The 54,633-nt window shown below is 62.9% G+C and carries 56 protein-coding genes, 1 pseudogene and 1 riboswitch (1 of these 58 only partly in view); of the genes and pseudogenes, 25 read left to right on the top strand and 32 right to left on the bottom strand.

The features are described 5' to 3' along the window. The 4 genes from AAFM31_RS09510 to AAFM31_RS09495 form a co-directional block, all read left to right on the top strand. On the top strand, nt 1-775 hold the 3' portion of the coding sequence (locus AAFM31_RS09510; protein ID WP_341707682.1) for a transporter substrate-binding domain-containing protein. Its footprint begins 314 nt before the window's first position; the window shows 775 of its 1,089 coding nt (coding positions 315-1,089); the start codon falls outside the window, past its left edge; the stop codon is at nt 773-775. A gap of 218 nt (nt 776-993) precedes the next feature. After that, complete coding sequence (locus AAFM31_RS09505; RefSeq protein WP_341707681.1) at nt 994-1,941, top strand: triacylglycerol lipase; 948 nt, start codon at nt 994-996, stop codon at nt 1,939-1,941. A 56-nt stretch (nt 1,942-1,997) separates the two neighbouring features. Then, entirely contained in the window at nt 1,998-3,005 is a 1,008-nt protein-coding gene (locus AAFM31_RS09500) for a lipase secretion chaperone (protein ID WP_341707680.1), read from the top strand. Between the two features lie 35 nt (nt 3,006-3,040). After that, nucleotides 3,041-3,685 carry a DUF3047 domain-containing protein gene (locus AAFM31_RS09495; protein WP_341707679.1) on the top strand — a complete coding sequence of 215 codons (645 nt, stop codon included), beginning with the start codon at nt 3,041-3,043 and terminating at the stop codon, nt 3,683-3,685. On the opposite strand, the gene AAFM31_RS09490 is transcribed toward AAFM31_RS09495, so the two are convergent. From AAFM31_RS09490 to AAFM31_RS09480, 3 genes are read right to left on the bottom strand one after another with little or no spacing between them, the layout of a single operon-like run. Beyond that, complete coding sequence (locus AAFM31_RS09490) at nt 3,660-4,007, bottom strand: DUF1318 domain-containing protein (RefSeq protein ID WP_341707678.1); 348 nt, start codon at nt 4,005-4,007, stop codon at nt 3,660-3,662. The two genes, AAFM31_RS09495 and AAFM31_RS09490, sit on opposite strands and share 26 nt — an antisense overlap. Before the next feature lie 21 nt (nt 4,008-4,028). Further along, nucleotides 4,029-4,202 (bottom strand): YnbE family lipoprotein, encoded by a 174-nt coding sequence (locus tag AAFM31_RS09485; RefSeq protein WP_341707776.1) that lies wholly within the window; start codon nt 4,200-4,202, stop codon nt 4,029-4,031. 30 nt (nt 4,203-4,232) lie between these two features. Continuing rightward, entirely contained in the window at nt 4,233-6,794 is a 2,562-nt protein-coding gene (locus AAFM31_RS09480; protein WP_341707677.1) for a YdbH domain-containing protein, read from the bottom strand. Between the two features lie 221 nt (nt 6,795-7,015). Between AAFM31_RS09480 and AAFM31_RS09475 the strand changes: the two genes are divergently transcribed. Then, nucleotides 7,016-7,372 (top strand): DUF805 domain-containing protein, encoded by a 357-nt coding sequence (locus tag AAFM31_RS09475; protein WP_341707676.1) that lies wholly within the window; start codon nt 7,016-7,018, stop codon nt 7,370-7,372. Nucleotides 7,373-7,469: 97 nt separating this feature from the next. Next, a complete protein-coding gene (locus tag AAFM31_RS09470; RefSeq protein ID WP_341707675.1) occupies nt 7,470-8,906 on the top strand; it encodes a phospholipase D-like domain-containing protein in 1,437 nt (478 codons plus the stop codon). A 19-nt stretch (nt 8,907-8,925) separates the two neighbouring features. On the opposite strand, the gene gabT is transcribed toward AAFM31_RS09470, so the two are convergent. From gabT to AAFM31_RS09455, 3 genes are all read right to left on the bottom strand, one after another. Further along, nucleotides 8,926-10,200, bottom strand: coding sequence for a 4-aminobutyrate--2-oxoglutarate transaminase (gabT, locus tag AAFM31_RS09465; RefSeq protein ID WP_341707674.1), 1,275 nt, complete (start codon nt 10,198-10,200; stop codon nt 8,926-8,928). Between the two features lie 63 nt (nt 10,201-10,263). Beyond that, on the bottom strand, nt 10,264-11,724 hold the full coding sequence (gene gabD / locus AAFM31_RS09460) for an NADP-dependent succinate-semialdehyde dehydrogenase (protein ID WP_341707673.1): 1,461 nt from the start codon (nt 11,722-11,724) through the stop codon (nt 10,264-10,266). A 161-nt stretch (nt 11,725-11,885) separates the two neighbouring features. After that, on the bottom strand, nt 11,886-12,353 hold the full coding sequence (locus AAFM31_RS09455) for a MarR family transcriptional regulator (RefSeq protein WP_341707672.1): 468 nt from the start codon (nt 12,351-12,353) through the stop codon (nt 11,886-11,888). Between the two features lie 255 nt (nt 12,354-12,608). Between AAFM31_RS09455 and AAFM31_RS09450 the strand changes: the two genes are divergently transcribed. Then, entirely contained in the window at nt 12,609-14,684 is a 2,076-nt protein-coding gene (locus AAFM31_RS09450; protein WP_341707671.1) for a TonB-dependent receptor, read from the top strand. 3 nt (nt 14,685-14,687) lie between these two features. Here the strand turns inward: AAFM31_RS09450 and AAFM31_RS09445 are convergent, their stop codons facing one another. Next, nucleotides 14,688-15,836 (bottom strand): MFS transporter, encoded by a 1,149-nt coding sequence (locus AAFM31_RS09445; RefSeq protein ID WP_341707670.1) that lies wholly within the window; start codon nt 15,834-15,836, stop codon nt 14,688-14,690. A gap of 68 nt (nt 15,837-15,904) precedes the next feature. Beyond that, nucleotides 15,905-17,404 (bottom strand): aldehyde dehydrogenase, encoded by a 1,500-nt coding sequence (locus AAFM31_RS09440; RefSeq protein ID WP_341707669.1) that lies wholly within the window; start codon nt 17,402-17,404, stop codon nt 15,905-15,907. Nucleotides 17,405-17,644: 240 nt separating this feature from the next. Here AAFM31_RS09440 and AAFM31_RS09435 point away from each other — a divergent pair, with 240 nt between their 5' ends. The 4 genes from AAFM31_RS09435 to AAFM31_RS09420 all read left to right on the top strand — a co-directional run bounded on the left by AAFM31_RS09435 (nt 17,645) and on the right by AAFM31_RS09420 (nt 22,337). After that, entirely contained in the window at nt 17,645-18,982 is a 1,338-nt protein-coding gene (locus AAFM31_RS09435; RefSeq protein WP_341707668.1) for an aspartate aminotransferase family protein, read from the top strand. Nucleotides 18,983-19,039: 57 nt separating this feature from the next. After that, nucleotides 19,040-19,402, top strand: coding sequence for a cupin domain-containing protein (locus tag AAFM31_RS09430; protein WP_341707667.1), 363 nt, complete (start codon nt 19,040-19,042; stop codon nt 19,400-19,402). Between the two features lie 77 nt (nt 19,403-19,479). Beyond that, complete coding sequence (locus tag AAFM31_RS09425; protein WP_341707666.1) at nt 19,480-20,238, top strand: transporter substrate-binding domain-containing protein; 759 nt, start codon at nt 19,480-19,482, stop codon at nt 20,236-20,238. A gap of 191 nt (nt 20,239-20,429) precedes the next feature. Beyond that, nucleotides 20,430-22,337, top strand: a complete 1,908-nt coding sequence (locus tag AAFM31_RS09420; protein ID WP_341707665.1) for a beta-ketoacyl synthase — start codon at nt 20,430-20,432, stop codon at nt 22,335-22,337. Nucleotides 22,338-22,379: 42 nt separating this feature from the next. Here AAFM31_RS09420 and AAFM31_RS09415 read toward each other — a convergent pair whose 3' ends face one another. Both AAFM31_RS09415 and AAFM31_RS09410 read right to left on the bottom strand, forming a co-directional pair. After that, the gene (locus AAFM31_RS09415) at nt 22,380-23,387 is read right to left on the bottom strand and encodes an adenosine deaminase (RefSeq protein ID WP_341707664.1); all 1,008 of its coding nucleotides are present in this window, start codon (nt 23,385-23,387) and stop codon (nt 22,380-22,382) included. 114 nt (nt 23,388-23,501) lie between these two features. Then, nucleotides 23,502-24,164, bottom strand: coding sequence for a glutathione S-transferase (locus AAFM31_RS09410; RefSeq protein WP_341707663.1), 663 nt, complete (start codon nt 24,162-24,164; stop codon nt 23,502-23,504). A 157-nt stretch (nt 24,165-24,321) separates the two neighbouring features. Here AAFM31_RS09410 and AAFM31_RS09405 point away from each other — a divergent pair, with 157 nt between their 5' ends. Both AAFM31_RS09405 and AAFM31_RS09400 read left to right on the top strand, forming a co-directional pair. Continuing rightward, complete coding sequence (locus AAFM31_RS09405) at nt 24,322-24,564, top strand: TIGR02647 family protein (protein WP_341707662.1); 243 nt, start codon at nt 24,322-24,324, stop codon at nt 24,562-24,564. Nucleotides 24,565-24,572: 8 nt separating this feature from the next. Continuing rightward, on the top strand, nt 24,573-27,413 hold the full coding sequence (locus AAFM31_RS09400; protein ID WP_341707661.1) for a class I adenylate cyclase: 2,841 nt from the start codon (nt 24,573-24,575) through the stop codon (nt 27,411-27,413). Nucleotides 27,414-27,418: 5 nt separating this feature from the next. Here the strand turns inward: AAFM31_RS09400 and AAFM31_RS09395 are convergent, their stop codons facing one another. After that, on the bottom strand, nt 27,419-27,613 hold the full coding sequence (locus AAFM31_RS09395; RefSeq protein ID WP_341707660.1) for a DUF1289 domain-containing protein: 195 nt from the start codon (nt 27,611-27,613) through the stop codon (nt 27,419-27,421). After that, complete coding sequence (cyaY, locus tag AAFM31_RS09390) at nt 27,610-27,945, bottom strand: iron donor protein CyaY (protein ID WP_341707659.1); 336 nt, start codon at nt 27,943-27,945, stop codon at nt 27,610-27,612. The genes AAFM31_RS09395 and cyaY overlap by 4 nt, the downstream gene beginning before the upstream one ends. 131 nt (nt 27,946-28,076) lie before the next feature. On the opposite strand from cyaY, the gene AAFM31_RS09385 reads away from it, so the two are divergent. The 6 genes from AAFM31_RS09385 to AAFM31_RS09360 are packed head-to-tail and all read left to right on the top strand — an operon-like array spanning nt 28,077 to nt 32,625. Next, nucleotides 28,077-28,217, top strand: coding sequence for a lipoprotein (locus AAFM31_RS09385; RefSeq protein ID WP_341707658.1), 141 nt, complete (start codon nt 28,077-28,079; stop codon nt 28,215-28,217). Nucleotides 28,218-28,224: 7 nt separating this feature from the next. Further along, on the top strand, nt 28,225-29,478 hold the full coding sequence (gene lysA / locus AAFM31_RS09380; protein WP_341707657.1) for a diaminopimelate decarboxylase: 1,254 nt from the start codon (nt 28,225-28,227) through the stop codon (nt 29,476-29,478). A 1-nt stretch (nt 29,479) separates the two neighbouring features. After that, entirely contained in the window at nt 29,480-30,310 is an 831-nt protein-coding gene (gene dapF, locus AAFM31_RS09375; RefSeq protein ID WP_341707656.1) for a diaminopimelate epimerase, read from the top strand. Next, complete coding sequence (locus AAFM31_RS09370; RefSeq protein WP_341707655.1) at nt 30,307-31,011, top strand: DUF484 family protein; 705 nt, start codon at nt 30,307-30,309, stop codon at nt 31,009-31,011. Before dapF ends, AAFM31_RS09370 begins: the two co-directional genes overlap by 4 nt. Further along, a complete protein-coding gene (gene xerC, locus AAFM31_RS09365; RefSeq protein ID WP_341707654.1) occupies nt 30,995-31,918 on the top strand; it encodes a tyrosine recombinase XerC in 924 nt (307 codons plus the stop codon). Before AAFM31_RS09370 ends, xerC begins: the two co-directional genes overlap by 17 nt. Further along, the gene (locus AAFM31_RS09360) at nt 31,915-32,625 is read left to right on the top strand and encodes an HAD family hydrolase (RefSeq protein WP_341707653.1); all 711 of its coding nucleotides are present in this window, start codon (nt 31,915-31,917) and stop codon (nt 32,623-32,625) included. The genes xerC and AAFM31_RS09360 overlap by 4 nt, the downstream gene beginning before the upstream one ends. Before the next feature lie 20 nt (nt 32,626-32,645). On the opposite strand, the gene AAFM31_RS09355 is transcribed toward AAFM31_RS09360, so the two are convergent. The 17 genes from AAFM31_RS09355 to AAFM31_RS09275 form a co-directional block, all read right to left on the bottom strand. Beyond that, nucleotides 32,646-32,963: a hypothetical protein gene (locus AAFM31_RS09355; RefSeq protein ID WP_341707652.1), complete on the bottom strand. Its 318-nt coding sequence runs from the start codon at nt 32,961-32,963 to the stop codon at nt 32,646-32,648. Nucleotides 32,964-33,156: 193 nt separating this feature from the next. Continuing rightward, nucleotides 33,157-33,999, bottom strand: coding sequence for an ABC transporter ATP-binding protein (locus AAFM31_RS09350; protein WP_341707651.1), 843 nt, complete (start codon nt 33,997-33,999; stop codon nt 33,157-33,159). A 4-nt stretch (nt 34,000-34,003) separates the two neighbouring features. Continuing rightward, complete coding sequence (locus AAFM31_RS09345; RefSeq protein WP_341707650.1) at nt 34,004-34,846, bottom strand: ABC transporter permease; 843 nt, start codon at nt 34,844-34,846, stop codon at nt 34,004-34,006. Next, a complete protein-coding gene (locus AAFM31_RS09340; RefSeq protein ID WP_341707649.1) occupies nt 34,843-35,601 on the bottom strand; it encodes a hypothetical protein in 759 nt (252 codons plus the stop codon). The genes AAFM31_RS09345 and AAFM31_RS09340 overlap by 4 nt, the downstream gene beginning before the upstream one ends. After that, nucleotides 35,598-36,380, bottom strand: coding sequence for an N-acyl homoserine lactonase family protein (locus AAFM31_RS09335; protein ID WP_341707648.1), 783 nt, complete (start codon nt 36,378-36,380; stop codon nt 35,598-35,600). The genes AAFM31_RS09340 and AAFM31_RS09335 overlap by 4 nt, the downstream gene beginning before the upstream one ends. Continuing rightward, on the bottom strand, nt 36,377-37,024 hold the full coding sequence (locus tag AAFM31_RS09330) for an isochorismatase family cysteine hydrolase (protein ID WP_341707647.1): 648 nt from the start codon (nt 37,022-37,024) through the stop codon (nt 36,377-36,379). The genes AAFM31_RS09335 and AAFM31_RS09330 overlap by 4 nt, the downstream gene beginning before the upstream one ends. A gap of 1 nt (nt 37,025) precedes the next feature. Then, nucleotides 37,026-37,796, bottom strand: a complete 771-nt coding sequence (locus AAFM31_RS09325) for a creatininase (protein ID WP_341707646.1) — start codon at nt 37,794-37,796, stop codon at nt 37,026-37,028. Next, entirely contained in the window at nt 37,796-38,677 is an 882-nt protein-coding gene (locus AAFM31_RS09320; RefSeq protein ID WP_341707645.1) for a DMT family transporter, read from the bottom strand. Before AAFM31_RS09320 ends, AAFM31_RS09325 begins: the two co-directional genes overlap by 1 nt. Beyond that, the gene (locus AAFM31_RS09315; RefSeq protein WP_341707644.1) at nt 38,677-39,432 is read right to left on the bottom strand and encodes a 3-oxoacyl-ACP reductase family protein; all 756 of its coding nucleotides are present in this window, start codon (nt 39,430-39,432) and stop codon (nt 38,677-38,679) included. The genes AAFM31_RS09320 and AAFM31_RS09315 overlap by 1 nt, the downstream gene beginning before the upstream one ends. Next, nucleotides 39,432-40,217 carry an SDR family oxidoreductase gene (locus AAFM31_RS09310; RefSeq protein WP_341707643.1) on the bottom strand — a complete coding sequence of 262 codons (786 nt, stop codon included), beginning with the start codon at nt 40,215-40,217 and terminating at the stop codon, nt 39,432-39,434. Before AAFM31_RS09310 ends, AAFM31_RS09315 begins: the two co-directional genes overlap by 1 nt. Nucleotides 40,218-40,219: 2 nt before the next feature. Further along, entirely contained in the window at nt 40,220-41,245 is a 1,026-nt protein-coding gene (locus AAFM31_RS09305; protein ID WP_341707642.1) for a fatty acid desaturase, read from the bottom strand. A 52-nt stretch (nt 41,246-41,297) separates the two neighbouring features. Further along, nucleotides 41,298-42,305 carry an ABC transporter substrate-binding protein gene (locus AAFM31_RS09300; protein ID WP_341707641.1) on the bottom strand — a complete coding sequence of 336 codons (1,008 nt, stop codon included), beginning with the start codon at nt 42,303-42,305 and terminating at the stop codon, nt 41,298-41,300. 55 nt (nt 42,306-42,360) lie between these two features. Further along, nucleotides 42,361-42,465, bottom strand: a riboswitch (guanidine-I (ykkC/yxkD leader). Nucleotides 42,466-42,671: 206 nt separating this feature from the next. Then, nucleotides 42,672-43,097: a secondary thiamine-phosphate synthase enzyme YjbQ gene (locus AAFM31_RS09295; RefSeq protein ID WP_341707640.1), complete on the bottom strand. Its 426-nt coding sequence runs from the start codon at nt 43,095-43,097 to the stop codon at nt 42,672-42,674. 87 nt (nt 43,098-43,184) lie between these two features. Beyond that, nucleotides 43,185-45,524 carry a heavy metal translocating P-type ATPase gene (locus AAFM31_RS09290; RefSeq protein ID WP_341707639.1) on the bottom strand — a complete coding sequence of 780 codons (2,340 nt, stop codon included), beginning with the start codon at nt 45,522-45,524 and terminating at the stop codon, nt 43,185-43,187. An 86-nt stretch (nt 45,525-45,610) separates the two neighbouring features. Further along, on the bottom strand, nt 45,611-46,330 hold the full coding sequence (locus AAFM31_RS09285) for a copper resistance protein B (RefSeq protein ID WP_341707638.1): 720 nt from the start codon (nt 46,328-46,330) through the stop codon (nt 45,611-45,613). Then, nucleotides 46,327-48,207, bottom strand: a complete 1,881-nt coding sequence (locus AAFM31_RS09280; RefSeq protein ID WP_341707637.1) for a copper resistance system multicopper oxidase — start codon at nt 48,205-48,207, stop codon at nt 46,327-46,329. The genes AAFM31_RS09285 and AAFM31_RS09280 overlap by 4 nt, the downstream gene beginning before the upstream one ends. Next, the gene (locus AAFM31_RS09275; protein ID WP_341707636.1) at nt 48,197-48,706 is read right to left on the bottom strand and encodes a cupredoxin domain-containing protein; all 510 of its coding nucleotides are present in this window, start codon (nt 48,704-48,706) and stop codon (nt 48,197-48,199) included. The genes AAFM31_RS09280 and AAFM31_RS09275 overlap by 11 nt, the downstream gene beginning before the upstream one ends. A 161-nt stretch (nt 48,707-48,867) precedes the next feature. Between AAFM31_RS09275 and AAFM31_RS09270 the strand changes: the two genes are divergently transcribed. The 3 genes from AAFM31_RS09270 to AAFM31_RS09260 are packed head-to-tail and all read left to right on the top strand — an operon-like array spanning nt 48,868 to nt 50,854. Then, a complete protein-coding gene (locus AAFM31_RS09270) occupies nt 48,868-49,407 on the top strand; it encodes a response regulator transcription factor (RefSeq protein WP_341707635.1) in 540 nt (179 codons plus the stop codon). A gap of 3 nt (nt 49,408-49,410) precedes the next feature. Further along, nucleotides 49,411-49,533, top strand: coding sequence for a winged helix-turn-helix domain-containing protein (locus AAFM31_RS09265; protein ID WP_341707775.1), 123 nt, complete (start codon nt 49,411-49,413; stop codon nt 49,531-49,533). Next, a complete protein-coding gene (locus AAFM31_RS09260) occupies nt 49,511-50,854 on the top strand; it encodes an ATP-binding protein (RefSeq protein ID WP_341707634.1) in 1,344 nt (447 codons plus the stop codon). Before AAFM31_RS09265 ends, AAFM31_RS09260 begins: the two co-directional genes overlap by 23 nt. 211 nt (nt 50,855-51,065) lie before the next feature. Here the strand turns inward: AAFM31_RS09260 and AAFM31_RS09255 are convergent, their stop codons facing one another. From AAFM31_RS09255 to AAFM31_RS09245, 3 genes are read right to left on the bottom strand one after another with little or no spacing between them, the layout of a single operon-like run. Beyond that, entirely contained in the window at nt 51,066-52,316 is a 1,251-nt protein-coding gene (locus AAFM31_RS09255) for an ammonium transporter (protein ID WP_341707633.1), read from the bottom strand. A gap of 51 nt (nt 52,317-52,367) precedes the next feature. Then, nucleotides 52,368-52,706 (bottom strand): P-II family nitrogen regulator, encoded by a 339-nt coding sequence (glnK, locus tag AAFM31_RS09250; RefSeq protein WP_088276303.1) that lies wholly within the window; start codon nt 52,704-52,706, stop codon nt 52,368-52,370. Between the two features lie 55 nt (nt 52,707-52,761). Next, a complete protein-coding gene (locus tag AAFM31_RS09245) occupies nt 52,762-52,959 on the bottom strand; it encodes a hypothetical protein (protein WP_341707632.1) in 198 nt (65 codons plus the stop codon). Between the two features lie 320 nt (nt 52,960-53,279). Here AAFM31_RS09245 and AAFM31_RS09240 point away from each other — a divergent pair, with 320 nt between their 5' ends. From AAFM31_RS09240 to AAFM31_RS09230, 3 genes and pseudogenes are all read left to right on the top strand, one after another. Then, complete coding sequence (locus tag AAFM31_RS09240; RefSeq protein WP_341707631.1) at nt 53,280-53,525, top strand: accessory factor UbiK family protein; 246 nt, start codon at nt 53,280-53,282, stop codon at nt 53,523-53,525. A gap of 86 nt (nt 53,526-53,611) precedes the next feature. Beyond that, nucleotides 53,612-54,259: pseudogene (locus AAFM31_RS09235) on the top strand (magnesium chelatase domain-containing protein); the annotation flags it as partial. 40 nt (nt 54,260-54,299) lie between these two features. After that, the gene (locus AAFM31_RS09230; RefSeq protein WP_341707630.1) at nt 54,300-54,581 is read left to right on the top strand and encodes a recombinase family protein; all 282 of its coding nucleotides are present in this window, start codon (nt 54,300-54,302) and stop codon (nt 54,579-54,581) included. Nucleotides 54,582-54,633: the final 52 nt, after the last annotated feature.

Here is a 54,633-nt window from a genome sequence, read left to right as displayed (position 1 = left end):
GCTCTTCGACTTCAGCCACCCGTTCTATCAAACCGGCCTATCCATCGGCGTCGCCCGGGCGCCCAAGACCGGACTGCTGCAGAGCCTCAAAGCGTTGTTCAGCTGGGGCTTTCTCAGCGTCATCGGCGGTCTGGCGCTGTTGCTGCTCGGCGTCGGCTTCGCGCTGTGGCTGGTTGAGCGCCGCCGCAACCCGGAGCAATTCGGCGGGACCGCAGCACAGGGCATCGGCGCCAGTTTCTGGTGGGCCGCCGTCACCATGACGACCGTCGGCTACGGCGACAAGGCGCCGGTGACCTTCGCTGGCCGATTGGTCGCCCTGATCTGGATGTTCGCCGGTTTGATCATGGTCGCCAGCTTCACCGCCGCAATCACCAGCGCCCTCACCGTCAGCAATCTGCAGTACCAGATCCGCGGCCCGCAGGACCTGCCGGGCAGCACAGTGGCCACCATCGACGGCACCGCCAGCGCCCGCTACCTCAGCGAGGAGCGGATTGTCGGACAAGGGTTTACCAACCTGACCGACGCCATGCGCTCGGTCACCGCCGGAGAGACCGATGCGGTGGTCTACGACCGGCCGTTGCTGCAGTACCGCAATCAGCAACTTGGCCGCGAGCGCCTGGATCTGCTGCCCGCAGTCTTCGATCAGCAGCTCTATGCCCTGGCCGTGCCGACCGGAAGTAGCCTGCGCGACGACCTGAACGAGGCGGTACTGCGAGTGACCGAATCGGCCGAATGGCGACTGATTCAACGTGCCTACCTCGGCGAACAGCAGTAGGCCTCTCAAGTTCTGAATTTCCGTTCATCGGATAACAGTTTTGAATGATCCCGCCGCAGAGCCTGTGACTAATCAGTCACAGGTGGCGCCCGCGGGCAGCAGCATCATTCTGTGCACCAGCCGCTACTTTTGCCCACATACGCTGACTATGCTCAGCGAGCCCGGACATCCAGTGATGTACGGCGACGACACATAAAAGAACAACAAGGAGTTTCGTCATGTCGCGCAAGACCCGCTTGAGTCTTGCCTGCGGACTGATTGCCGCCTTCGGCGTCAGCACCCAGGCCCACGCGTTCTGGTTCGGTTCATCCGGCTACACCAAAACCAAATACCCCATCGTTCTAACCCACGGCATGCTCGGCTTCGACAGCCTGCTCGGGGTCGACTACTGGTACGGCATCCCCAGTGCGCTGCGCAAGGATGGCGCCACGGTCTATGTCACTGAAGTCAGCCAGCTCGACACCTCAGAAGCCCGCGGCGAACAGTTGCTGGAACAGGTTGAGGAGATTGTCGCTATCAGTGGCAAGGGCCGGGTCAACCTGATCGGTCACAGCCATGGCGGCCCGACCGTGCGCTACGTCGCCGCCGTACGTCCGGATCTGGTCGCCTCGGTCACCAGCGTGGGCGCCCCGCACAAGGGCTCGGCAACCGCCGACTTCCTGCGTCAGGTACCGGAGGACTCTGCCGGTGAGGCGCTGCTGGCGGGCATCGTCAACGGTCTCGGCGCGTTGATCAACTTCCTCTCCGGCAGCAGCTCAGACAGCCCTCAGAACGCGCTTGGCTCACTCGAGTCGCTGAACAGCGAAGGGGCAGCGCGGTTTAACGCCAAGTTCCCGCAGGGCCTTCCAGCCACCGCCTGTGGTGAGGGTGACTACGTTGTGAACAACGTCCGCTACTACTCCTGGAGCGGTACCAGCCCACTGACCAACGCTCTGGATGTCTCCGATCTGTTGCTCGGTGCCTCTTCACTGACCTTCGGCGGCGAAGCCAACGACGGCCTGGTTGGCCGCTGCAGCTCGCACCTGGGTATGGTGATTCGGGATAACTACCGAATGAATCATCTGGACGAGGTTAACCAGACCCTGGGGCTGACCAGCCTGTTCGAGACGGACCCGGTCACGGTCTATCGCCAGCAGGCCAATCGCCTGAAGAACGCGGGCCTGTAAGCGCACGGGCCGCCGGCCTCGCGGCGGCCCTCTTCCCTGATCTGCCCGAGTACTGCATGAAAGCGCTGATCTATCTTCCGTTACTCGCCGCCGCGCTGCTGCTCGGCTGGCAGCTGCGACATGAACCGCAGCAACAGGCGTCTGGAACCGCCAACGCCAACACTGCCTCAGCCCCCATTCAGGCCGCGCCCGACGCATTTACCACTCTGCTGCGGACCGCACCTGAACCTGCGCCTGCACCGCAGGCCGCGTCACTGCGCGGGACCGAGGTCGACGGTCGGCTGCAGAGCAATGCCGACGGCAGCCTGCTGATCAGCGATCAGCTGCGCCATCTGTTCGATTACTACCTGAGCACCGCTGGCGAACAGTCGCATGCGCAGATCAATGCTCAAGTGCAGGCGCTTATCACTGCCAGCCTGCAGGAGCCAGCCCGCGGTCAGGCGCTCGATCTCTTCCAGCGCTACCTCGACTACCAGCAGCAACTGGTGCAGTTGGAGCAGGACTTCCCCGCGGCCGCCGATCTGGACGCCCTCTGGGCCCGTCAAGAGGCGGTACAACGCCTGCGCGCCGGACTGTTCAGCAGTGAAGAGCACCGGGCCTTCTTCGCTGGCGAAGAGCTGTACAACCGCTTCACCCTTGAGCGCCTGAGCATCCTGCGCAACCCGGACCTCAGCGACGCGGATAAGGCCTATGAGGTGGAAGCGCTGCGCGAACGTCTGCCCGAGGACATGCAGGCGCTGCTGGTACCGCAGATCCATCAGGATCTGCGCGAGCAGACCAATGCGCTTCGCGAACAAGGCGCTGACGCGGCGGAGGTACGCGCGCTGCGGCTGTCGCTGGTCGGCCCCGAAGCCACCGACCGGCTGGAGGCGCTGGATCAGCAGCGGGCGGCCTGGCAGCAACGGCTAAGTGCCTTCAATCGCGAGCGCGAAGCCATCCTCAACCAGCCCGGACTGGCCGACAGCGACCGCGCCAATGCGATACAAGCTCTGCTCGAGGAGCGCTTCGACCGCAGCGAGCAACTGCGAATCAGCGCACTTGAGGCTCGGCAACCCACCCGGTAACCCGCCATACTGAAAGCCCATTGCCGGAGATGCCGATGATCCGCCCAATAGTGCTACTGACCCTGCTGAGTAGCGCGGCCCATGCCGCGCCCAGCTACAGCCCTGCCGACATCAGCCAGTGGCCGGAGCGCAGCTTCACCGAACCGACCCGCTACCGGCTGGACAGCAAAGCCGATCAGCCGCTGCTGCGCGCCGATTGCAGCAACGGCCAAGCCAGCGCCCGCTACCTTGAGCAGTCGGTTGACCTGCAAAAGACGCCGATACTGCGCTGGTCCTGGACCATCAGCAAACCGTTCAGCCAACTCGACGAGACCAGCAAGCAGGGCGACGACTATCCGGTACGCCTGTACGTGGTCAAGGACGGCGGCCTGCTGCCTTGGCGCACGCTGGCGGTGAACTACATCTGGTCATCCAGCCAGCCGATAGGCAGCCAGTGGCCGAATGCCTATACCAGCAACGCGCAGATGCTGGCAGTCAGCAGCGGGGCACCCGGCGCCACCACGCTAGTGCAGCTGGAACGGAATGTGCGGGAGGATTTCCAGCGCCTGCACGGACAGACGCTGGATGAGATCGACGGGTTGGCGATCATGACCGACTGCGACAACAGCGGTCAGAGCGTTACCGGCTGGTACGGCAGCATCGAGTGGCTGCCGGCTACTTCTTCGTCCACTGACCGTTAACCTGGATGTACTGACCGCGCGGAGTGCGATCAATGGCCTTCTGACCGGCGATCAGCTCGACGTCACTCAGCGAGATGCCGTTATCACGGGCGACCTTCTGGTACTCGGCCTTGCGCGCCGCATTGATCTGCTGCGCGACCTCGGCAGCGTTGCCCGACGCCCGTACCACACCCAGATAACCATTGGACTGCTCGCCCAGCAGCCCTGCTTCCTTGGCCGTCGGCAGCGCCGACATCGCCTCGTTCAGGCTCAGCGCCCAGGCTGAACCGCTGCCCATCAGCAACGCCAGCAGGCAACAGGTCAGATATATCGTCTTACGCATGGTCTCGTTCCTTTTGCCGAGTCAAAACAGACCGCTGGATTCGTCAAAGACGTCGTCCAGCTGGCGGTCTACCTTGACGTAGATTTCGTGCTCGATCTTCACATTCAGATTGATGTTGATCGGCTCGCTCGGCGCAGCCAGCTGCACCGTGGGTCCGGCACAGGCGGCCAGCAGGCCGGCCATTGCCGCGATCATCAGACCTCGCCTGTACATAGGCGCTCCTCGTCAGGGTTGCTGCACCCGCCGTTTCAGCAGGTACTGCTGCACCCGTTGCTCAATGATGTCGCTGACCTTGCCGCTAAGTTGCAAGCTGGCCAGCAACGCCGGAATGTTCTCTTGCAGGTTGATGTTCAGGTTGACCTGCCGCCCCTGCTGAAACGCGGGATTACTTCCCTGCAGGCGCAGCGCCAACGTCAGATCACCACCTTCGGCCAAATCTACCTGACTGCTCAAGACAGTGTAGTGAAATTCCTCCAGGGCTCCGGCCAGCTCACGCATGCTCGGGTTACTCGCCGCCAGGCGCTGCAGCTTGTCGGACTGGTAACTGAGCACACCGCCGGGGGCACGCGCGGCCACCGCGCCCTGATCAACAATCAGCTGACCGTCTCGCAGCAGCACTGGCAGACGACCATCCAGAGTGCCGCCACCACTGAGCCCCTCTGTTGGGTAGACTTCGAACAGCCGGCCCAGTTCCAGCCCCTGCAGCACCAACTCGGCGCGCTGCTCGGGCTGCGCCAGGTCGAGCACCGTCGGGGTCAGCGCCACCTCACCTCCCAGCAGCGCCAGATCCAGCCGCTTGGCGTCCAGTTTCCCCGCCGCCGGACTGGCTATCGAACCCTGATACTCCAGGCTGGCGCGCAGTGGTCCGGCCGGGATCCCGGCATTCAGCTCGGTCAACTGCAGGTCCGGCAGGACGAGCGAGAAGCGCTCGCCACGAAGCGACGCCTGCAGCGGCGCGGTGAGACCGCTGAACTCGGTACGATCGTAGATACCCTTGAGCCCACTCAACTGCCCCTGCAGCCGAGCATTCAGACCCTTGCCAGCCGCTTCGGCCTGCAGCTGCGCAGTGAGCTGACCGCTGGACAGGCTCAGCAACTCCGGCCAACTGGCCAATGTCTGCTCCAGCGGATTGCCGGCCCGGAAATAGATCGGCGCCAGCGTGCCATTGAGTTTCCAGCGGCCATCGCTGCCCGCATCAAGCTGATGATCGAACTGCAACCCGGAGGCGTTAGTCAGTTGCCCCCGCCACGCCAACGCACCGCCCTGCCAGCGCCAGTCAGCGGAAGCAGACCAGCGCTGAGGCTTTAACTCGGAGTGTTCGATGCGAGTGACCTCGGCAGCCAACTCGCCGGTCGCCGCCAACGACGGGGTATCGCCCAACGGCAGGCTGAGTGCCAGACGGCCCAACTGCACCGTGGTGCTGTGCAGCACAGCCTCGGCGGAAGGCAGCTGCAGTCGCTGCCAAGCGAGCTCGCCAGTGCGACTCAGTTTGACCTCCGCTGAGCCTGCATTGGCCTGTAACTGCAGCGGCAGACGCGCCCTGAGCGCCCGCGCTGACAACTCGGGCAAGTCCAGTCGCGGCAGCTGCAGTTGCACGAGCAGGGCGTCGCTGCTGAGCTGCCAGTCAGTAAACCCCAGCACCTGCAGCGGGCCATCCAACTGGGCGGTACCACCGCCTGGCAAGGCTGCAGAGGCGGACAGCTGCAGCGCCAGCGGCTGCCCCAGCACCAGCTGCTGTTCGCCAGCGGGCTGCACCTGCAGGGCTACCTCCGCTGGCTGCAGGGCCGTCGGCAGGTCTGCCAGTCGCTCCGGTTTCAGATCAAGGCTCAACTGCGCCTGAGGCAGCGCCCAGCGCCCCTGATCACCACTCACTTGCAGGTTCAGCTCGCCGTTCAACCAACCGAGACCCGCGACCAACCAAGGCTCTGGCAGCAGCACATTGGCGCGCAATTCGACCTCACCGCGCAGCCAGTCTTCCACCTCGCTCGGCTGCGCCTGAGGCCGAAACTGCCAGCTCAGGTCAGCCTGAGCGGCGGTCGGTATCTGGTCGAATGGCAGAGCACCCAAGGTCATCCAACGTCCCAGGTAGCCAAACAACCAGGGCGTCTGCGGCCAATGCGGCACCGCCAGACGGCCCTGCCACTCTTGCGTCTGGCGCCACTGGCTGTCGAGCTGCGCCGCGGGTTCGCCGTCGATGGCCAGCGCCGCCTGCAGAACCAACGTCTCAGCGTCCAGCCGCAGCTCCGGTTCAAGACTCAGTTGCTGGCCTTCCAGGTCCAGCAGCAGTTGACTGCGCAGGGTAGTGCCTTCGCCCGCATGCTCGGTAGCCAGCCGCCAGCTGCCAAGCAAGCGGCAGTGGCCTTCGCGGCAGGGCAAGCTCGCGCGGATCTGCGCCACATCGATACGCTCAGGCGCCCAGCGCGCCAGCGAGCGCCAGAGCGCCTCATCGCCGAACACCAGCATGGGCGACTCGGTGGTCTCGGCGGCAGGAGCAGCTGTCGCAGGGAGATTGAAGGTCAGCTGAGCGACCTCAAGGCGCTTGAGGACCGGCCCGGAGCGCCAACCGGGAGCCAGCGCCAGGCGCCGCAGATCATAGGTGCTGCCGTTCTCGCTGACGACCTGCAGCTGCTCCAGCGTCAGCGCACCGCCCTGCCAGCCAAGCCCCGACCACTCCAGCGTGGCAACGCCCAGGCGCTGCAGCTGCTGCACAACGGCGATGCGCCCCAGCAGGCCCGCCAGAATCAGCAACAACACCAATAGCAGGATGATTGAGACGCGTCGACGCATCACACTTGCACTCAGCCGGAACCCGGTCACAGGTTAGCACGCAGGCGGGCCCCGGCGGTTGACCCGAAACGGTGCAACAGTCTCTAATGCCAGCAGGCGGCCATCACCGCCTGCAAGGGAATGACCATCGCGCGCAAGGAATGTTCGCCACCGAGCCTAGCCAATCCGCCGATCCACTCCCTTTTATTCTGCCAAACGACTACAGACAGGAAGGACGCTTCATGGATTGGTATCTCGCTGTACTCAAGCAATACGCCGTATTTCAGGGCCGCGCGCGCCGCAAAGAATACTGGATGTTTGTTCTTTTCAACTTCATCGTCGCATTCGTCCTCGGCTTTATCGATGGCATGCTCGGCACCTTCGTGCTAAGTGGGATCTATGCCCTGGCGGTGCTGATCCCGTCCTTGGCCGTTACCGTGCGTCGTCTGCACGATACTGACCGCAGCGGCTGGTGGATTCTGATCGCGCTGGTTCCGGTGATTGGCATCGCTCTGCTGATCTTCATGTGCCTGGAAGGCACCGCCGGTGAAAACCGCTTCGGCGCCAACCCGAAACAGGACGGCGCCCAGCTGGCCTGATCGATCGACCACCGGCGCGCCCGCGCCGGTGGTCCTACCATTGCATTAACTCCCCCGCTTCGGCAGGCTGAATGCCTGCTCACAACCGATGCGCATCATGCTCACAAGCAACCTGCTCCGTCTCGGCGTTCTGCTACTGGCAGCCGCAATCATCATCGCCTGCGTGATCGCAGCCTGGCGCCCCATGCCCTCCGGCCTGTCCGCCAGCACGCCGCTGCGCCAGGCAGACGACGTAAAACTGCTGTTTGATCAGAGTTGGCAGGACGCGCAGGGCAACAGCCATGTACAGCAGCAAATCATGGATCATATGCTCGCGCTGATCAGCGAAGCCCGCGAGCTGCTGGTGGTCGACATGTTTTTGTTCAACGACTTTGCCGGGACCGACAGCTATCGACCGCTCTCCGCCGAGCTGACCGAGGCGCTGATCAGGGCCCGCCAACAGCATCCGCAGATGCCGGTCATTGTCATCACCGACCCGTTCAACACGCTGTACGGCGGTCTGGCGCCCGAGCACTTCGAGCGACTGCGCGCCGCCGGAGTCGATCTGGTCATGACCGACCTCAGCCAACTGCCGGCGTCCAATCCACTGTGGACCGGCATCTGGACCCTGTGCTGCAGCTATCTGGGCAACAACACCGAAGGCGGCTGGCTGCCGAACCCGGTTGGCCCGGGCAAGGTCACCCTGCGCAGCTATCTGCACCTGCTGAACTTCCGTGCCAACCACCGCAAAACCTTGGTCATCGGCACCGGTAGCGAGTGGAAGGCGCTGGTCACCTCAATGAATCCGCACGACGCCAGCAGCCGTCACGACAACAGCGCGGTCCAGTTCAGCGGTGCGGCCGCGCTCGATCTGTTGCAGACCGAGCGCGCGGTGGCGCTGATGTCCGGTTATCTGCCGGCGTTGAAGTGGCCAGAGGCACCCGCACCTGACCCCGCACCAGCCGACGGCAATCAACTGCAGGTGCTGACCGAAGGCGCCATTGAGCGCGGCCTGCTGCAGTTGATCAACTCAGCGCAGAGCAACGAACAGTTGGACGTTGAGGTGTTTTACCTGTCCTCGCGGCCGATCATCGAAGCGCTGATCGCCGCTCACCAGCGCGGGGTAACGGTGCGCGCGATGCTCGACCCCAATCGCGACGCGTTCGGCCGCGAAAAGAACGGTATTCCCAACCGCCAGGCCGCCTGGGACCTGCACGAGGCCGGTATCCCGGTGCGTTGGTGCGCGACCTTCGGCGAGCAGTGCCATCGCAAGTGGGTACGACTGGAACGGGCCGACGGCAGCGCCGAGCTGATCGCGGGCTCTGCCAACTTCACCCGGCGCAACCTGCACGACCTCAATCTGGAAACCAGCGTGCGACTGGTCAGCCGCCGCGATGATGAACAGATCAGCGCCCAACGCGCCGACTTCGAGCGCGAATGGCAAAACGCCAACGGTGCAATCTACAGCCTGCCCTACGCAGACTTTGCAGATCACAGCCGTTGGCGCTATGTGGTTTACCGCTTTATGGAAGCGAGCGGGCTCTCAACCTTCTGAGCCCACCGCACCGGAGTCGTCATTGCTGCTCGGCAAAACACTCCGCAATGATATCCATCCCGGCCTGCAATTCGACATCGGTCGCAGTCAGCGGCACCAGAATGCGGATCACGTTGCCGTACTGACCACAGGACAGCAGGATCAGACCCTTGTCCCGTGCGGCGGCAACAATACGGCCGGTCAGTTCGGCATCCGGCGCACCGTCAGCGGTAAACAGCTCGCAGGCAACCATCGCGCCCAGACCGCGAACATCACCGATGCGCTTGTCGTCTGCCGCCAGCGCGTTCAGTCGGGCCGTGAGGATCTCGCCCACAGTCCGGCTGCGGGCCAGCAGGTTTTCTTCCTCGAACACATCCATCACCGCCAGCGCAGCAGCGCAGGCCAGCGGGCTGCCAGCGTAGGTGCCGCCAAGACCGCCGGGGGCGATGGCATCCATCACCTCCGCTCGGCCGCACACGCCCGCCACCGGAAAACCACCGGCAATCGACTTGGCGAAGGTGGTCAGATCAGCTGCAACGCCCATCTGCTCCATGGCGAAGAAGGTACCGGTACGGCCAGCGCCGGTCTGCACTTCGTCCGCCACCAGCATGATGCCGTGCTGGTCACAGAGCGCGCGCAGGCGCTGCATGAAGGCCGGGCTGGCAACATAGAAACCACCCTCACCCTGAACCGGCTCGATGACAATGGCGGCGATATCCTGCGGCTGAGCGTCGTTCTTGAAGATCCGCTCGATGCTGGCAAGCGCGTCATCATCGCTGACGCCGTGCAGTGGACACGGGAACTGGGCGCGATACACGCCGCCCGGCATCAGGCCCATACCCGCCGAATAGGGTGCGACCTTGCCGGTCATCGACAGGGTCATCATGGTGCGGCCGTGGTAGCCGCCGGTGAAGGCAATCACTCCGGCGCGACCGGTCGCTGCGCGCGCGATCTTCACCGCGTTTTCCAGCGCCTCGGAGCCGGTGGTCACCAGCAGAGTCTTCTTGGCAAAGTCACCGGGCACCATCTCGTTCAGGCGCTCGCACAGGGCGATATAGGGCTCATACGCCAGCACCTGAAAGCAGGTGTGGGTGAACTGGTCCAGCTGACGACGCACGGCGTCCATCACCTTCGGGTGACGGTGGCCGGTATTGAGTACGGCAATACCGCCGGCAAAGTCGATGTACTGTCGGCCTTCCACATCCCAGACGGTCGCGTTCTCGGCACGCTGCACCACAATCGGATGAATCTGGCTTACACCACGCGCAACAGCGTTCTGCCGCCGCTGCATCAGGGACTCGTTGGTCTTGCTCATAACCGCCTCGCGGAAAAATAGGGGAGCAAGGGGCTCCCCGTCGGGTTGTTGCAAACGGGTGGCTCAGATGCCGCCCAGACAGAGGTATTTGATTTCGACGTATTCTTCGATGCCGTACTTGGAACCTTCACGGCCCAGGCCCGACGCCTTCATACCGCCGAACGGCGCGACCTCGGTTGAGATCAAACCGGTGTTGATGCCGACCATGCCGTACTCCAGCGCCTCGGCAACGCGGAAAACACGGCTCAGATCACGGGCGTAGAAGTAGGCAGCCAGACCGAATTCGGTGTCATTGGCCTGACGGACCACATCAGCCTCGTCGCTGAAGCGGAACAGCGGCGCCAGCGGGCCGAAGGTCTCCTCACGGGCCACGGCCATGCTGCTGTCAACGCCGGTCAGAATCGTCGGCTCGAAGAAGAAGCCGCCCAGTTCATGCGGTTTGCCACCAGCGATGACCTTGGCACCCTTGTCGGTCGCATCCTTGAGATGACGCTGAACCTTCTCCACGGCGCGGGCGTCGATCAGCGGGCCGGTGGTTATACCTGCCTCGGTACCGTCACCGACCTTCAGCTTGGCGACAGCGTCGGCCAGCTTGGCCGCGAAGGCATCGTAGACGGAATCTTGTACGTAGATACGGTTGGCGCAGACGCAGGTCTGACCAGCGTTGCGGTACTTGGAGATCATCGCCCCTTCAACCGCCGCGTCCAGGTCGGCATCGTCGAACACGATGAACGGCGCGTTGCCGCCCAGCTCCAGCGACAGCTTCTTGAGCGTCGGTGCGCACTGCTCCATCAGCTTGATGCCGACACCAGTGGATCCGGTAAACGACAGTTTGCGAACCACCGGGTTGCTGCACAGCTCATCCCCCACTTCACGGGAGCGATCAACATCCGCAGTTACCACGCTGAACAGACCCGCGGGCAGACCGGCCTGCTCGGCCAGATGGGCGAGAGCCAGCGCAGAGAACGGGGTTTGCGGAGCGGGTTTGAGTACCATCGCACAGCCAGCCGCCAGTGCCGGACCGACCTTGCGGGTAATCATCGCGGCGGGGAAGTTCCAGGGCGTGATCGCGGCGGTCACACCAACCGGTTCTTTCTGGACCAGAATGCGCTTGTCAGCCTGATGGCCCGGAATCACGTCGCCGTAGACGCGCTTGGCCTCTTCCGCGAACCATTCCAGGAAGGAGGCGGCATACGCCACTTCACCACGTGCTTCAGCCAGCGGCTTGCCCTGCTCTGCGGTCATGATGCGCGCCAGATCTTCCTGGTTCTGCATCATCAGCTCGAACCACTTGCGCAGAACCTGAGCTCGCTCCTTGGCGGTACGCTGGCGCCACTGCTGCTGCGCCTCACGCGCTGCTTCAATCGCACGACGGGTTTCTTCACCGCCCATGTTCGGCACGCTACCGAGCCGCTCATGGGTCGCAGGATTGGCGATCTCGGTACGCGCGCCCTTGTCGGCCTCGCACCAGTGACCGGCGACAAAGGCTTGCTGGCGAAACAGGTCAGGGCAGTGCAGTTCCATCCGATAATTCCTCGTAGCAGGGGTAGCCTCGGCTGTCGTAACGCATTTAAAACAGCCTTGTTTGATATTTCAAACATGCTAAGCGTGCAAGCGCGCGCAGGCAATACCCGAACCAAGAAAAATGCGGAGGAAAACGGATGCCCGAGAACCGGGCATCGGAATCAGGCGGCGGACTCGCCGTCAAACAACTCGGGACGCACCTGCTGACCTTCTTCGAGCAGGCCCGCGACCCGTTGCAGACTGGCCAGCAACATCAGTTGCTCCCAATCCGCCAACTGACCAAAACGCTCAAGAAAAGCCGATGGCAGAAGCGCAGGCTCGGCCTGGATGGCCGCCAGCCCCTTCTCGGTCAGCGCCAGATGAACCTTGCGCTTGTCGCTGGTGCTGCGCACCCGGTGCAATAAATCACGACTTTCCAGACGATCAATGATGGTGCTGAGCGTTGCCTGCGATACACTTACCTGCCGCGCCAGATCCCCCAGGGTGCTTTCACCCATGGCCTTGATGCTGTGCAGAATCAGCAACTGAATCGGCGTCAGCCCGCTATGGCGACCAAGACGCTTGGCGTGAATCTCGCTGGCGCGCTGCAAACGGCGCAGTGCCAGATAAAGATCGTGCATCATATGCATGACGTTGATACCTCCCGACAACGAAGGTGCCTTGCTGGCTAAAACTTACAGCAAGAACAAGAGACCTTCTCTGAGCAAAACGAATAACGCGCAAGACTACACGTATAATACTTTTACTTCAAAGTATTTTTACACTGCACTCCCCCCCCAAATCCCCCCCTCCGGCACAGCTGCTCCCGCGCACTCGCCCTGATAGACTGCTGCTGCGCACCGCCAGAACGGCGAAATACACCCAATAAAAAACAGTCCGCCCCGATGAAGCTCACTCCCATCCGGGCCATGCTCAGCAGCGCGCTGCTGTGCACGGCCAGCAGCGCGTACAGCGCCACTGCAAGCCTCCAGCTCCCGACCCAGACGGTACTCGGCGCCAGCGATGACAGCCGCGATCTGACTCTGCCGCTGGCCCGCAGCACCCTATTTGCCGACGACCTGTCGTCAGCCAACCTCGGCGCCAACCTGTCCGAGCCGCTGCAACGGGTGCCGGGCCTGCTTGCCCTGAACCGTCAGAACTACGCCCAGGATGTGCAGATCTCATCCCGCGGTTTTGGCGCCCGCGCCCAGTTCGGTGTGCGCGGTGTACGCCTGCTGCAGGATGGTATCCCGCTGACCATGCCCGACGGTCAGGGACAGCCAGCCCTGTTCGACCTCGACAACCTGCAGCGCATTGAAGTGCTGCGTGGCCCACTCAGCAGCCTCTATGGCAATGCCTCTGGCGGCATCATTCAGGGCTTCAGCAGCGAGGGCAGCTTCTACCCGACCCTGAGCAGTCGCAGCAGCATTGGCAGCGACGGTCTCTGGCGTGAACGCCTGAAGTACGGTGCCCAATATGGCGACCTCAATGTTGCTGCCAACGTTTCCCGGCTGGAAACCGACGGCTATCGCGACCACAGCGAAACCCGCCGCGACATGGCCAATCTGCGCTTGGGCTGGGATATCGATGATGCCTCCAGCCTGACCCTGCTGTTCAGCGCGCTGGACCAGCCGGACACCCAGGACCCGCTCGGGCTGACTGCCGCCGCGCTGGCCAGCGACCGCCAGCAGGCCGTCGCCCAGGCCGAGCGCTTTGACACCCGCAAGAGTGTCAGTCACCAGCAGCTGGGGATGAACTACCAACGCCGCCTCGCCAACGATGACCAAGTAACGGTGATGGTCTACGGCGGCGAACGTGACGTGCAGCAGTTTCTGGCCTTTCCCGGCAACTCGCAGTTCTCCGGCGGGGGCGTGATCGAACTGGATCGGCGCTTCGGCGGCAGCGAGCTGGGCTGGCAGCGCGACTCCACCCTGTTTGATCTGCCGGTCACGCTGGCCGCGGGCTTGAGCTGGAACTATCAGGGCGAAGGCCGCAAGGGCTTCGTCAACCAGTTCGGCAGCAAAGGCAACCTGCAACGTGACGAATTCAATCGGGTGGAGAGTCGCGAAGCCTACCTGATCAGCACCTGGGAGCTGGCGCCGCGCTGGAGCCTCACCGCCGGTGCGCGCTACAGCAAGGTCAAATTCGACTCCGACGACGACTACTTCGTCGATGGTCAGGACGACAGTGGCTCGGTTCGCTACGACCAGACCAGCCCGGCGCTGGGTTTGAGCTACCAGTGGACACCCGAGATCAGCCTCTACGGCGCCATCGGCCAGGGCTTCGAAACACCGACGGCGCAGGAACTGGCCTACCGCCCGAACGGCAGCGGCCTGAACTTCGACCTGCGGCCGAGCGAGTCCGACAACGCTGAGGTCGGCTTCAAGCTGCGCCGCGACCAAACGCAATTGGACATGGCACTGTTCTACACCCGCGTCGACGATGAAATCGTCACCGGTGAACCGCAGCTCAACACCGACCGCTCGACCTACGCCAACGCCGGCAAGTCGACCCGCCGCGGCATTGAGCTGAGCATCGAACAACAGCTCACCTCGAACCTGACGGGCTATCTGGCCTACACCTGGCTGGACGCCCGCTTTGACCGCTACGTCAACGGTAACGGCGATGACCTGGCCGGCAAGCGCCTGCCGGGCATACCGCGCCACAGCCTGTACGCCGAACTGGCATGGCAGCCGACCGAGGGCTTTAGCACCGCGCTGGAAATGCAGAGCCTGAGCCACCGCTATGCCAACGACGATAACAGCGCAGAGGCGCCTGGCTACGCCGCGTTCAACTGGCGCGCCAGCTATCGCAAGCAGTTCGGCGGATGGGCGCTGGAACCGTTCGCCCGCATCGACAACCTCGCCGACCGCGAGTACATCGGCTCATTGATCGTCAACGGCGCCGGCGCCCGCTACTACGAACCGGCACCGGAGCGGAACTGGCTGATCGGTCTGGACGTCGCGTACCGCTGGGACTGACCACTAGGCGCGGTCAATGCTGACCGCGTCAAAAGCACCGGGCCGGCGCGCCAGCAGCACGAAGATCAACGCGGCAATCGCCATCATGATCGGCAGCGCGTGGCCGGTCAGCCACTCGCTCACTGCACCGGTCAGCATCGGCCCAAGCAGGCAGCCAAGCCCCCAGAGCATGGCGATATGGGCGTTGGCGCGCACCAGTTCATCATCCCGGTAACGCTGCCCAACCAGAATGATCGACAGGGTATAGAGCGCACCGGCGCTGGCACCAAACAGCACCAGCACCGGCCAGATCAGCACCGTGTGCAGCACCAGCGGCAACGCAATACTGCTTAGCAGCAATATCAGTCCGCAGAACTTGAACAGCGCCGTGCGCGAGATACGGTCTGCCAACGCACCGACCGGCACCTGCAATACCGCATCGCCGACCACCACGGTGCTGACCATGACCAGTGCCAACTGCTGGGCGAAGCCCTCGCGAATCAGGTAGACCGGCAGCAACGTCAGGGTCATGGTTTCAAACCCGGCAAACAGCACCATCGCCCAGGCAATCGCTGGCAGCTGGCGGACAAATTTACGCAAGCCGCGCCCATCAGCCGCCGCCGCGTCCACCACCGGTGCGCCCGAGACGGTCATCAGCATCAGACCGCCAAACACCAGCAGCCCCGTCGCCAGCCAAAAGCCGCTATCGGCCTCGGTGCCAATGAAACCCAGCAGCAGCGGGCCACACAGCTGACTGAGCGCAAAGCCGCTGCCGTACACCGCCACCAACCGGCCACGCAGACGATCCGGCACGATCTGGTTGATCCAGCTTTCGCCAAGGATGAAGGTCACCGTCAACGAGATACCCAGCACCAGCCGCAGCAGCAGCCAAACCGGGTAGCTCGGCCAGATCGCCAGCAGCGCCACCGACACCGCACTGCAGGCCATGACCAAACGCAGGGTGTTCTCGGAGCCAATACGCCCAGCCAAGCGACCGCTCAAGCGCGAGCCAAGCACAATACCGACCGCAGGCATCCCCGCCATGATGCCGATGGCAAAGGTGCTGTAACCCCATTCGTGCAGGCGCAGCGACACCAGCGGCAGGGTGACACCCAGCGCCAGCCCGACGATCACCACCGAGGCGGTAACAACCGCGTAGGTTCTCCAGTTCATCGATACGCTCTGCACAAAGCACAGGGCGGCCTTGCGGCCGCCCTGGTCTACTCAGGTTTGAGATCGGATCAGAGTTTGATCCAGGTCGCCTTCAGTTCGGTGTACTTGTCGAACGCATGCAGGGACTTGTCGCGACCGTTACCGGACTGCTTGAAGCCACCGAACGGCGCCGTCATGTCGCCACCGTCATACTGGTTGACCCAGACACTCCCGGCACGCAGGGTACGCGCCGCACGATGGGCCTTGGACAGATCGCTGGTCCAGACCGCTGCGGCCAGACCGTAGATGGTGTCGTTGGCGATCTGCATGGCTTCGTCGAAGCTGCTGAAGCCGATGACCGACAGCACCGGCCCGAAGATTTCCTCGCGGGCGATGCGCATGCTGTTGGTTACGCCGTCGAATACAGTCGGCTCGACGAACAGGCCACCGGTTTCTTCCATCACGCGCTTGCCGCCGAGCTTCAGGGTCGCGCCGTCGGCGTGGCCGGTATCGATGTAGCGCAGCACGGTTTCGATCTGGATGGTATCGACCAGCGCGCCGACGCTGGTATTCGGGTCCAGCGGATGGCCCGGCGCCCAGCTGCGCTTCAGCGCCTCGACGACCTTGCCGACGAATTCCTCGCGAATCGACTCTTCCACCAGCAGACGCGAACCGGCGGTGCAGACCTCACCCTGGTTGTAGGCGATGGCGCTGGCGGCGGCTTCAGCAGCCGCATCCAGATCCGGCGCATCGGCGAAGACCACGTTCGGGCTCTTGCCGCCGGCCTCCAGCCAGACGCGCTTCATATTCGACTCGCCGGCGTAAATCATCAGCTGCTTGGCAACGCGGGTGGAGCCGGTGAACACCAGCGTATCGACATCCATGTGCAGCGCCAGCGCCTTGCCGACGGTATGGCCATAGCCAGGCAGCACGTTCAGCACGCCCGCCGGGATACCGGCCTCAACGGCCAGGGCAGCCACACGGATAGCGGTCAAAGGAGACTTCTCCGACGGTTTCAGGACTACCGAGTTACCGGTTGCCAGCGCCGGGCCCAGTTTCCAGCTGGCCATCAGCAGCGGGAAGTTCCACGGCACAATGGCCGCAACCACACCGACCGGCTCGCGGGTGATCAGGCCCAGTTCGTCGTGGGCAGTCGGCGCCACTTCGTCGTAGACCTTATCGATTGCCTCGGCACTCCAGCGGATCGAGCGCGCTGCACCGGTAATATCCACCGCCATGGAATCGCCGATCGGCTTGCCCATGTCGAGGGTTTCCAGCAGCGCCAGTTCTTCGCAATGCTGTTCGATCAGGTCGGCAAAACGCTGCATGATGCGCTTACGCTGCACCGGCGCCTTGCGTGACCAGACGCCGCTGTCGAACACCGCACGGGCATTGGCCACTGCCAGATCAGCATCGGCCTGATCGCAGCTGGCGATCTGCGCGAGTACCCGACCGTCGATCGGTGAGATACAGTCAAAGGTCTCGCCGCTGACCGCCGGCTGATATTGGCCAGCCACAAACGCCTGACCCTGAATCTGCAGCGCGGCCGCGCGCTGCTCCCAGTCCTGCCGACTGACTGCCTTGCTCATGTTCTGCTCCTCGCTGCTGTTGCGCTGAAGGGAATTGAAATCCCGGCAACAGTAATTCAGTCCGCGGGAATAATTCAATATTTTTGACAAACGATGAAAAAAGAACCGCTCTGTTTCGCTAAACGCCCCTTTGACGTTTGTTATTTTTGACATAGACTTTCTCGCATCAGCGCCACCGCCCATCCCTTCCGACGATGACGTTGCAGTTCGTCTTTTCCGCCACCCAGCCAGGAACGCACCATGACCAGCTTGCAGCACCCGACCCCCGCCCAGGACCTCAGCCTCGATCCGTTCTGGATGCCCTTTACCGCCAATCGTCAGTACAAGGCCAAGCCCCGACTGCTGGCCAGCGCGTCCGGTGTCTACTACACCGACGTCGAAGGGCGCCAGGTGCTCGACGGTACCTCGGGGCTTTGGTGCTGCAATGCGGGTCACGGTCGCCGCGAGATTTCCGAAGCCGTCAGCCGCCAGATCCAGCAAATGGATTTCGCCCCGACCTTTCAGATGGGTCACCCACTGCCGTTCCAGCTGGCCGAGCGCCTGAGTGAACTCGCCCCGGCAGGCCTGAACCGGGTGTTCTTCACTAACTCGGGGTCCGAGTCGGTCGATACCGCGCTGAAGATTGCACTGGGTTATCAACGCGCCATCGGCCAAGGCACACGTACCCGGCTGATCGGTCGCGAACTGGGTTATCACGGTGTTGGGTTCGGCGGTGTTTCGGTTGGCGGCATGGCCAATAATCGCAAGGCCTTTATCCCGCAGCTGCCGGGTGTCGACCACCTGCCGCATACGCTGGATCTAGAACGCAACGCCTTCACCAAGGGGCTGCCGACCTTTGGTATTGAGCGGGCCGAAGCGCTGGAAGCACTGGTTACCCTGCACGGCGCCGAGAATATCGCCGCCGTCATCGTCGAGCCCATGTCAGGGTCGGCGGGCGTGATCCTGCCGTCGCAGGGCTACCTGCAACGTCTGCGCGAAATCACCAGCAAGCACGGCATCCTGCTGATCTTTGATGAGGTCATCACCGGTTATGGCCGGGTCGGGGCCCCCTTCGCTTCCCAGCGCTGGGGCGTCACGCCGGATATCATCACCACTGCCAAGGGCCTGACGAACGGCGCCATCCCGATGGGCGCCGTGTTCGTTGCCCAGCACATTCACGACGCCTTCATGCAGGGCCCGCAGGGGCTGATCGAGTTCTTCCACGGCTATACCTACTCCGGTCACCCGGTCGCTGCCGCCGCCGCGCTGGCAACCCTCGACATCTACGCCAACGAGCAACTGCTCACCCGCGCCGCCGAGCTGGAAGATTACTGGGCCGATGCGTTGCACAGCCTGCGCGACCTGCCGAACGTGATCGACATCCGCAATACCGGCCTGGTTGGCGCCGTGCACCTGGCCAGCCGTCCGGACGCGCCCGGCACACGCGGCTACGAGGTGTTCGACGGCTGTTTCTGGGAAGGTGCGATGGTGCGCTGCAGCGGCGATATCATCGCCATGTCGCCACCGTTGACCGTGGAAAAGGCCGAGCTGGATCGTCTGGTCGATACCCTCGCCACCGTCATTCGCCGCACTGCCTGAGTTTGTCCGGCTGCCGTCGGAAACGCCGGCAGCCATCACCTTACAGGGAACAGTCCCATGAGCATTTCCAGCATCATCGATTTCGCCAGCGCCGCGACCCCGGCTGAACACTACCGCCCGGACGCGGCCAAGATCATCAGCGGTGATCCGGCGCAGAACGTGCGCAATCACTACAGCAGCCCGGACGGGCAATTCAGCACCGGTATCTGGGAAGCCGAACCCGGCCACTGGACCGTCAGCTACAGCGAGCACGAGTACTGCGAGATCCTTGAAGGCGAGTCCGTACTGCATGACGCTGACGGCAACAGCCGGGTGCTGCGCACCGGCGATCGCTTTGTCATCCCCGCCGGCTTCAGCGGCAGCTGGGAAGTACGCGAGCGCACCCGCAAGGTGTATGTAATCTACGAACCGGCCAGTTGATCCGCACCCCGCACGGTTGACGTACCGCCCCCCACGACCTAGGTTGAGGGGGCGATATGGATATTGCGGGAGCAACCGTGCGAAAGCTTATTTCTATACTTGCCAGCCTGACCGTACTGTCTCTGACGGCACTGGGCGTCCGCGCGCAGGAGCCCGCGCCGCTGGAGTTCGCGCTGGCCGACTTCCCGCCGTACTTCCAGCTGGACGCAAACGGCGCGCCCTCTGGCCCGGTACTGGATCTCGCTGCCGCGCTCTTCGCCGAGGCAAACCTCCCCTATGTCGTCCGCGGCTACCCCGCCGCGCGGCTGTACAGCCGCCTGCAGCACGGACAGACCACCGTTTCCATGGCAGGCGATGGCCACCCCGGCATGCTCGCCGGCGCCCTGCAAGGCAGCATTCCGGTATTTAATCTGGCTCTGAACGTCTACCGCAAACCACCCCAACCCGCGATCAGCACGCTATCGGACTTTGCCGGCAGCAGCGTGATCCTGATCGGCGCCTACAGCTACGGGGCACTCGGCGAGCAGCTGCGCGCACCCCAAGCGCAGATCGAAATTGCCCCAGCCACCAACCACGCAGCGGCCTTGCAGATGCTGCTGCACGACCGTGCCCCCTACCTGATCAACTACGACGGCCCAATGCACAGCCTGCTGCGCTCCCTGCCAGAAAACAGCGTTGCGAGTGACCCGCTGCTGCGCATGAATGTCTACCTGTTTGTGTCACGCGCTCATCCCGACGCGCAGGCATTGCGCGACCGCCTGGACAAAGCCCTGCACACACTGGAAGAGCGCGGCGACATCCAGCGAATCCTCGACGCTGCGGAGTACAGCCAGTAAGCGTCAGCAGGCCCCGATTACAAAAACACATTGGTCTAAACGTGACCAGCCAGTTACATTTCTCGTCAGCACTGACATCGAAACCAACAATCCAATCGTCCCATTGATCGGGCAGCGGCTTTCAATAGCCAAACAGCGCCCGGTTACGCCCCTGTTGCAGGAGCCCAGGACACAGCCAGGAGTCCAGTCTGATGTCGCGTTTACCGGTCATCGTCGGCTTCGGCGGCTACAACGCCGCCGGCCGCAGCTCATTCCACCACGGCTTCCGCCGCATGGTGATCGAGTCCCTGCCCGCCGCCGAACGGCAAGAGACCCTCGCGGGCCTGGCCGCCCTGATGAAACTGGTGACGGTCGAAAATGACCAGTACCTGGACGCCGACGGCCAACCGTTGAGCGCCGCCGATATTGAGCAGCGCTTCGGTCAGCAGATCCTCGACAGCACCCTGGTACGACGCATCGAGAAGCGCTATCTGGACGTCGACGCAGCGCACTGGCAGAAGAACCTGACCGTCACCGGCGAGGCCGGCAAGCCATTCTCCTTCATCACCCTGAACAAGCAGCTGCCCGAGCCGCTGCCGAGCGACTGGGTGGTTGAGCCGCTGAACGACACCGAGGTCATGGTGACCGTCTATGACGGCTGCGACCTCAAGATCGACAGCTTTCGCGCCCTGCCGGTCAAGTCTGCCGGTCAACTTCCCTCAGGGCTGGAACCCGGCGAGCTGTATGCCTCGCGTTTCCACCCACGCGGCCTGCAGCTGACCATCGTCGCGGCAACCGACGCGCTGCGCTCGGTCGGCATCGACTGGCAGACCATTGCCAACAGCGTTGAACCCGATGAAGTGGCGGTATTCGCCAGCAGCGCCATGAGTCAGCTCGACGAGAACAGTTTCGGCGGCCTGATGCAGTCGCGTCTGAAGGGTGGCCGGGTCAGCGCCAAGCAACTCGCGCTAGGCCTGAACAGCATGCCGGCCGACTTTATCAACGCCTACATCCTCGGCAGCGTCGGCACCACCGGCGCGATCACCGGCGCCTGCGCCAGCTTCCTCTACAACCTGCAAAAAGGCAGCGACATGATCACCAGCGGCCGTGCCCGCGTGGTGCTGGTCGGTAACGGGGAAGCGCCAATTACCCAGGAGTGCATCGAGGGCTACGGCGCAATGGGCGCGCTGGCCACAGAGGACGGACTGCGCCAGATCGGCGGCATCGACGAGGTCGATTTCCGCCGCGCCAGCCGCCCATTCAGCGACAACTGCGGCTTCACCCTCGCCGAATCCGGCCAGTTTTTCGTGCTGATGGACGACGCGCTGGCGATGGAGCTGGGCGCCGATATTCACGGTGCAGTACCGGACGTATTCATCAACGCCGACGGCTTCAAGAAGTCGATTTCCGCGCCAGGCCCCGGCAACTATCTGACCATGGCCAAAGCGGTCTACGCCGCCATGCAGATCGTTGGCCCGGAAGCGGTGCAACAGCGCAGCTTCATTCAGGCGCACGGCTCCAGCACCCCGGCCAACCGGGTCACCGAGTCGGAAATTCTCGACCGCGTGGCCGAGGCCTTCGGCATCAGCAGCTGGCCGGTTGCAGCAGTAAAGGCCTACGTCGGCCACTCGCTGGCCAGCGCCAGTGCCGACCAGCTGGCCGCGACCCTCGGCAGCTTCAAGTACCAGATCATCCCGGGCATCAAGACCATCGACCAGGTCGCCGAAGACGTGCACCAGCAGCGCCTGCTGATCAGCACGCGCGATATCGACCGCAGCCAGCTGCCACTGGAAGTGGGCTTCATCAACTCCAAGGGGTTTGGCGGCAACAACGCCAGCGCGGTGGTACTGGCGCCCACGGTGGTCGAGCGGATGCTGAAGAAACGCTACGGCGAGCAGGCGTTCGAGGCCTGGCAACAGCGCCGCGAGCAGACCCGCGCCGCGGCCGAGGCTTACAACCAGCGCGCACTCAAGGGCCAGCTGGATATCATCTACAACTTCGGTCAGAACATGATCGACGAGTCAGCGATCCAGATCAGCGACGCGCAGATTCAGGTGCCTGGCTTCAGCAAGGCCCTGACCTTCCGCAAGGATGAGCGCTTCAAGGACATGCTCGACTGATTGACCAAGTCGGGGCACGGCCAGCCGTGCCCCGCTCCCGCCTCAGGCCGCCTCGGCCAGTTTTGCCAGCCACTGGGCCTGCTCGGCCTCGCTCAGCAGACTCGCGGTAATGCTGTTACGCGCCAGCGCCACAGCCTGCTCGCGGCTCATGTTCAGCGCGTCGCGCACCGCCACAAAGTTCGCCAGCAAGTAACCACCGAAATAGGCCGGGTCATCCGAGTTGATGGTGACCTTAACGCCCTGCTCCAGCAGTTGCAGGATGTTGTGCTCGCGCATATCGGCAAACACCTTCAGCCGGGTATTGGACAGCGGGCAAACGGTCAGCGGCATCTGCTCGGCTATCAGCCGCTGCACCAGTTCCGGGCTCTCGACGCAGCGCACGCCATGGTCGATTCGCACCACCTTGAGCAAATCCAGCGCCTGCACGATGTACTCTGCAGGGCCTTCCTCACCGGCGTGAGCAACGCAGGCCAGCCCGGCGTCACGGGCCATGGCGAACACCCGCTCGAACTTGTCCGGCGGATTGCCCTGTTCGGAGCTGTCCAGACCCACCGCGACAAAGTGTTCGCGCAGCGGCAAGGCCTCTTCCAGCGTGGCGATGGCATCGTCTTCGCTGAGATGCCGCAAGAAGCTGAGAATCAGCCGTGAGCTGATACCCAGCTTGGCCTGCCCATCTGCCAGCGCCCGCGAGATACCGGCCAGTTGCACCGCAATCGGGATACCGCGCACCGTGTGCGTCTGCGGGTCGAAGAAGGGCTCGACATGCACCACACCATCGGCAGCGCAGCGCTGCAGGTAGGCCCAGGTCAGATCAAAGAAGTCCTGCTCGGTGCGCAGGGCATCGGCGCCCTGGTAATAAATATCGAGAAAGTCCTGCAGATTGCTGAACTCATAAGCGCCGCGCAGCGCTTCAACGTCGGCGTAAGGCAGGGTAATGCCGTTGCGCTCGGCCAGGGCAAACATCAGCTCGGGCTCGAGACTGCCCTCCAGATGCATGTGCAACTCGGCCTTGGGCAGTGCACGGAGAAAATCGGTATCGGGGAAGGACATAAGCACTCCTGGAATCCTGCTGCATGACAATACAGCTCATGCAGCAAAGGATATGCCAGGTGCCCGACACGGGCCAGCACGCAGCGGGCAACCAGACTGCCCGCTGGGAACCGATCAGCCGCGCGAAGCGCGGATCGAGGCGATGAAAGCTGCCAGCTCGGCGTCGCGATCAGCCGCCACGCTCTGTACATTCGGGTTCTGCGCCAACAGCTCCAGCAGCGCCACGCCCTGCGGCAACTCGGCCTTCAGATCGATATCGAACAGTTTCTGCGCAACAGTGCAAGCCAGCTCAAAGCTGTAGAGGAAGTACAGATCCGCGATAGTCATCTCGCTGCCAGCGACGTACGGCGCGAAACGGCCGTGGCGCGCCAGCGTGGCAACGCCAGCCAGCAGTTCAACGCGGGCCTTGTCCTTGATTGCCTGATCCACCTTGCCGCCAAAAAACACTTCCATGAAGCAGGAGCGGGCCGGCAGTTCGATGTACAGCTCGATCTCCTTGGCCAGTGCGCGCACCACACCTCGCTGGTACGGATCGCTCGGCAGCAGCGCCTTGCCACCCTGGGTTTCTTCAAGATATTCAAGGATCACGAAGGTTTCATTCAGAAAGCCCTGCTCAGTCTCCAGCACCGGCACCTTGCCACGCGGGCTCTTGGCCAGAAACTCGGGATCCTGGCTGCCATGTACGCTGACGAATTCAAACTCGACGCCCTTTTCCAGGAGCGCGAGCTTGACCATGTTGAAGTAGTTGCTGGCTGCAAAGCCGTGTAGTCTGATCATCCTGTTGTTCTCCATTGTTAGACGGACGGGGCGACACCGTGACGCGGCCTGTTTTGTACCTGTTCCGGTGATAATTCGCCAGTGTCATCAGGGCTCTGAATGCGCCGTTAACGACACCCGGCTAGACTGATTGCAAACCCGAAAAGAGGCTCACGCAATGCTGACACCCGAAGAGATCATCGAAATCAACCTGCTCAGCCAGTTCAACCTGTCCAATTCGCAGGAAGGACTCAAGATTCACAGCCACGATGCCGATCCAACAACCGTAGCAGCAGCAGAGCGGCTGTTCACCAAGGGCCTGATCACCCAGCACGACGGCGGGTATCTGACCAGCCTCGGTCTGGACGCCGCTGAACACAGCCAAACCTTGCTGACCATCTTACGTACCGCGGAGTCCTGACCACCCCCATGCAGTCGCACGGCGAGATCCAGCCACGCATCGAAGAAGGTATCGATCGCAAGGCTCTGAATACCTTGCGCAAGCGCTTCATGGCGGTCAACGCCACCCGCCTGCGCCGGGTTCTGCAAACTCTGCCGACACGACAATACAACGTCCTGCAGCTGATTCCGCTGCTGTTTGACGTCAACTATCCACTGCTGCCGGGCTTCGTCTCCCGCGATACGCCCTGCGGGCTGGCCGGTTTCGAACCGGAAACCGCCAGTCTTCAGGTCGCCCAAAGCCTGACTCGCAGCTTCCAATATCGCCGCCACCCAGCCGGTTTCACCCCGCAGATTCAGGGGCTGTACCTGATGGGCAGCGGCGGCACCATTGGCCAGTCTGACCAAAGCGACCTCGATATCTGGGTCTGCCACAACCCCGACCTGTCTGCCGCCCAGCGCGACGAGCTGAGTCGCAAATGCCAGGCCATCACGGATTGGGCAGACACCCAGAACTGCGAGGCCCACTTTCATCTGGTCGACCCGACCAGTTTTGCTCAGGGCGCGCGCGACAATACCCTCGGCATCGAGGATTGCGGCAGCACTCAGCATTACCTGCTGCTGGATGAGTTCTACCGGACCGCCATCCTGCTTGGCGGCCGCTATCCCCTGTGGTGGCTGGTTCCGGTGTATGAGGAGGCGCGCTACGCGCACTACACCGAACAGCTGATTACCAAGCGCTTTATCAAGACCGCAGACAGCCTGAACTTCGGCCATGTCGCCAACATCCCCGCCGGCGAGTTTGTCGGCGCCGGTCTCTGGCAGCTATTCAAGGGGATCGACTCGCCCTACAAGTCGGTGCTCAAGTTGCTGCTGACCGAGGTCTACTCCAGCGAGCACCCGCAGGTGCGTTGTCTGAGCCTGGATTTCAAGCAGGCGATCTTTGCCGGCCAGCTGGACGAAGACGAGCTGGACCCCTACGTCATGCTGTACCGCAAACTGGAGCGCTACCTGCTCAAACGCGGCGAATCCGAGCGTCTGGAGCTGGTGCGCCGCTGCCTCTACATCAAGGCCAACGTGCGCCTGAGCCGACGCAGCGGCATGATGGACTGGAAACGCAACATCATGGAAAAGCTGGTGCGCGAATGGCAATGGGGCCCGCGCCAGCTGCAACAGATGGACGACCGCGCCCAGTGGCGCATCCGTGAGGTCAGTGCCGAACGTCGCCAACTGGTCAACGAGCTGACCCACAGCTACCGGCTGCTATCCCAGTTCGGGCGCAGCCAGAATGTGATCAATCAGGTCAGTGCCCGCGACCTGTCACTGCTGGGTCGCCGCCTGTACGCCGCCTTCGAACGCAAGGCCGGCAAGATCGAGTTCATTAACCCCGGTATCAGCCCGGATCTGAGCGAGCCGGTGCTGACCATCAGCCAGAACCTCTCGGCAGACGAAGGGGAACCTTACTGGAGCCTCTACCGCGGCACGCTGAATGTGCAGGAGCTGGCCGATCACCTGCCGCTCAAACGTTCACGCCAACTGCTTGAGCTGCTGGCCTGGGGCCAACGTAACGGCGTGATCGACGCTGCGACCCGCTTCGCCCTGCACCCGGGCGACAGCGCGCTGACCGAGTACGAATTGAACAGTCTGGTGCAGTGCCTGCGGCAGCAGTTTCCGCTGCCCCTGCCAGCGCTGACCGAAACCGCGCTGTCGCGCGCCAGCGAACCCTGCAAGGTGCTGCTGCTGGTCAACATCGGGCTCGACCCGCTGCCCGGCAACAGCCAGAAGAACCTCCACCTGATCAGCAGTCATACCGACGCACTGGGCTACTCCGGCATGCGCGACAACCTGATTCTGAGTATCGATCAGGTCACCCTGAACAGCTGGAATGAACTGCTGGTGCATCAGTACAGTGGCGAAGAGGCGTGCATGCAGGCACTGCAGGATTACCTCACCAGCGGCCGCGAACATCAGCGCCTGCCGGAGCTGGAAGTCCGTTGTTTCTGCCGCAATCGTGCCAGCGCCATCGCCGAACGGGTCGAGCAGCTGTTTCGCGACGCCTCGGCCCACCTGCTGTCCACCCCGCCCGAACGCTTCCTGCTGCAGCTGCAGAACAGCTATCGCGCGCTGGAGTGGCAGGATGAACAGATCAATATGCAGACGCTCGCCGACCGCGAGCAGCTGCTGCGCTACCTCGGAAAACCGCACCCGCGCTACAGCAAGCTGGCGCTGGACAACTACGCGCTACAAGGCCAGGACCTGGCGCTGATTCTGCCGCAGGACCAGCCGGGACGCATTCAGCTGTTCTACCGCCTCAAGCCCCAGTGGCAGGCAGAGATCAGCCTGCTGGATGAGCGCGGCGCCCTGTGGAGCATGCGCCAGAGCTATCGCGACGAGCAGACCCTGCTGCTGCCATTGCTGCGTTTTCTGCAGAGCATTCGCTTGCGCCGTCAGGCCAATCAGCCGCTGGACAGCAGCGTCAACGAGGATGACCTGCTGGTCTACGCCATCCTGCCGGCACTCGACGGCCACCCGCTGCGGATTGAACAAAAGCCATTGCCACGCGGCGGCATGGACCCGGACATCTACGCGGTGCAAGCCATTGCCGAGCCCGGTGGACCCCGGGGGCCGCGGGTCACCATTTTCTGTGATCACCGCGAGTTCTCTGAACTGGAGCACGGCGACCGGCTGTACAAGGAGGTCGCGCAGCACATCCTCAGTCGTCGCCGCAATCGCGAGGCCTATCCCTGCTACATCACCGACCTTGATCTGTCGGCCATCGACCCGGGTGGACGCATGCAGACCGTGCAGTACCTGCGCTATCGCCAGCAGCTGGAAAGCGCACTAAACAGCGCCATGCAGGCGCTCAGCTGAGCGGGTCAGAGCACGGAGTAGGGGATTTTTCGTTCCAGGCGGCGCTGCCGCGCTGCATCAATGATTTCGCACTGCCGGCTGTCGGACGCCTTGCCCCACTCCAGAATTTCGTCGAGCAGACGACCACAGCCCATGCACAGGTCGCCGTCCAGGCAACACTTGCGCACGCAAGGTGAGGGCTGCCGGCCACGCGCTGTCACAGCGACTCCGCGTCGATATCCAGTTCAACTTCCTCACCGCTGATGTCTTCCAGCACCTCGGCCAACACCTCGCCGAGGGTGCCTTCGCCGCTGTCGTGCAGCCAGCCGCGCTCGGCATCGAAATTGAAGTGCAGGATGCGATCCGGGGTTGCCAGCCACAGCTCGCGCGACGCCGGCTGGCGGCCGACCACCAAACGCTGGCCCTCGGGCAGTATCAGCACCAGCGAGCCATCGATATGCTCCATTTCCAGATCCAGCTCACCGCCGTCGAGGGCATGCTCAATCAGGTCCTGCACCCGATCCACGGTCTGGTGAAATGTCGCTTCGCTCATGTCCTGCATTGTCTGTCTCTCATTTGGCTCAGGCGTCTGTGCGCCGTTTTCTGGCCGCCGGGCCGCTGGCTGGTGCGTCGGACCGGGTGGCTGGGTATACTGCCGGGTATTCTACCTGTAAGGATTTCAACATGAAGCCATTCGCTGCGGCCCTGTTCACGCTACTGGTTCTCACCGGTTGCGGTCAGAAAGGCCCTCTCTACCTGCCCGAGGACACCGGCGCCAACACTGCGGCGCACACCGAGACCACCGAGCAATCGACAGAGAAGTGATGCACCCATGACCGCGTTTGACTATCGCAACGGCGAACTCTACGCCGAAGGCGTCGCCCTGTCCGCTATTGCCGAGCAATACGATACCCCCTGCTTCGTTTACTCACGTGCGGCTATCGAGCAGGCCTATGACGCCTGGGACAGCGCACTGGACGGCGTCCCCCATCTGGTTTGCTTCGCCGTCAAGGCGAACTCCAACCTGGGCGTGCTCAACCTGCTGGCCCGCCGCGGCGCCGGTTTTGACATCGTCTCTGGTGGTGAGCTGGAGCGCGTACTCGCCGCCGGCGGCGAACCGTCGCGCATTGTTTTCTCCGGTCTGGGCAAGACCGCGGCTGAAATGCGCCGCGCACTGGAAGTCGGCATTCACTGCTTCAACGTCGAATCCGCCGCCGAGCTGGAACGCCTGCAGCAGGTCGCTGCCGAGCTGAATATCAAGGCGCCGATCTCGCTGCGGGTCAACCCGGATGTGGATGCCAAGACCCATCCCTACATCTCTACCGGTCTGAAAGAAAACAAGTTCGGTATCGACATCGCCCAGGCACCGGCGGTCTACCGCCGCGCTGCCGAGCTGAGCCATATCGACATCTGCGGCGTCGACTGCCACATCGGCTCCCAGCTGACCGACGACACCCCGTTCATCGATGCGCTACAGCGCCTGCTGCAGTTGATCGACGGCCTGGCAGCGGAAGGCATCACCATTCGCCACCTCGACCTGGGCGGTGGCCTGGGTGTGACCTACCGCGACGAAGTGCCGCCGAGCCCCGGCAGCTACTTGGCCAAGGTCCGTGAGGCACTCGCCGGGCGCGACCTGAAACTGGTCTTCGAGCCGGGCCGTTCGATTGTCGCCAACGCCGGTGTGCTGCTGACCCGCGTCAACCTGCTGAAGCCGACCGAACACAAGAACTTCGCCATCATCGACGGCGCCATGAACGACCTGATCCGTCCGGCCCTGTACAGCGCCTGGATGGGTATCGACGCGGTCAAGCCGCGCAGCGACGTTGCCGTGCAGACCTGGGATCTGGTCGGCCCGGTTTGCGAGACCGGCGACTTCCTCGGCAAGGACCGCGAACTGGCATTGGCCGAAGGCGACCTGCTGGCGGTGCGCTCCGCCGGTGCCTATGGTTTCGTCATGAGCTCGAACTACAACACCCGTCCGCGTGCGGCCGAAGTGCTGGTCGACGGCGACACCACCCATCTGGTCCGTCGCCGCGAAACCGTCAGTGAACTGCTGGCGGGCGAGTCCCTGTTGCCCGAGGCCTGAGATGCTGCTGCGATTCACCAAGATGCACGGGCTGGGCAACGACTTCATGGTCATCGACCTGGTCACCCAGCACGCCCAGCTGTCAGCCAAGCAGATCCGCCAATGGGGCGACCGCCACACCGGCGTCGGCTTTGATCAGCTGTTGCTGGTCGAGCCACCGAGCACCCCCGATGCCGACTTCCGCTACCGGATCTTCAACGCCGATGGCAGCGAAGTCGAGCAATGCGGCAACGGTGCGCGTTGCTTTGCCCGCTTTGTGCAGGACAAGCGCCTGACCGCGAAGAAGACCATCCACGTCGAAACCGCTGGCGGCCCGATCGTTCTGCAGATCAACCGCGACAAGCAGGTCACCGTCGACATGGGCGCGCCGCGCTTCATCCCGGCGGAGATTCCTTTCGAGGCTGACGCAGAGGCCTGCGAGTACCGCCTTGAAGTCGGCGGCGAGACCCTGCAGGTTGCCGCGGTATCCATGGGCAACCCGCACTGCGTCACCCTGGTGTCCGACGTTCGCGACGGTACATTGGAGCGTCTCGGTGCCCTGATCGAGGCCCACCCGCGCTTCCCGCGCAAGGTCAACGCCGGCTTTATGCAGGTGATCGACCGTCAGCACGCCCGCCTGCGGGTCTACGAGCGCGGCGTCGGCGAAACCCAGGCTTGCGGCACCGGCGCCTGCGCCGCCGCCGTGGCCGGCATCCGCCTTGGCCTGCTCGACTCACCGGTGCAGATCGACCTGCCCGGCGGTCGCCTGCAGATCGAGTGGGCTGGCCCGGGCAAGCCAGTGCTGATGACCGGCCCCGCCACCCGTGTCTACGAGGGACAGATCCGCGTATGAGCGAACAGCAAACACCGCACCCAGAGCAGCTCGACGCAGAGCAGGTCACCGACTTCCTGCGTCGCCATCCGGCCTTCTTCGTCGAGCACGACGAGTTGCTGGCCGATCTGATCATTCCGCATGAAGCGGGCCATGCGGTGTCGCTGGTCGAGCGCCAGGTCAAATTGCTGCGCGAGCGCAACATCGACGTGCGCCATCGGCTTAATCAGCTGATGGACACTGCGCGCGAGAATGACCGGTTGTTCGAGAAGAGCCGCCGGCTGATTCTCGGCATGCTCGAAGCACAGAGCCTGGATGAGGTGATCGCAACCCTGGAAGACAGCCTGCGCAACGACTTTCAGGTACCCCACGTCAGCCTGATCCTGTTTACCGAAGCGGACCGTTACAGCAACGCCCACTGCGTCACCCACGCCGCGGCCAAGGACGCCATCGGTCATCTGCTCGATGGCAACAAGCCGATTGCCGGTGCGCTGCGGCCAGCGGAGCTGAGCTTCCTGTTTGCCGAATCCAGCGAGCAGGTGGCCTCAACGGCACTCGCGCCGATCCGTTACCAGGGTCTGCACGGCGTGCTGGCCCTCGGCAGCGAAGACGCCCAGCAGTACCGCAGCGCCACCGGTACCCTGTTCCTCGGCTACGTTGCCGACGCACTCGCCCGCGTGCTGCTGCGCCAACGCCCGCTGGCCGATGAAAACCACGCCTGAGCAGGCCGGCCTCGCCGACCCTGATATCAGCGCGTTTCTCGATCACCTGCGCGTGGAGCGCAGGCTGTCACCGCGCACCCTGGAAGCCTACCGCCACGACCTGCTCAGCCTTGATCAGCATCGCAGCGAACGCGGGCTCCCCGGCTGGGACCAACTCGATACCCAGCACCTGCGCCACTTTATCGCGAGCCAGCATCAGCACGGTCTGGCACCGCGCAGCCTGCAGCGCCTGCTGAGCGCCATCCGCAGCTTCTACCGTTTTCTCCAGCGCGAAGGCCGCAGCCGCCAGAACCCGGCGCAAGATCTGCGCGCGCCCAAGGCGCCACGCACCCTGCCGCGTACCCTCGACGCCGATCTGACCGCACAGCTGCTCGACAGCAGCGGCGAAGACGACTGGCTGCAGCGCCGCGATCAGGCCATGCTCGAGTTGTTCTACTCCTCCGGTTTGCGCCTGTCGGAGCTGGCGGGGCTGGATATGGCCGACCTCGACCTGCCGCAGGGCGAGGTACGGGTGACCGGCAAGGGCAACAAGACTCGGGTACTGCCGGTCGGCCGCATGGCCCGTCGCGCCCTGCAGGACTGGTTCAGCGTGCGCCCAACGCGCGAAGGTACCCAGCAGCCGGTGTTCGTCAGCCAGCGCGGCACCGCGCTGACCCCGCGCGCGATCCAGCTGCGACTGCGCCGTCACGGCATCGAGCGGATCGGGCAACACCTGCACCCGCACATGCTGCGCCACTCCTTCGCCAGCCACATGCTCGAATCCTCCGGCGACCTGCGCGCCGTGCAGGAGCTGCTCGGCCACGCCGACATCAGCACCACCCAGATCTATACCCATCTTGATTTCCAGCACCTGGCGCAGGTGTATGATCAGGCCCACCCCAGAGCCAAACGCAAGGCAGACAAATGATTCAACTGGTGTCTTTTGACCTCGACAACACCCTGTGGGAAACCGAATCGGTAGTAGCCAACGCCGAACGGATACTGGCTGACTGGCTCGCCAAACAGGCGCCCGACTACGCCGCCGCCCGCGACATGGACGCGCGCAAGGCGCTGCTGGCCGAGGTACTGGACGCCGACCCCGAGCTGCGCCACCGGGTCACCCCACTGCGTATCGCGGTACTGGAACTGGGCCTGCGCAAGGCTGGCTATTCAGCTGACGAGGCGAAGCGCCTGGCGCTGGCAGGCTTCGAGGTGTTCATCGACGCACGGCATAGGCTGGAATACTTCCCCCACGCCGAACTGGTGCTGGAACTGCTGTCACGCCAATACCAGCTGGCCTGCATCTCCAACGGCAACGCCGACGTGCGTCGCCTGGGGCTGGATCGCTATTTCAGCATCATTGTCTCGGCCGACGAGGTGGGCCTGAGCAAACCGCATCCGGCACCGTTTATGAGCGCGCTGGAGCGGGCCGGTGTCGAGCCGCAGCAGGCAGTTCACATTGGCGATCATCCGGGTGATGACATCCAGGGAGCATTGGACGTTGGCATGCATACCCTGTGGTTCAACCCACAGGGTAGTGCCTGGTCGGGCCAGCAAAGGGCCCACGGCGAAGTGCGCTGCCTGAGCGAAATTCCGCCCTGGCTGAACCGCTATCAGCGCTACGCCAAACGCTGAGCGGGTGGTGCGGCAGCGTGCTAGATGGGGCGGCTGCCGTACTTGCTTTCCGGTTTCTTCGGCGGATCGGATACGACGTTATCGCCGATCTGCTGAACCTGACCACCACGGGCCATGAATTCTTCGATCTGACGCGCCAGCATCTCGCGCTCACGATCCTTGGCTTCGATTGACGCGCCTTCCAGTTCATCGGTCGAAGCTACAGCCTTCTTGCGCGACTTGCCGGTCGCTACCGGTTCACCGTCATCGCCATCATCGCTGCCGTCTACCGCATCATCCTGATCGTCGACCTCGGAGTCGTCCATACCGTCCAGATCGTCGTCCAGATCATCACTCATGCCTGAATCCTCACAATGGAAAACAGGCTATATATAGTTCATCGAGGGGATTTGGCTAGTCTTGCAAAGAAAATTTTTTCGTCTCCAGCCCCTGCGGTAGAGGGGCACACGCCATTCCGCAAGGGCCGAGTCCAACTCCGCCTTGGAAGGTCACCGGCAACCGCTGGTCGTTCAGCAGATCGACCAGTGCGACCTAAAGCGCAGCCCCCTCGCTGAGGCGCGCCAGTTGATCCAGATCGGTCTGCACCCCGGAGGTTTCCCGAATACGGGTCAGAATCTCGCGCTTGAGAGCAATGAATTCCGGCTCCAGCTTCATGTCCTGATGGCGCACCTTCGGCAGCGGTACCTCGTAGACACTGTCGATGCGCCCCGGCCGCGGCGCCATCAGCACGATGCGAGTGCCCAGATAGATGGCTTCTTCCACATCGTGGGTGACGAACAGAATGGTGCTCTTCTCCAGCCGATGCACATGCAGGATCAGGTCGTGCATCACCTCTCGGGTCTGCGCATCCAGCGCCCCAAAGGGCTCGTCCATCAGCAGAAAGTCCGGCCGCGGCATCAGTGCGCGGGCAATCGCCACCCGCTGTTGCATGCCGCCGGACAGCTGACTGGGATAGGCGCCAGCAAAGTTCTTCAGGCCCATCAGATTGAGCAGCGCGTCGGCACGGCCGCTGGCGGCCTCAACGTCGGACTGGCTGTGTACCGCGTCGGCGATGACCTTCAGCTGACGGCAGAACTTGATGTTCTGCGTCACCGTCAGCCACGGATAGAGACTGTAATGCTGAAAGACCATGGCGCGATCCACACCGGGGCCGTCGATCGGCTCGCCGCGCAACAGAATGTCGCCGCTGCTGTGGGTTTCCAGCCCGGCCATAATCCGCAGCAGGGTCGACTTGCCGCAGCCGGAGGCGCCGACAAAGGTGATGAACTCGTTGGGCTGCACCTCGAGGTTGACGTCGCGCAGCGCCTCAATGGTCTGATTGCGGGCCTCGAACTGCTTGCCCACGTTGCGAATGCTGATGCAGGAATGGTCCATGGGCTTACCTCTTCTGCCAGTGGAAGGCGCGGCGACCGAGCCAGCGGAACGCCTGGTCGGTCAGCAGACCAATGAGGCCGATCAGCAGGATGCCGGCAAAAATCTTGTCGGTGTGCATGTAGCGCTGGGCGCGAAGGATGGCGTAACCAAGGCCCGAGTTGGAGGCCACCAGTTCGGCGACTACCAGATAGGTCCAGGCCCAGCCGCAGGTGATGCGCAGCGTGTCGAGCAGCGCCGGGCGGGCCGAGGGCAATACCACCAGGCGGATGATCTCGCTGCGCGAGGCGCCCATGGTCTGCGCCGCTTCGATCTGCGCCATCGGCACCCGGCGAATGTCTTCGGCGGCCATCAATACCATCTGGAAGAAGGTGCCGATGAAGATAATCAGAATCTTCGAGCCCTCCCCGATCCCGACCCAGAGCATGACCAGCGGAATAAACGCGACCGCCGGCATGTAACGGATGAAGTCGATCAGTGGCTCCAGCGTCGCCTGCACCGGCTTGTAGGTACCCAGATACAAACCGAGCGGCAGCGCGATCATGGCCGAGAGCAAGAAGCCCGCCATCACCCGGTACACGCTGATCCAGATGTCGTCCCACAGGCCGTCTTCCTGCCACCAGTTGACCACCCGTTCCAGCACCGCACCGGGGCCGGGCATGAACAGCGGATCATTCAGGCCGAGCGCGCTGTAGAGCCACCAGATGAAAAACGGCGCAGCTAGGCCAAGTGCGGTCAGCAAGGCACTGGTGCGAGAGGACAGGCTGCCGCGCACGGTCCACCAGCGCGAACGGGGTTTGCGCTTGGCCACGGCCACAGCGGTTTCAGGCACGGGGGCTGGTGCGTTCATACCAGAGTCTCCTTGGTGAGGTCCTGCAGGCGAGGCAAGGGTGCCGGACGCCAGCCATTTTCAGGGGGGTGAATACCCAGCCAGGCGACCGGCAGCGCATCCCAGCGCGCCGGGTCGGCAGGTACGGAAAACAGGCCGCCGGTCGCTGCCGGCAGTGTGCTGAAGACGATCTGCCACGGACGGTCGCCGCCCTGAATGCGGCCAAAGGTCAGCTCGCAGCCAAGCAGGTGCTCGGCACTCCGGGCGCTGTCGTGTTGCAGGTACTCTCGCAGCGAGCGGCCACGGCCCAAGCGCACGGGGCGGTCAGCGGCAAACATGAAGTAGTCGCCGGCGCGCAGCAGACAGGCCTGACGGCCGGAGCCATCGGCGCTCTGCAGCCAGAGTTCGGCGACCGGGCCGCGCGAGTCGGGCAGCCGCCGCCAGATTTCCAGATAGCTGTCGTCGAGCGCCGTTTCATGCACTTCTTCACTGCTGATGAACTGCATGTTGCCGATATCGCTGCCGCTGTCGGGGTGAAAGTCGATCACGCGGTGCCACTGGCAACGGCCGAGACTGGCTTCGGTCAGGCCTGCGAAACCGGCCTGCCCAGCGCGCTCGAACGGCAGTTTCGGCGTTGGATCGGGAATCCGCAGATCCGCGTGCAGATGCGCGCTCTGCAACCAGAACACCCGGGTAGTAGTGTCCTCGGTGCCGTCAGACAGACGCAGCAGCGTGCGCTGCCAGACGCCGTGATACGCCTCGGGAACCGCTTTCATGCGTGGTACTCCGGGAAACGTTTTAGAGTGCGCCAGAAGGCCATGTCGTGGTTCGGCCAGAGTTCTGCGCCGGTTTCACCGGCAATGCGCTTGAGTTTGCGAATGCTGTCCAGCGCCATGTCCTCGCGGTCGCGCCAGCACAGGCCCGGGGCAATTTCATCGTCGAGGTTTTCGGTGAGGTCGGCGGCATCACCGGCGAGGATCACCGGCGCGCCGGTCGGCAACTCGATCATCAGCGACATGTGCCCGGCGGTATGGCCCGGCGTGTTGATCGCTCGCAGGCCCGGCAGCAGGTCGTACTCCTCCTGCTGCAGGCGCCAGCGCACGTTGCCGGCAAAGTCGTCGGCGAAGTAGGCGTCATCAGCCGGCTCGCGGGCGGCGTGCAGTTCGTCTTCGTGCACGTGTACTTCGGCGCCGCAGACGTCGCACAGGCCACCGGCGTGGTCGAAGTGCAGGTGGCTGAGAAACACCATGTCGATGTCCTTGCAGGTCAGCCCGAGCTTCGCCAGATGGGCTTCAAGCCGCTGCTCTTCGCTCATCTGCGGCGGCCCCATGGGGAACTCCACCGGGTCGTACCAGCGCGCGCGCAGCAGCGGATCAGTCAGTTTGTTGTAGTCGCAGCCGACATCGAACAGCACCCGCCCCTGCTTGGTCTCGATCAGAAAGGCCAAAATCGGCGCCTCAATCTGCACCCCGTGACCTCGGCCGCGGGTCGAGATCGACTTGTCGTAGTGATGGGTGGCGGTCAGCAACGGCCAGAGTTTCTGCACCTGAGTCATGCTGCCTCCCGCAGGGCGCTGAGCAGCGCCGCACTGTCACAGACCTCGCCGAAGATGCCGCCCTCAACGCCAATCATCGCCAGCGCTGCGGCGTGTAACTCGGTGTGTGCGGAGGCGCAGGCATCGCTCACGGTCAGGCAGTTGAAGCCGCGGTCGATGGCGCTGCGCAGGGTCGAGCTGACGCAGACCTCGGTGGTCACGCCGGTGATGATCAGCGTGTCGATCCCGCGGCTGCGCAGGATCAGTTCCAGATCCGTGGCGGCAAAGGCGCAGTAGCCGGGTTTATCGATCACCGGTTCACCCGCCTGCGGCTGCAGCTCGTCGATCAGGTCATGGCCGTACTCACCACGCACCAGCAGCCGGCCCAGCGGGCCCGCTGAGCCAATCGGCGCGCCGCTGCGTTCAGCGCGGATACGCTTCCAGTCAGGCAGATCAGACAGATCCGTGCGGTGCCCTTCGCGGGTATGCACCACCAGCATGCCCGCAGCGCGCGCCGCTGCCAGCAACCGCTGCTGAGCCGGAATCGGCGCGCGCAGGCAGGCGATATCCAGCCCGGCCTGATCGGCATAACCGCCGGGAGCGCAGAAGTCGCGCTGCATGTCGATCAGCAGCAACGCGGTGCGCGATGGCAGCAACGGCAGCATCTCAGGCCTCCAGCTTGAATTCGTGACGCACGGCGGCGGTGATACCGGTGACGATGTCGTCGGCCATGCGCGCGCCCTTCTCGGCGGTCGAACCCAGCGCCGACGACAGCACCCCCGATGGCGGCACCCACTCGGTGCGAGTCGGGTACATGTCGTAGGGCGGAAAGTCCGCCGGCGGGTCGTTGGGGATCTTGTCGAGGCTGACCAGATGCGGCAGGTAATGCAGCATCAGCGAGGTTTCGATCACCGCGGCATGCTCCAGCGCAAAACCGGGAAAGCCGTCGGGGAAGATGTCGTCCAGGGTGTCTTCGCGGCAGAAGTCCCAGTGCTCAAGGCGCATGACTTCAAGCTCGCAGCCGGGCCCCAGTTCGCGCAGCGCCAGCTGAATACCCTCGGTGACAAACCAGGTGTTCTCGTAGTGACCCAGCACCAGCACCAGACGCTTGACGCCGTGGCGGGCAAACTCGCGCACCGCATCCTGTACCAGCGCGATCAGGGTGGCGCCGTCGAGGCTGGTGGTGCCGCAGAAATGCTGACCGCCGCCGCACTTGGGCTGCGACTTGTAGCCGTAGGCCAGCGCCGGGGCGACGATGCCATCGATCTGCGCCGCCACATCGGCACTCAGTGCGGTCGACAGCAGCGCATCGGTACCCAGCGGCAGATGCGGGCCATGCTGTTCGGTCGCGCCGCAGGGTAAAAATACCACCGCGCCCTGCTCGACCCGCTGCTGGTAATCGACCCAGCTGATCTGATCCATGTAGACACTTGTCATCAGGACGTACTCCTCGTCAGTTGCGTGGGTGACCGCTCGGGCCAGCCGGCCATCACCGCCGCCAGGGTGATCATGCCGGCCCCCAGCCAGGTGCGCGGGGCGATCACCTCATCGTTGAACCAGGCCACCGACAGCACGGCGGCAATCAATTCGAAGACCACCAGCACAGCGGCGCGGCTGGCCTCCAGGTGGGTCACGCCGTATTGCGCGCCCAAGGTCGCGAGCAACAGCCAACCCACCGCAAACAAGGCGATCCACAGCCAGATCGTCGGCGCCAACGTTGGCAGCGTCTGGGCAAATAACAGGCAGGCAGCACCGGCAAACACGCTGCTGCCAACGAAGGCGGCAACGGTCTTGCTCAGCATCGGCACTTGGTCAGCAGCCCTGGTGGCCAGATTGTTCAGGGCAAAACCCAGCCCCGCGCTCAGCGCCAACCAGTCGATCGCGGTCAGACTGGAGAAGGTCTGCGCGTTGACGCCCAGCGTCAGCCCGATGCCAGCCAGCGCCAGCACCAGCGCGACCAGACGCAGCGCTGTCAGTCGTTCGCGCAGCAGCAGCCAGCCGCCAAGCACACCCCAGACCGGGGCCAGATAGAACAGCAACATGACCCGCACCAGATCCTCGGCCAGCGACAGCGATGACAGCAGCGCCGCGTTCGCCCAACCGCCAAACAGCACGATGCCCAGCACCCCCCAGCGCTGCTGCCACCAGCCGGCGCGCTGCCAATACAGCAGCGGCAGGGCAAACACTGCGATCAGGCCGTAGCTGGCCAGCACCATGGGAAAGCCATCAATACCCTGCGCCGCGAACGCCTGCAGCGGCAGCCAGCTGGTGCCCCAGAGCACCGTTGCCAGAATTAGTACCCACTCCGGACGCAACATCAGCCCCCCATCCAGGCGCCGCCGTTGGCGCCAAGAACCTGTCCGGTAAAAAAGCTCGCCGCCGGTGACAGCAGGAAGCAGACCGCGGCCGCGATCTCCTCGGGGCGGCCAAGGCGCGCCGCCGGAATGGCCAGCTCCTTGGCAATCCATTCTTCGCTCATGTGTTCCAGCGAGACCATCGCGGTTTCCACCGGGCCGGGGGCCACCGCGTTGATGCGAATCGCCGGCGCAAACTCGCGCGCCAGCGCCTTGGTCATGCCGATCACGCCCGCCTTGGCGGTGCAGTAGGCAACGTAGTTTTCGCGCCCCAGCTGACCCAGCTCGGAGGCGATATTGACGATGGCGCCGCGGCCGGCACCGCTCATGCTTTCCAGCGCGCAGCGACAGCAGCGATAGACGCCATCCAGATCGACCGCCATGATGCGCCGCCAGTCCTCTTCCGAGGTGTCGAGAAAGGACTGCTCCTGAATGATCCCGGCGTTATTGACCAGGCCGTGCAGCGGGCCGGTGGCGGTAATACAGGCAAACATCTCCTCGACCGCGTCCGGGTCGCTGACATCCGCCTCGATCGCCACCGCGCGGCCGCCAACCGCGCGAATCTGCTCAACCAGATCGGCGCTGGCACCCGCCTGCCCCAGATGGTTGATCCAGACTTCGGCGCCCTGCCCCGCGAGCATCAGCGCGCAGGCGCGGCCAATACCGGTAGCGGCGCCGGTGACCAGAATGCGCTGGCCCGCCAATTCAACCTTCAACATCAGTGCATGACCTCCCCGCGACTGACCACGATGGCCTGCCCGGTAATGGCGGCCGAGGCCGGCGCGCCGAGAAACAGAAAGGTGCCGGCCAGATCGGCCGGGGTCAGCAATTCGGGAATCGCCTGCGCGGCGAGGATGTGTTCCAGCTCCTCGGCCTCACTTCGGCCGCTGCCCTGCGCCATATTGCGCAGGGACGCCATGGCTGCGTCGGTGCCGACCCAGCCGGGGCACACGGCATTGACGCGAATACCCTGCCCGCCCAGCTCCCAGGCCAGCGAGCGGGTCAGACCGATCACCGCGTGCTTGCTGGCGACATAGGCGGAAAACCCGGCCACCGCACTCAGCCCCCAGATCGACGACTGGTTGATGACACTGCTGCCCTTGCCCAGCAGCGGCAGCAAGGCGCGGGTCAGCCGCAGCATCGACACCACGTTGTTATCCAGCTGGTGCTGCCAGCGCCGGTTGGCGTCGGCGGCGGCATCCTGCAGTGGCGTTGGCTGCTCCATGCCAGCGTTGTTGATCAACACATCCACCTGCGGCTGACGCTGGCCCAGTCGGGCGGCGTAATCGGATACCGCCGCGTCATCGTTCAGATCCAGAACCCGGCCATGGACCTGCGTCACCGCCGAGAGCTGCTCAACCACCGCCGCCAATGCCTGGGCATTGCGGTCGACCAGCTCCAGCCGCGCGCCCTGCGCGGCAAAGGCCTGCGCCAGCCCCAGCCCGATGCCACTGGCGGCGCCGGTAATCACCACGGTGCGGCCCTGATAATCCAGCGTCTGCATGCTCACACCGCCGTCAGGAAGGACACGCCCACCGCGCCGTAGAAGTTCTCGGCACGCTTGGGACCATCAACGAACACACCGTAGTCATCGCTCAGCACCCGGCGTACGCGATGGCGGTGGAAACTGCTGAGCAGCTCACTCATCGGCACCACCTGACGGTAGGCGTCGCCGTACAGCTCTTCGTGCAGCTTGGGCAAGCGATACCAGGGCGCCACCGGCTTCTCGTGGTGGGCGTTGTGATAGGCGAAGTTGAGCAGCAGCAGGTTGAGCGACGGCCAGCGCAGCGACACCACGTTGCTGAAGGTATTGAGCTGCTCGTAGGCGCGGTCGCGCAGCTTGTCGGCCGGAATCTTGCCGTCCTCTTCCAGCACCGCGAAGGCGTCGTAGGTGTGCTGATAGGCATCGGCAAAACGCAGCACGGTAACCATGATCAGCCAAGCGGCGCAGTAGAGCACCAGGGCGCTGAAAGACAGCCAGCCAAGCAGGGCAAACAGCGCGGCACGGATCAGCAGCACCGTCAGCACCTTGCTGCGGCGGGCGCGGTGTTTCTCGCTCTGGCTGATGAACGGCAGCAGCACCACATAGAAGTGCATGATCAGCTCAACCGCCGGGATATACGCCCACTCAAGGGCCAGAATCAGTTTGCGCACCCAGCTCGGCAGGCTGTTGATAAACACCTTGCTGTCGAAGGTAATGACGTCGGCACGGTCGACGTGATGACGCATGTGCTTGCGCCGCAGATCCTGAAAGTCGGCGTAGCAGCCGCCGGTCATCCAGCTGAAAACCTCGCCCGCCAGCGCGTTGTGGGCTGGCTTGCTGAAAATGGTGCCATGGGCAAATTCGTGAATCAGGTAGGCGCCGATGATCATCGCGTGCGCCAGCAAAAGCAGCCCGCCCAGCTTGGCCAGCCAGAACGGGGTCAACAGCAGGCCGAGGCCAATCAGGTAGCCGCCGACGCTGTAGGCAATCGCCAGACTATTCCAGACCCGGCCATCGGCGTAACGGTAAAGTGGTTTGGACGTGGACATGATTCCTCCGCAAGTCCCGGTCAGGGCAGGCGCAAAGCGCCTGCCCTTGGCCTTACTGGGTCAGCTCAGTGACAAAGCTAGCGTCGAAGGTGTCGGCAAAATCCGGGATCGCCGGGATTTGCTTGTTCTTCAGCAACAGGTCGGCGATCACCGCGCCGCTACCGTAAAACGAGGTGGTTTCGCTGGACTCGACAAAGTTCTGGCCCATCTCGGAAAGCGGGATGTTGTAGACGCCTTCCATCTGCTCCAGCGCCTCGGCACCAGTCACGCCCAGTACCTTGCCGATGATCTCGGCGCTTTCCTCCGGATGCGCCTGCATGTATTCCAGGCCAGCCTGATAACCCTTGATCATCGCGGTGATGGCTTCCGGGTTTTCCTTGATCTGCTCTTCGCTGAAGGCCAGTACGTCGGTGATCAGGCCCGGAGCGTCCTTGGAGGAGTAGACAACGTGGAATTTTTCGCCGCCGCCCATGGAGAGGATCTGCGACACGTTCGGCTCATAGGTCACGCCAATCGGCAGACTGCCGGAGGCCATGGCGCTGGGAATACCTTCTGGGGTCATGTTGACCGACTGAATGTCCTTCTCGCCCATACCGTTGATCTGCAGCGCGTAAGCCAGCAGGAAGTCGGACGGTGAAAGCGGGTTGAAACCCACCTGCTTGCCCTTGAAATCGGCAACGCTGGTAATGGATTTGTCGGCAACGATGGCGTCACCGCCGTAGGAGAAGTCGATCGGCATGACCACCCGGTGCGGCAGGCCCTTGGCAACAGAGCCAACCACCTGATCGTAGGTGAGCATGGCGCCGTCAACGGCGTTACCCGCCATGGCAGAGGGCAGCAGCGCCGGATCGTTGAAGAACTGCAGTTCGACATCCAGACCAAACTGGTCGTACAGATCGAGTTTGTCAGCCACATAGAACGGGCCATAACCAGCCCAGACAACGGTACCGATGGTCATGGAATCAGCGGCGTTTGCGGCAACAGGAGACAGGGTGGCAGCGGCAGCCAGACTGATGCCGGCCAGGGACTTGCGGATAAAGCTGAAGCGTGGGGCGGTCATGGGTACAACTCCTACACAGTGAGAAAAGGCGCACGGGGACAACGTCGTCATGACGGTCTCCCGGGCTTTTATCCCGCCGTGTAGCCCTCATTCCTTGAGAGCCGGAAAACTCTCGGACCAGACACTTGCAGCGCAAGCCGGAACCCTAGTTCGCCTAAGTACCACTCCAGTGTGTGATGCGTCATGAGTCAATGACGACTCATCCCGTTTCACTGAGACTCAATGCACGGTTGGTGCCAGCTTTTCGATAATTATCGGAAATGACCGATTTTTCAGCCAGTTGCGCACGCTGTACCACCTGCACCTATCGCTAACAGCATCGATCTTCGCCCTCAAATGGGGCGAGCGAACCGTGATGCACCCTGTTCAGTCGCACTGCCCTTGCAGCGTCGCCAGCACCCGACGGCTGCCGGCATGCTCCCGGTGCTCACCGAGATAGAGGCCTTGCCAGGTGCCCACCGCCAACCTGCCAGCGGTCACCGGCAGCGTCAGTTGCACACCGAGCAGGCTCGACTTGATATGCGCGGTCATATCGTCCGGGCCTTCGTAGGTATGCTTGAAGTAGGGCGCATCATCCGGCACCGCGCGGCGGAAGAACGCCTCGAAATCGCCGCGCACCAGTGGGTCGGCGTTCTCATTGACGGTCAGCGACGCCGAGGTGTGTTGCAGCCACAGATGCAACAAGCCGACGCGCACTTCGGCCAGCTCCGGCAAAGCGCGGAGAATCTCGTCGTCAATCAGGTGAAAGCCCCGCGCGCGGGGCTTGAGTGAAACGGTGCGTTGTAGCCACATGGCGGATAATCCCTCGACAGCAGGTGCTCGCTAGCTGGCCGCCGGCCACCTGACGGAGCAAGACAGCCAGCAGGCGGCACCAGAGACTTACTGCAGTCGGCTCACACGCAGACGCAGGGCGTTGCTGATCACACTGACTGACGACAGCGACATCGCCGCCGCTGCGATCATCGGCGACATCAGCAGGCCACTGAGCGGATACAGCACCCCGGCAGCGATAGGCACGCCAAGCGCGTTGTAGACAAAGGCCAGAAACAGATTCTGCCTGATATTGCGCATGGTCGCACGAGACAGCCGCCGCGCCGCCACCAGGCCCATCAGGTCGCCACGCAGCAGGGTCACCCCTGCGCTTTCAATGGCAACATCAGTGCCGGTCCCCATCGCCACACCAACATCGGCAGTCGCCAGCGCCGGTGCATCGTTCACACCATCGCCAGCCATCAGCACTACACGTCCTTCCTGCTGCAACTGCTGAACAATCCGCGCCTTGTCTTCCGGCAGTACCTCGGCTTCCACTCGGTCGATCTGCAGACGCCGTGCTACTGCCTCGGCAGAGGTGCGATTGTCGCCGGTCAACATCACCACCTCCAGCCCTTCTTCCTGCAGCGCCAGCACTGCCTGGGCGGTGGTTTGCTTGACCGGATCAGCGATGGCCAGCAGCCCGGCAACCTGCTCACCAAGCGCAACGAAAATGACCGTGGCACCGTCAGCACGCAAACGCTCCGCCTGCTCTTCATGCCCGGAAACCTCCAGTTGCATACTCTCCATCAACAGGCGGTTGCCCAGAGCCACGCGCTGCCCGAGCACGTCGCCAACCACGCCCTTGCCATTGGGTGAGTCAAACTCGGTCGCGTCGTGCAGGGGCAAACCTGCCTGCTCGGCGTAGTCCACAATGGCTCGCGCCAGCGGATGCTCGCTGCTGCGCTCGAGCGACGCCGCGTGGGTCATCAGCTGTTCCTCGGATACAGAGCCAAAAGCGACCACCTCGACCACCGCAGGAGCGCCCTCGGTCAGGGTACCGGTCTTGTCGACCACTACCGTCGTAACCGCCTCCAGGCGCTGCAGCGCTTCGGCATCGCGAATCAGCACCCCGTGCTGCGCCCCTCGTCCGACGCCAACCATGATCGACATCGGCGTGGCCAGTCCCAGCGCACAAGGGCAGGCAATGATCAGCACACTGACAGCGGCAATCAGGCCGTAGGCCATCGGCGGCTCCGGCCCCCACAGTGACCAGCTGACAAACGCGAGCAGCGCCACAAGCACCACAGCTGGCACGAAGAAAGCAGCAACCCGGTCCACCAGTCCCTGAATCGGCGCCCGGCTGCGCTGGGCGCTGGAGACCATGCTGACAATCTGCGCAAGCATGGTGTCGTGACCAACCTTGTCTGCACGCATGACAAAGGCACCCTGACCGTTCATGCTGCCGCCGATCACCCGATCTCCAACCGTCCGCGCGACAGCCATCGGCTCACCGGTAACCATGGACTCGTCCAGGTTCGAACGCCCCTCCAGAATCTCGCCGTCAAGCGGCACTCGGTCACCGGGCCGCACACGCAGGCGATCCCCCACCTGCACGCTGTCGAGCGACACCTCCTGCTCGCCGCCGTCAGCATCAAGACGTCGGGCAGTCGTTGGCGCCAAATCAAGCAGCGCGCGAATAGCTCCGCTAGTTTTCTCCCGCGCCCGCAGCTCCAGCACCTGCCCCAACAACACCAGCACCACGACCACCGCCGCCGCCTCGAAGTAGACCGCGACCGACCCATCGTGCTGACGAAACGCCTCGGGGAACAGGCCAGGCATCAGCGTTGCCAGGACACTGAATAGCCACGCCGTACCGGTACCTATGGCAATCAGGGTAAACATATTGAGATTCAGCGTGCGCACCGAGCGCCAACCGCGCAGGAAGAAGGGCCAGCCACACCAAAGCACCACCGGTGTGCTCAGCAGAAACTGGAACCAGTTGGACTGCTGCGGCGCCAACAGCTGGTGCAGATCCACCAGATGCGCCCCCATCTCCATGATGAACACCGGCAGGGTCAGCACCAGGCCGATCCAGAACCTGCGGGTCATGTCCTGCAGCTCAGCCGAACTGCCGGTATCTGCCGTGGCGGTTTCCGGCTCCAGCGCCATGCCACACTTCGGACAGTCACCGGGCCCGGACTGACGAACTTCCGGATGCATCGGGCAAGTGAAGATGGTTCCGGCCGGAAGCGCCTTCTCCGCCTTTTCGTCCGGCTTGAGGTAATCATTCGGCTGACTGGCAAACTTCTCCCGACAACGCGCAGAACAGAAGTACCAAGTGTGCCCCTGATAGGTGTAGCGGTGAGCCGTTGCGTGCGGATCTACCTGCATACCGCACACCGGATCGGTTACCCCGCTGCCAGTCTCAGGCTCGTCATGGTGATGGCAATGATGTGCGTCAGACATGAAAACTCCCTGTGGCCAGTGAATGCAGCTGCCTCAGCAGCAGCTGCATTCAGGATAGCGCGGACACCCGACGCGCGACGCCGCGCTCAAAAGGCGAGCCGTACCCCTGCTACCGCGAACCAACCATCCCGGTCCTCGCCCTCATCTGCCGCAAACTCAGCGGTGCGACCGAACGCCCGCTCGTAATGCACGCCAACATAGGGGACAAAGGAGCGATCGATCAGGTCGTAGCTCAAGCGCAGCCCTGCTTCCATGCTGCTCAGGCCTCGCCCTACGCCCACCGCCTCGTCGTCCGAAAATGCCGCGTCGAACTCCAACTCAGGGGTCAGATGCAGCCGGTTAGTCAGCAGCAGTTCGTACTCCAGCGCGAGATCCAGCGACACGTCGCCATGCTCACTCAGGTATAGATTGCTGTCGAATTCCACCCAGTATGGCAGTAGGCCGTTCAGACCGACGAAGGCGTATTGCCGGTTCTCACCATCCGGCGTATCGAAACGCAAGCCGCCACGCAGGTCGAAAAAGTCGCTGACCGGCGTTTGCAGCGCAAAACGATTGTCGAGCGTTTCCCAGCTGTTATGGTCGAAGTCGTACTCGGCTTCGCTCAGCCAGACCGCCTTCAACTCATCGGTACCCCACCAGGCTTCGGTGCTCCAGTACCCCAGCTCTTCACCACTATCGCCGTAGCGATACTCCAGCGCATCGGCCTGCAGGCCATAGAAGTGACCATGGTGCATCGAGTGACGCATTTCCTCGGCGCCGACCGACGCCGATACCGCTAGCAGCAGCGGAATCATCAGCCGCTTCATGAATCACCTCCCTCGGGGCCGCCTTCAACAATCACAGTGCGGAACATGCCCGCCGCCGCATGGTAAGAGAGGTGGCAATGGAAGGCCCACTTGCCGGGAGCGTCAACCTCGGTCTCCATATAGACGGTAGTGCCGGGTGCCACACTGATCACGTGCTTGACCGGATTCCACTGGCCCGCGCCAACGTCGAGGATCGACCACATGCCGTGCAAATGCATTGGGTGGGTCATCATGGTTTCGTTGACGAATTTGAAGCGCACCCGCTCGCCGTATTGCAGGCGAATCGGTTCGGCGTCCGACTCCTTGATGCCGTTGATCGACCAAATGTAGCGCTCCATATTGCCGGTTAGCCGCAACTCGATCTCACGGGTTGGCTCACGCTCGTCATACAAAGGCTTCTGTGCGCGCAGATCGGCATAGGACAGGAAGCGTCCATCGTTATAGGCCTGGGGGATCAACCCGCTGCCTTCGGCATAGAACGGGTCAGCGGGCAAAGTCGACGCTGCACCGTGGTTCATACCAGCCATCGCGTCATGGTTCATGCCACTGTGATCCATGCCGGCCATCGCGCTCTGGTTCATGCCACTGTGATCCATACCAGCCATATCGCCATGGTTCATGCCGCTGTGGTCCATACCAGCCATATCGCCATGGTTCATGCTGCTGTGATCCATACCAGCCATAGCCCCATGGTTCATGCCGCTGTGATCCATACCAGCCATATCGCCATGGTTCATGCCGCTGTGATCCATACCAGCCATAGCGCCATGGTTCATGCTGCCGTGGTCCATACCGGCCATATCACCATGGTTCATGCTGCCGTGGTCCATTCCTCCGTGGGCCATGCCCATGTCGGCCATGGTCAACAGCGGAGCCGGACGCAGCTCGGGAATCTCGCCCTGCATTCCCTCGCGCGGAGCTAGCGTGCCGCGGGCAAAGCCCGAACGGCCCATCGACTCGGCAAACAGGGTGTAGGCCTTGTCTTCCTTCGGCTGCACGATGACATCGTAGGTTTCTGCAACACCGATACGCAGTTCGTCGACGATCACCGGTTGCACGTTATTGCCATCGGCCTGCACCACGGTCATCTTCAACCCCGGCAAGCGCACGTCAAAGTAGGTCATAGCCGAGGAGTTGATCAGCCGCAGGCGCACGCGCTCACCCGGCTTGAACAGCCCTGTCCAGTTCTGCTCAGGCCCTTTGCCATTGATCAAACCGGTGAAGCCCTGCACATCCTCTATGTCGCTGGACATCATGCGCATGTCGCCCCACATCAGGCGATCCTTGAGGGTGGCAGCCAGACCATGTTCCTTACTGTCCCGCCAGAAATCACCCACGGTCTGCTGCTGACGGTTGTAATAGTCAGCAGAGCTTTTCAGGTTACGCATGATGCGATCACCCGAGTGTGGATGCTTGTCGGTCAGCTGAACCACATACTCGCGGTCATAGCGGAACGGCTCACGCCCGTTCGGCTCGATGATGATTGCGCCATAGGCGCCATCCGGTTCCTGAAAGCCCGAGTGACTATGAAACCAGTAAGTGCCGGACTGCGTGATCGGGAAGCGGTAGGTGAAGGTTTCGCCCGGCGCAATGCCCGGATAACTCAGACCGGGCACACCGTCCATCTGAAACGGCAGTATCAGCCCGTGCCAGTGCACTGAAGTCTGCTCGTCCAGGTTGTTAGTAACATGGATGGTGACGTCTTCGCCTTCGCGAAAGCGCAGCACCGGCCCCGGCGAGGCGCCGTTGTAGCCGATGCCCTGCTTGCGGAAGTCGCCGGTGTCGATGGTCACCTCGTCGACGGTCAGCCGGTACTCACCGGCCCAGCCCAGCGCCGGCAGCAGCGCCAGCGCCGAGAACAGCGTTCTACTCAACATCGATGCCCCCCATCATGCCGGCCTGGTAGTGTCCGGGCACATTGCAGGCAAACTCCAGGTGGTCGGCGTGGTCGAACTTCCAGACCAGCTCAGCCTCCTGCCCCGGCTCCAGCAACAGGCTATTGGCGTGATCGTGCGCCATGCTGTGCCCACCACCCATGTCCATCTTCATCAACTCGCGGTTGAGGTGATCGCCCCGGATAACACCGTGATCGACCATCATCTGCATCTGGCCCTGATGGGCTTCGTGCATGGCCGCCGTGCCGATATTGAATTCGTGGACCAGGGCGCCTTCGTTGCGCACCTTCAGGCGCACCGTCTCGCCTGCTGCAAACGACAGTTGCTCAGGCTCGAAGTAGTTGTCGTGCATAACGACCTCAATGGTCCGCGTCACCTGCTGCGGATCACCGGGTTGCCCCCCTGCGCTGGCAGCGGCACCGGCGGTGGTAGTGGCGCTCAGCAGCAGCCCAGTGGCGAGCCAGTTCAATGTACGATTCATGCGGTCTCTCCTGTTAACCGATGGATCTGTCCTCTGCGACAGAATTGACAACCACCCCGGTTGCCGATGCACTCTCTGCTCCATCATCTCGGTGGTGAGCTCAAGATTGCCGAGCGAAACTGAATCCTGACTGAACCTCTGACATAAAAAGGAACCAGCCGATGCGCCTGTTGCTGGTGGAAGATGACGAACTGCTGCGCAGCAGCCTGCACGAAAGCCTGAGCCAGGCTGGATTCGCCGTCGACGCGACCGGATCCGCGGTGACCGCCGAGCAACTTGGCCTGCAGGAGGACTACCGGCTGATCGTGCTCGACATCGGCCTGCCCGACGGCGACGGCTTGCAATTGCTGGCGCGCTGGCGCGACGCCGGACGCGACCTACCGATTCTGCTGCTCACCGCGCGCGACCGCTGGCAGGACAAGGTCAATGGCCTCAAGGCCGGAGCCGACGACTACCTGACCAAGCCCTTTCACCCCGAGGAGCTGCTGGCCCGGCTGCAGGCCCTGTTGCGTCGCAGCGAAGGCCGCAGTCATACACAGATCCAGGCTGGAAGTTATCTGCTCGACGAAGAGCGCCAGCGCGTGCGCACCCCCGACGGCGAATGGCATCCACTGACCGGTACCGAGTTCCGCCTGCTGCGCTGCCTGATGAGCCGACCCAATCGCCTGCATCCGAAGGAAGCACTACTGGAGCAGCTCTAGAACCTGGACGCCGAACCAACCCTCAATACCATCGAGACCTACATCCGCCGGCTGCGCCTGCTGATCGGTCGGGACGCCATCAAGACTCAACGGGGGCAAGGCTATGTCTTTTCTGCCGGAGACTAAACGCACCCGCTCGATCCGCACCACCCTGCTGCTCTGGCTTCTGCCATTCGCCACCCTGTTCATGCTGCTTGCATGGTATCTGCATGGCGCGCTGCTCGAACGCATGTCCCGTGACTTCGTACGCGAACGCCTGCAACAGGAGGTCGCCATGATCGAGCAACAACTCGGCACGCCCAGCGGACTGGACGCGCTCGACGGCAACTACTTCGGCGCACTGTCGCATCATCTGTTTGTGCTCAGGGTCGGCGCCCAGTCGCGCTTGTCACATCCACAGTGGTCGGATCTGCTGACGCCGTGGCTGGACTTGCCGGACCAGGGTCTCATCGAACTGCATGGCGTACCCGAGGGAGAACCGACCAGCCACCGCTACATGGCCTGGCGCACCGAAACACAGGTCAATGGCCAGCCGGTCACCATCGTCGCGGCCGAGGATTACAGCCAACTGCAAGCCAGCGCCCACGAGCTGCATCTATGGACCGCAGCAGTGGCCGCCGGGCTGCTGGTAGTCCTGTTTGCCCTGATTCTGCTCGCTGTGCAGCTGTCGATGCGCCCGGTGCGTCAGCTTCAGCAGGATCTCAAAGCACTCAAACAAGGCCGCCTGCAGCGGCTCGGAGACACCGTACCGCAGGAGTTCAGCGGCCTTATCGGTCAACTCAATCAACTACTCGACACCTTGCAGCACCGCCTGCAGAAGGTCCGCGAGGCCAACGCCAATCTGTCGCACCGAATCAAGACGCCCATCGCGGCAATCAATCAACTGATCAGCAGCGACCAGCCAATCACACCCGAGGCCCGCAGCCAGATCAGCCAGCGCCTGGACGACATCAGTCGCCAACTCGACGGCAGCTTGCATGCCAGCCACTCCGGCGGCCCACTGACGGGCAGCAGCTGCCAACCACTAGAGCAGGCCCGCGAACTGCTGTGGATGCTCGGTCGCCTGCACAGCCACATCGAATTTGAACTGGACTCCAGCCTCGCCGACGCCGCCCGCTGGCCGGTGGAGGAGCAAGATTTCAGCGAACTGCTGGGCAACCTCGCCGATAACGCCGGAAAGTGGGCACGTAGCCGAGTTCGAGTAGGCCTGAGCGACGACGGCAAGCAGCGTCTGTTAGTAGTCGAGGATGACGGTCCAGGTGTCCCGGCCGAAGAGCGCGAGCAGCTGGGCACGCGCGGCTGGCGGCTGGATCAGCAAATGCCGGGGCACGGGCTCGGGCTGGCCATTGTGCGCGATCTGGCGGCGCGCTATGAAGGCCAGGTGCAGTTTGGGGTCAGCACACTGGGCGGGCTGCTGGTGCGAGTCGATATCCCGACCCAGGCCTAAGCCTCCCCGCCCGGGCAAGTCGAGCTCCCGCTCGACCAGCGTCACGCCCTGCACCACCAAGGTCGAGCTCCCGCTCGACCAGCAACACTCCCTGCATCACCAAGGCCGAGCTGGAGCTCGGCCCTCCCAGACGCGCGGCGCTACCGACTACATAAAAAAACGGGGCGCCCTATGGGCGCCCCGTCTGGTGTTGCGAGTTCTCAGTCAGCGATTACTTCTTGCTGCTGGTGAACTCCGGATAGGCTTCCATACCGCACTCGGAAATATCCACACCTTCGTACTCTTCTTCTTCGCTGACGCGCAGGCCCATCACCAGTTTGATGATGCTCCAGACGATCAGGCTGGCGATGAACACCCACAGGAAGATCACTACGATACCCATCAGCTGAGCAGTGAAGGAGGCATCGCTGTTGGTCAGGCATACCGCCAGCAGACCCCAGATACCTACGACACCGTGTACAGAGATGGCACCGACTGGATCGTCGATCTTCAGCTTGTCCAGAGCCAGGACAGAGAAGACAACAATCACGCCGCCTACAGCACCGATCAGGGTGGCTTGCAGACCGCTCGGAGTCAGCGGCTCGGCAGTGATGGCGACCAGGCCAGCCAGAGCACCGTTCAGTGCCATGGTCAGGTCAGCCTTGCCGAACAGGATGCGGGCAACGATCAGACCAGCGATCAGACCACCAGCAGCAGCTGCGTTGGTGTTGACGAAGATCTGAGCAACGGCGTTGGCGTCGGAGATGTTGGATACAACCAGCTGCGAGCCACCGTTGAAGCCGAACCAGCCCAGCCACAGAACGAACATACCCAGAGTAGCCAGCGGCAGGTTGGCGCCCGGAATGGCGTTGATCTGACCGTTGGAGCCGTACTTGCCCTTACGCGCACCCAGCAGCAGAACACCGGCCAGAGCAGCAGTAGCACCAGTCATGTGAACCACACCGGAACCGGCGAAGTCGAGGAAGCCAGCTTCGTTCAGGAAGCCACCGCCCCACTTCCAGAAGCCCTGGATCGGGTAGATGAAGCCAGTCATGATCACAGCGAAGGTCAGGAACGCGAACAGCTTCATGCGCTCGGCGACCGCACCGGAAACGATGGACATGGCAGTTGCAACGAACACAACCTGGAAGAAGAAGTCCGAAGCAACCGAGTAGTACGGCGCATCGTCGCCACCGGCGAGCACGTCTTCAACAGTGTTTTCAGCACCGATCAGTACGCCGAAGCTCGGGAAGATGCCGCCTTCCGGGCTGGAGTACATGATGTGGTAACCGACCAGCAGGTACATGGTGCACGCTACTGCGTACAGGGCCACGTTCTTGGTCAGAATTTCAGTGGTGTTCTTGGCGCGGACCAGACCGGCTTCGAGCATGGCAAAACCCGCTGCCATCCACATCACCAGTGCACCGCAGATCAGAAAGTAGAATGTATCAAGCGCGTACTTGATTTGTACGATGTCTTCCATTTTAAGCCCCCCATATAGGCTTGGTTACTGCTGTCTGTTGAACAACCCGCCTTAGATGGCGTCGGTGCCGGTTTCGCCGGTACGGATGCGGATGGCCTGTTCGAGGTTGACCACGAAGATCTTGCCGTCGCCGATCTTGCCGGTGTTGGCTGCCTTGGTGATGGACTCGATGACGCGATCCAGCATGTCGTCAGCGATGGCGACGTCGATCTTCACCTTCGGCAGAAAGTCGACAACGTACTCAGCGCCACGGTACAGCTCGGTGTGACCTTTCTGACGGCCAAAGCCCTTGACCTCGGTTACGGTAATGCCCTGAACGCCGATCTCAGACAGCGCTTCACGCACGTCATCCAGCTTGAAAGGCTTGATTACAGCCGTTACTAGTTTCATTTTGATACTCCCGTGTGATGGACTGCCCTGGGGGACAGCACAAGTCTATGCCGAGTTAGAGGCTTTTAGAAACGGACAAAACAAAAGTGCTGTCGCAGTCGTCAGAATCGCCGACACGCCCTGCACATGCCGGCGCACTCATCTCGACACAGGCAGAGGTAAACTGCTTCCCTGCCCCCTCTGGCAGCGCCTGGGTGTTTCCGCTGCCAGACAGCGGATCAAGGGTCAAACCTGCCAGGGTCAATCGCTTCATTATTGTGCTCCCGATGTGATCGCTCACGATTCTGGCTGCGCCCCGACGCTGTGCCCCGTTATGGGATACGCCGCCGGAATCAGCTGGAGCATGCTTTGCAGAAACCCTGCCAATTTTGTTTTTCCTATTAATTTCAGACACTTAACAGACAAAGACTGCTATAGGCCAGCATTAACACGCGGTTCATGCACCAGTGTAGTGCAACACCATGGTGCGCGCGCACAATGTACGCACAACCAAAGCGCGGATTACGGCAGACCGGATCGGGGTGCTAAACTTAGCGCCCCGTCAGCCCTCAAACCCGCAGGTGAAAAAGGCATATGCTGCATAAACTGGTGATCGACACCGTCAGCGCTCAGGCAACCAAACTGCTGATGAGCGAACAGGGACTACCCAACGTCGAAGTCGAGAAGCATCTCAAGGCATTGCTGCAAAGCGCGTTGAGCAAACTGGACGTGGTCAGCCGTGACGAATTCGATACCCAGCAGGCAGTGCTGATGCGCACCCGCGAACGCCTGGAGGCGCTGGAGAGGCGCGTCAGCGAGCTGGAAGCCAAGAGCAACTGATGTCCACCCTGGCAGCCGGCCCGCTGCCAATCCACTAGTGAACGCCTGACCCTCGGCAGTATCAGGTCATTGATCAAGGAGCGATCATGTCCCTGGCCACCATCCACAGCCGCGCGCGGCTGGGTATCGACGCACCGGCTGTGCAGGTCGAAGTCCACCTTGCCAACGGTATGCCCAGCCTGACGCTGGTTGGATTACCGGAAACCGCCGTACGTGAAAGCAAGGACCGGGTACGCAGTGCCCTGCTGAACGCCCAGCTCGAGTTCCCGGGCAGCAAGCGCATTACCATCAGCCTGGCACCGGCGGATCTGCCCAAGGACGGCGGACGCTTTGATCTGGCCATCGCCCTCGGCCTGCTCGCCGCCAGTGGCCAGATCCCCACACAATCGCTGGCTGACTGCGAATGCATCGGCGAGTTGGCCCTATCCGGCGAACTGCGACCCATTCAAGGTGTGCTGCCGGTGGCGCTGGCCTGCCGCGACGCCGGTCGTACGCTGATCCTGCCGGCTGCCAACGCAGCCGAGGCCGCCTTGGTCAGCGGTATTGAGCTGATCGCTGCAGAGCACCTGCTGCCGCTGTGCGCGCACCTGCGCGGCGAAGCGAGCCTGCCAGAGCTGCCTCCAGCTCAGCCGCCGCAACCGCCCACCCTTGCCGATCTCGCCGACGTACAGGGGCAGGAACAGGCAAAGCGGGCACTGCTCGTCGCAGCGGCCGGAGGGCACAACCTGTTGCTATTATGTCTGAAAAACCAAATATCAGAATTGGAACCCGAGCATGCCTAGCGCTTCCCCGCAACCCAAAGCCTATTCCTATATCCGGTTTAGCTCCTTAGAGCAGGCCAAGGGCGATAGCTTCAGGAGACAGACGGAGGGAATCAGAAATTACTGCACCAAAAACGGGCTCGACCTTGCGACCTCTGCTGAATACACCTTTTTTGACAAAGGCAAATCCGCATACAAAGCTGATCACGTCGGTGAAAATGGCCAATTAAAGCGTTTCATCGACCTAGTCGAGTCAGGACACATTAAGAAAGGTTCTTACCTGATTGTGGAGTGAACCGCCCCGGGTTTCGCGGAGGCTTCAACTCCTGAGAAGATGAAGCCATGAA

The sequence above is a fragment of the Halopseudomonas sp. genome (assembly GCF_038130085.1).
Lineage (GTDB): Bacteria > Pseudomonadota > Gammaproteobacteria > Pseudomonadales > Pseudomonadaceae > Halopseudomonas.
Note: the sequence above shows the minus strand (reverse complement) of the source record. Positions and strands in the feature narration are given on the sequence as shown.

Bases quoted from the DNA above. Each gene is read 5' to 3' on its own strand.
- xerC (WP_341707654.1), top strand. From the start codon at position 30,995: ATGAAAACCACGCCTGAGCAGGCCGGCCTCGCCGACCCTGATATCAGC.
- AAFM31_RS09290 (WP_341707639.1), bottom strand. From the start codon at position 45,524: ATGTCTGACGCACATCATTGCCATCACCATGACGAGCCTGAGACTGGC.
- AAFM31_RS09400 (WP_341707661.1), top strand. From the start codon at position 24,573: ATGCAGTCGCACGGCGAGATCCAGCCACGCATCGAAGAAGGTATCGAT.
- dapF (WP_341707656.1), top strand. From the start codon at position 29,480: ATGCTGCTGCGATTCACCAAGATGCACGGGCTGGGCAACGACTTCATG.
- AAFM31_RS09310 (WP_341707643.1), bottom strand. From the start codon at position 40,217: ATGCAGACGCTGGATTATCAGGGCCGCACCGTGGTGATTACCGGCGCC.
- AAFM31_RS09230 (WP_341707630.1), top strand. From the start codon at position 54,300: ATGCCTAGCGCTTCCCCGCAACCCAAAGCCTATTCCTATATCCGGTTT.
- AAFM31_RS09405 (WP_341707662.1), top strand. From the start codon at position 24,322: ATGCTGACACCCGAAGAGATCATCGAAATCAACCTGCTCAGCCAGTTC.
- AAFM31_RS09445 (WP_341707670.1), bottom strand. From the start codon at position 15,836: ATGAACTGGAGAACCTACGCGGTTGTTACCGCCTCGGTGGTGATCGTC.
- AAFM31_RS09370 (WP_341707655.1), top strand. From the start codon at position 30,307: ATGAGCGAACAGCAAACACCGCACCCAGAGCAGCTCGACGCAGAGCAG.
- AAFM31_RS09295 (WP_341707640.1), bottom strand. From the start codon at position 43,097: ATGTGGCTACAACGCACCGTTTCACTCAAGCCCCGCGCGCGGGGCTTT.
- AAFM31_RS09385 (WP_341707658.1), top strand. From the start codon at position 28,077: ATGAAGCCATTCGCTGCGGCCCTGTTCACGCTACTGGTTCTCACCGGT.
- AAFM31_RS09500 (WP_341707680.1), top strand. From the start codon at position 1,998: ATGAAAGCGCTGATCTATCTTCCGTTACTCGCCGCCGCGCTGCTGCTC.
- gabT (WP_341707674.1), bottom strand. From the start codon at position 10,200: ATGAGCAAGACCAACGAGTCCCTGATGCAGCGGCGGCAGAACGCTGTT.
- AAFM31_RS09350 (WP_341707651.1), bottom strand. From the start codon at position 33,999: ATGGACCATTCCTGCATCAGCATTCGCAACGTGGGCAAGCAGTTCGAG.
- AAFM31_RS09480 (WP_341707677.1), bottom strand. From the start codon at position 6,794: ATGCGTCGACGCGTCTCAATCATCCTGCTATTGGTGTTGTTGCTGATT.
- AAFM31_RS09450 (WP_341707671.1), top strand. From the start codon at position 12,609: ATGAAGCTCACTCCCATCCGGGCCATGCTCAGCAGCGCGCTGCTGTGC.
- lysA (WP_341707657.1), top strand. From the start codon at position 28,225: ATGACCGCGTTTGACTATCGCAACGGCGAACTCTACGCCGAAGGCGTC.
- AAFM31_RS09440 (WP_341707669.1), bottom strand. From the start codon at position 17,404: ATGAGCAAGGCAGTCAGTCGGCAGGACTGGGAGCAGCGCGCGGCCGCG.
- AAFM31_RS09315 (WP_341707644.1), bottom strand. From the start codon at position 39,432: ATGTTGAAGGTTGAATTGGCGGGCCAGCGCATTCTGGTCACCGGCGCC.
- AAFM31_RS09335 (WP_341707648.1), bottom strand. From the start codon at position 36,380: ATGACTCAGGTGCAGAAACTCTGGCCGTTGCTGACCGCCACCCATCAC.
- gabD (WP_341707673.1), bottom strand. From the start codon at position 11,724: ATGGAACTGCACTGCCCTGACCTGTTTCGCCAGCAAGCCTTTGTCGCC.
- AAFM31_RS09245 (WP_341707632.1), bottom strand. From the start codon at position 52,959: ATGAAGCGATTGACCCTGGCAGGTTTGACCCTTGATCCGCTGTCTGGC.
- AAFM31_RS09455 (WP_341707672.1), bottom strand. From the start codon at position 12,353: ATGCATATGATGCACGATCTTTATCTGGCACTGCGCCGTTTGCAGCGC.
- AAFM31_RS09435 (WP_341707668.1), top strand. From the start codon at position 17,645: ATGACCAGCTTGCAGCACCCGACCCCCGCCCAGGACCTCAGCCTCGAT.
- AAFM31_RS09485 (WP_341707776.1), bottom strand. From the start codon at position 4,202: ATGATCGCGGCAATGGCCGGCCTGCTGGCCGCCTGTGCCGGACCCACG.
- AAFM31_RS09415 (WP_341707664.1), bottom strand. From the start codon at position 23,387: ATGTCCTTCCCCGATACCGATTTTCTCCGTGCACTGCCCAAGGCCGAG.
- AAFM31_RS09355 (WP_341707652.1), bottom strand. From the start codon at position 32,963: ATGAGTGATGATCTGGACGACGATCTGGACGGTATGGACGACTCCGAG.
- AAFM31_RS09240 (WP_341707631.1), top strand. From the start codon at position 53,280: ATGCTGCATAAACTGGTGATCGACACCGTCAGCGCTCAGGCAACCAAA.
- cyaY (WP_341707659.1), bottom strand. From the start codon at position 27,945: ATGAGCGAAGCGACATTTCACCAGACCGTGGATCGGGTGCAGGACCTG.
- AAFM31_RS09420 (WP_341707665.1), top strand. From the start codon at position 20,430: ATGTCGCGTTTACCGGTCATCGTCGGCTTCGGCGGCTACAACGCCGCC.
- glnK (WP_088276303.1), bottom strand. From the start codon at position 52,706: ATGAAACTAGTAACGGCTGTAATCAAGCCTTTCAAGCTGGATGACGTG.
- AAFM31_RS09430 (WP_341707667.1), top strand. From the start codon at position 19,040: ATGAGCATTTCCAGCATCATCGATTTCGCCAGCGCCGCGACCCCGGCT.
- AAFM31_RS09505 (WP_341707681.1), top strand. From the start codon at position 994: ATGTCGCGCAAGACCCGCTTGAGTCTTGCCTGCGGACTGATTGCCGCC.
- AAFM31_RS09325 (WP_341707646.1), bottom strand. From the start codon at position 37,796: ATGACAAGTGTCTACATGGATCAGATCAGCTGGGTCGATTACCAGCAG.
- AAFM31_RS09330 (WP_341707647.1), bottom strand. From the start codon at position 37,024: ATGCTGCCGTTGCTGCCATCGCGCACCGCGTTGCTGCTGATCGACATG.
- AAFM31_RS09255 (WP_341707633.1), bottom strand. From the start codon at position 52,316: ATGGAAGACATCGTACAAATCAAGTACGCGCTTGATACATTCTACTTT.
- AAFM31_RS09345 (WP_341707650.1), bottom strand. From the start codon at position 34,846: ATGAACGCACCAGCCCCCGTGCCTGAAACCGCTGTGGCCGTGGCCAAG.
- AAFM31_RS09280 (WP_341707637.1), bottom strand. From the start codon at position 48,207: ATGTTGAGTAGAACGCTGTTCTCGGCGCTGGCGCTGCTGCCGGCGCTG.
- AAFM31_RS09410 (WP_341707663.1), bottom strand. From the start codon at position 24,164: ATGATCAGACTACACGGCTTTGCAGCCAGCAACTACTTCAACATGGTC.
- AAFM31_RS09300 (WP_341707641.1), bottom strand. From the start codon at position 42,305: ATGACCGCCCCACGCTTCAGCTTTATCCGCAAGTCCCTGGCCGGCATC.
- AAFM31_RS09285 (WP_341707638.1), bottom strand. From the start codon at position 46,330: ATGAAGCGGCTGATGATTCCGCTGCTGCTAGCGGTATCGGCGTCGGTC.
- AAFM31_RS09340 (WP_341707649.1), bottom strand. From the start codon at position 35,601: ATGAAAGCGGTTCCCGAGGCGTATCACGGCGTCTGGCAGCGCACGCTG.
- AAFM31_RS09270 (WP_341707635.1), top strand. From the start codon at position 48,868: ATGCGCCTGTTGCTGGTGGAAGATGACGAACTGCTGCGCAGCAGCCTG.
- AAFM31_RS09305 (WP_341707642.1), bottom strand. From the start codon at position 41,245: ATGTCCACGTCCAAACCACTTTACCGTTACGCCGATGGCCGGGTCTGG.
- AAFM31_RS09320 (WP_341707645.1), bottom strand. From the start codon at position 38,677: ATGTTGCGTCCGGAGTGGGTACTAATTCTGGCAACGGTGCTCTGGGGC.
- AAFM31_RS09470 (WP_341707675.1), top strand. From the start codon at position 7,470: ATGCTCACAAGCAACCTGCTCCGTCTCGGCGTTCTGCTACTGGCAGCC.
- AAFM31_RS09495 (WP_341707679.1), top strand. From the start codon at position 3,041: ATGATCCGCCCAATAGTGCTACTGACCCTGCTGAGTAGCGCGGCCCAT.
- AAFM31_RS09475 (WP_341707676.1), top strand. From the start codon at position 7,016: ATGGATTGGTATCTCGCTGTACTCAAGCAATACGCCGTATTTCAGGGC.
- AAFM31_RS09275 (WP_341707636.1), bottom strand. From the start codon at position 48,706: ATGAATCGTACATTGAACTGGCTCGCCACTGGGCTGCTGCTGAGCGCC.
- AAFM31_RS09490 (WP_341707678.1), bottom strand. From the start codon at position 4,007: ATGCGTAAGACGATATATCTGACCTGTTGCCTGCTGGCGTTGCTGATG.
- AAFM31_RS09360 (WP_341707653.1), top strand. From the start codon at position 31,915: ATGATTCAACTGGTGTCTTTTGACCTCGACAACACCCTGTGGGAAACC.
- AAFM31_RS09260 (WP_341707634.1), top strand. From the start codon at position 49,511: ATGTCTTTTCTGCCGGAGACTAAACGCACCCGCTCGATCCGCACCACC.